The sequence below is a fragment of the Chryseobacterium phocaeense genome, from assembly GCF_900169075.1.
Lineage (GTDB): Bacteria > Bacteroidota > Bacteroidia > Flavobacteriales > Weeksellaceae > Chryseobacterium > Chryseobacterium phocaeense.
In genome coordinates this window covers 2,651,784-2,709,454 of record NZ_LT827015.1, presented here as the reverse complement: position 1 = coordinate 2,709,454, position 57,671 = coordinate 2,651,784, and the positions used below count along the sequence as shown (strand labels likewise).

Annotated in this window: 47 protein-coding genes, 2 tRNA genes and 1 pseudogene (2 of these 50 cut by a window edge); 32 read left to right on the top strand and 18 right to left on the bottom strand. The window is 38.7% G+C overall.

All coding sequences use genetic code 11. From position 1 onward, the window contains the following. From B7E04_RS19030 to B7E04_RS18980, 11 genes are all read left to right on the top strand, one after another. A protein-coding gene (locus B7E04_RS19030) for a response regulator transcription factor (RefSeq protein WP_080780124.1) crosses the window boundary here: on the top strand, positions 1–451 show its 3' portion. Its footprint begins 227 nt before the window's first position; 451 of the gene's 678 nt are visible here — the last part of the coding sequence; the start codon falls outside the window, past its left edge; it ends in the stop codon at positions 449–451. 46 nt (positions 452–497) lie between these two features. Further along, positions 498–1,529: a sensor histidine kinase gene (locus tag B7E04_RS19025; RefSeq protein WP_080780123.1), complete on the top strand. Its 1,032-nt coding sequence runs from the start codon at positions 498–500 to the stop codon at positions 1,527–1,529. A 135-nt stretch (positions 1,530–1,664) separates the two neighbouring features. Continuing rightward, positions 1,665–2,261: an IS1096 element passenger TnpR family protein gene (locus B7E04_RS19020; protein WP_080780122.1), complete on the top strand. Its 597-nt coding sequence runs from the start codon at positions 1,665–1,667 to the stop codon at positions 2,259–2,261. Between the two features lie 446 nt (positions 2,262–2,707). Next, positions 2,708–4,054 carry an alpha-amylase family glycosyl hydrolase gene (locus B7E04_RS19015; RefSeq protein WP_080780121.1) on the top strand — a complete coding sequence of 449 codons (1,347 nt, stop codon included), beginning with the start codon at positions 2,708–2,710 and terminating at the stop codon, positions 4,052–4,054. 136 nt (positions 4,055–4,190) lie between these two features. Beyond that, positions 4,191–4,631: a hypothetical protein gene (locus tag B7E04_RS19010; RefSeq protein WP_080780120.1), complete on the top strand. Its 441-nt coding sequence runs from the start codon at positions 4,191–4,193 to the stop codon at positions 4,629–4,631. Positions 4,632–5,041: 410 nt separating this feature from the next. Further along, positions 5,042–7,801, top strand: coding sequence for a M4 family metallopeptidase (locus B7E04_RS19005; protein WP_080780119.1), 2,760 nt, complete (start codon positions 5,042–5,044; stop codon positions 7,799–7,801). A gap of 157 nt (positions 7,802–7,958) precedes the next feature. After that, complete coding sequence (locus tag B7E04_RS19000) at positions 7,959–8,753, top strand: thymidylate synthase (RefSeq protein WP_080780118.1); 795 nt, start codon at positions 7,959–7,961, stop codon at positions 8,751–8,753. Beyond that, a complete protein-coding gene (locus B7E04_RS18995; RefSeq protein WP_080780117.1) occupies positions 8,753–9,670 on the top strand; it encodes a hypothetical protein in 918 nt (305 codons plus the stop codon). The genes B7E04_RS19000 and B7E04_RS18995 overlap by 1 nt, the downstream gene beginning before the upstream one ends. A 63-nt stretch (positions 9,671–9,733) precedes the next feature. Then, on the top strand, positions 9,734–11,056 hold the full coding sequence (locus B7E04_RS18990) for a serine hydrolase domain-containing protein (protein WP_080780116.1): 1,323 nt from the start codon (positions 9,734–9,736) through the stop codon (positions 11,054–11,056). Between the two features lies 1 nt (position 11,057). After that, complete coding sequence (locus B7E04_RS18985) at positions 11,058–11,288, top strand: hypothetical protein (RefSeq protein ID WP_080780115.1); 231 nt, start codon at positions 11,058–11,060, stop codon at positions 11,286–11,288. Positions 11,289–11,299: 11 nt separating this feature from the next. Next, the gene (locus B7E04_RS18980) at positions 11,300–13,810 is read left to right on the top strand and encodes a M1 family metallopeptidase (protein WP_080780114.1); all 2,511 of its coding nucleotides are present in this window, start codon (positions 11,300–11,302) and stop codon (positions 13,808–13,810) included. Between the two features lie 52 nt (positions 13,811–13,862). On the opposite strand, the gene B7E04_RS18975 is transcribed toward B7E04_RS18980, so the two are convergent. After that, positions 13,863–14,594, bottom strand: a complete 732-nt coding sequence (locus B7E04_RS18975; RefSeq protein ID WP_080780113.1) for a class I SAM-dependent methyltransferase — start codon at positions 14,592–14,594, stop codon at positions 13,863–13,865. Between the two features lie 397 nt (positions 14,595–14,991). Between B7E04_RS18975 and B7E04_RS18970 the strand changes: the two genes are divergently transcribed. The 3 genes from B7E04_RS18970 to B7E04_RS18960 all read left to right on the top strand — a co-directional run bounded on the left by B7E04_RS18970 (position 14,992) and on the right by B7E04_RS18960 (position 21,111). Next, a complete protein-coding gene (locus B7E04_RS18970) occupies positions 14,992–16,320 on the top strand; it encodes a hydroxymethylglutaryl-CoA synthase family protein (protein ID WP_080780112.1) in 1,329 nt (442 codons plus the stop codon). A gap of 385 nt (positions 16,321–16,705) precedes the next feature. Further along, on the top strand, positions 16,706–19,543 hold the full coding sequence (locus B7E04_RS18965) for a SusC/RagA family TonB-linked outer membrane protein (protein WP_080780111.1): 2,838 nt from the start codon (positions 16,706–16,708) through the stop codon (positions 19,541–19,543). A 23-nt stretch (positions 19,544–19,566) separates the two neighbouring features. After that, positions 19,567–21,111, top strand: coding sequence for a RagB/SusD family nutrient uptake outer membrane protein (locus B7E04_RS18960; RefSeq protein ID WP_080780110.1), 1,545 nt, complete (start codon positions 19,567–19,569; stop codon positions 21,109–21,111). Between the two features lie 62 nt (positions 21,112–21,173). Here the strand turns inward: B7E04_RS18960 and B7E04_RS18955 are convergent, their stop codons facing one another. Further along, positions 21,174–22,100, bottom strand: coding sequence for an AraC family transcriptional regulator (locus B7E04_RS18955; RefSeq protein WP_080780109.1), 927 nt, complete (start codon positions 22,098–22,100; stop codon positions 21,174–21,176). A gap of 180 nt (positions 22,101–22,280) precedes the next feature. On the opposite strand from B7E04_RS18955, the gene B7E04_RS18950 reads away from it, so the two are divergent. Further along, entirely contained in the window at positions 22,281–23,810 is a 1,530-nt protein-coding gene (locus B7E04_RS18950) for an aldehyde dehydrogenase family protein (protein WP_080780108.1), read from the top strand. A 466-nt stretch (positions 23,811–24,276) separates the two neighbouring features. Further along, positions 24,277–24,660: a DUF779 domain-containing protein gene (locus B7E04_RS18945; protein WP_080780107.1), complete on the top strand. Its 384-nt coding sequence runs from the start codon at positions 24,277–24,279 to the stop codon at positions 24,658–24,660. Between the two features lie 422 nt (positions 24,661–25,082). Here B7E04_RS18945 and B7E04_RS18940 read toward each other — a convergent pair whose 3' ends face one another. Continuing rightward, positions 25,083–26,282, bottom strand: coding sequence for a dicarboxylate/amino acid:cation symporter (locus B7E04_RS18940; protein WP_080780106.1), 1,200 nt, complete (start codon positions 26,280–26,282; stop codon positions 25,083–25,085). Between the two features lie 93 nt (positions 26,283–26,375). Here B7E04_RS18940 and B7E04_RS18935 point away from each other — a divergent pair, with 93 nt between their 5' ends. The 3 genes from B7E04_RS18935 to B7E04_RS18925 are packed head-to-tail and all read left to right on the top strand — an operon-like array spanning position 26,376 to position 28,167. Further along, positions 26,376–27,290 (top strand): DnaJ C-terminal domain-containing protein, encoded by a 915-nt coding sequence (locus tag B7E04_RS18935; protein ID WP_080780105.1) that lies wholly within the window; start codon positions 26,376–26,378, stop codon positions 27,288–27,290. 3 nt (positions 27,291–27,293) lie between these two features. After that, entirely contained in the window at positions 27,294–27,596 is a 303-nt protein-coding gene (locus tag B7E04_RS18930) for a chaperone modulator CbpM (RefSeq protein WP_080780104.1), read from the top strand. A 43-nt stretch (positions 27,597–27,639) separates the two neighbouring features. Then, the gene (locus B7E04_RS18925; RefSeq protein ID WP_080780103.1) at positions 27,640–28,167 is read left to right on the top strand and encodes a hypothetical protein; all 528 of its coding nucleotides are present in this window, start codon (positions 27,640–27,642) and stop codon (positions 28,165–28,167) included. A 268-nt stretch (positions 28,168–28,435) separates the two neighbouring features. Here B7E04_RS18925 and B7E04_RS18920 read toward each other — a convergent pair whose 3' ends face one another. Together B7E04_RS18920 and B7E04_RS18915 are read right to left on the bottom strand one after the other, a co-directional pair. Continuing rightward, entirely contained in the window at positions 28,436–29,419 is a 984-nt protein-coding gene (locus B7E04_RS18920; RefSeq protein ID WP_062703210.1) for a PLP-dependent cysteine synthase family protein, read from the bottom strand. 156 nt (positions 29,420–29,575) lie between these two features. Beyond that, positions 29,576–30,805 (bottom strand): ABC transporter permease, encoded by a 1,230-nt coding sequence (locus B7E04_RS18915; protein WP_080780102.1) that lies wholly within the window; start codon positions 30,803–30,805, stop codon positions 29,576–29,578. Positions 30,806–30,809: 4 nt separating this feature from the next. On the opposite strand from B7E04_RS18915, the gene B7E04_RS18910 reads away from it, so the two are divergent. After that, positions 30,810–32,006, top strand: coding sequence for an exo-beta-N-acetylmuramidase NamZ family protein (locus B7E04_RS18910; protein WP_080780749.1), 1,197 nt, complete (start codon positions 30,810–30,812; stop codon positions 32,004–32,006). A gap of 107 nt (positions 32,007–32,113) precedes the next feature. On the opposite strand, the gene B7E04_RS18905 is transcribed toward B7E04_RS18910, so the two are convergent. From B7E04_RS18905 to B7E04_RS18895, 3 genes are read right to left on the bottom strand one after another with little or no spacing between them, the layout of a single operon-like run. Then, positions 32,114–32,320 carry a hypothetical protein gene (locus B7E04_RS18905; protein WP_040998643.1) on the bottom strand — a complete coding sequence of 69 codons (207 nt, stop codon included), beginning with the start codon at positions 32,318–32,320 and terminating at the stop codon, positions 32,114–32,116. A 4-nt stretch (positions 32,321–32,324) separates the two neighbouring features. Beyond that, the gene (locus B7E04_RS18900; RefSeq protein ID WP_080780101.1) at positions 32,325–32,948 is read right to left on the bottom strand and encodes a DUF3575 domain-containing protein; all 624 of its coding nucleotides are present in this window, start codon (positions 32,946–32,948) and stop codon (positions 32,325–32,327) included. Beyond that, the gene (locus B7E04_RS18895) at positions 32,948–34,126 is read right to left on the bottom strand and encodes a thioredoxin family protein (RefSeq protein WP_080780100.1); all 1,179 of its coding nucleotides are present in this window, start codon (positions 34,124–34,126) and stop codon (positions 32,948–32,950) included. Before B7E04_RS18895 ends, B7E04_RS18900 begins: the two co-directional genes overlap by 1 nt. Before the next feature lie 256 nt (positions 34,127–34,382). Between B7E04_RS18895 and B7E04_RS18890 the strand changes: the two genes are divergently transcribed. The 5 genes from B7E04_RS18890 to B7E04_RS18870 all read left to right on the top strand — a co-directional run bounded on the left by B7E04_RS18890 (position 34,383) and on the right by B7E04_RS18870 (position 39,167). Further along, on the top strand, positions 34,383–35,591 hold the full coding sequence (locus tag B7E04_RS18890) for a helix-turn-helix domain-containing protein (RefSeq protein ID WP_165439474.1): 1,209 nt from the start codon (positions 34,383–34,385) through the stop codon (positions 35,589–35,591). Between the two features lie 153 nt (positions 35,592–35,744). Further along, positions 35,745–36,764 carry an alpha/beta hydrolase gene (locus B7E04_RS18885; RefSeq protein WP_080780098.1) on the top strand — a complete coding sequence of 340 codons (1,020 nt, stop codon included), beginning with the start codon at positions 35,745–35,747 and terminating at the stop codon, positions 36,762–36,764. 9 nt (positions 36,765–36,773) lie between these two features. Continuing rightward, positions 36,774–37,445, top strand: coding sequence for a hypothetical protein (locus B7E04_RS18880; RefSeq protein ID WP_080780097.1), 672 nt, complete (start codon positions 36,774–36,776; stop codon positions 37,443–37,445). Between the two features lie 436 nt (positions 37,446–37,881). Then, entirely contained in the window at positions 37,882–38,742 is an 861-nt protein-coding gene (gene hchA, locus B7E04_RS18875; RefSeq protein ID WP_080780748.1) for a glyoxalase III HchA, read from the top strand. Between the two features lie 20 nt (positions 38,743–38,762). Continuing rightward, positions 38,763–39,167 carry a DUF4345 domain-containing protein gene (locus B7E04_RS18870; protein WP_080780096.1) on the top strand — a complete coding sequence of 135 codons (405 nt, stop codon included), beginning with the start codon at positions 38,763–38,765 and terminating at the stop codon, positions 39,165–39,167. 117 nt (positions 39,168–39,284) lie between these two features. Here B7E04_RS18870 and B7E04_RS18865 read toward each other — a convergent pair. Together B7E04_RS18865 and B7E04_RS18860 are read right to left on the bottom strand one after the other, a co-directional pair. Then, positions 39,285–39,357 (bottom strand) — tRNA-Phe (locus B7E04_RS18865). Between the two features lie 141 nt (positions 39,358–39,498). Next, positions 39,499–39,861 carry a winged helix-turn-helix transcriptional regulator gene (locus tag B7E04_RS18860; RefSeq protein ID WP_080780095.1) on the bottom strand — a complete coding sequence of 121 codons (363 nt, stop codon included), beginning with the start codon at positions 39,859–39,861 and terminating at the stop codon, positions 39,499–39,501. Positions 39,862–40,004: 143 nt separating this feature from the next. Here B7E04_RS18860 and B7E04_RS18855 point away from each other — a divergent pair, with 143 nt between their 5' ends. After that, positions 40,005–40,946, top strand: coding sequence for an alpha/beta hydrolase (locus B7E04_RS18855; RefSeq protein WP_080780094.1), 942 nt, complete (start codon positions 40,005–40,007; stop codon positions 40,944–40,946). A 19-nt stretch (positions 40,947–40,965) separates the two neighbouring features. After that, a complete protein-coding gene (locus B7E04_RS18850; protein ID WP_080780093.1) occupies positions 40,966–41,541 on the top strand; it encodes a cysteine hydrolase family protein in 576 nt (191 codons plus the stop codon). Between the two features lie 329 nt (positions 41,542–41,870). Here B7E04_RS18850 and B7E04_RS18845 read toward each other — a convergent pair. From B7E04_RS18845 to B7E04_RS18835, 3 genes are all read right to left on the bottom strand, one after another. After that, positions 41,871–41,943, bottom strand: a tRNA-Phe gene (locus tag B7E04_RS18845). A gap of 108 nt (positions 41,944–42,051) precedes the next feature. After that, entirely contained in the window at positions 42,052–43,893 is a 1,842-nt protein-coding gene (locus tag B7E04_RS18840; protein WP_080780092.1) for a lysophospholipid acyltransferase family protein, read from the bottom strand. Between the two features lie 22 nt (positions 43,894–43,915). Then, the gene (locus tag B7E04_RS18835; protein ID WP_080780091.1) at positions 43,916–45,154 is read right to left on the bottom strand and encodes an aspartate kinase; all 1,239 of its coding nucleotides are present in this window, start codon (positions 45,152–45,154) and stop codon (positions 43,916–43,918) included. A 325-nt stretch (positions 45,155–45,479) separates the two neighbouring features. On the opposite strand from B7E04_RS18835, the gene fbp reads away from it, so the two are divergent. After that, entirely contained in the window at positions 45,480–46,496 is a 1,017-nt protein-coding gene (gene fbp / locus B7E04_RS18830; RefSeq protein ID WP_080780090.1) for a class 1 fructose-bisphosphatase, read from the top strand. After that, a complete protein-coding gene (locus B7E04_RS18825) occupies positions 46,496–47,503 on the top strand; it encodes an o-succinylbenzoate synthase (protein WP_080780089.1) in 1,008 nt (335 codons plus the stop codon). The genes fbp and B7E04_RS18825 overlap by 1 nt, the downstream gene beginning before the upstream one ends. An 8-nt stretch (positions 47,504–47,511) precedes the next feature. Here B7E04_RS18825 and B7E04_RS22250 read toward each other — a convergent pair whose 3' ends face one another. Both B7E04_RS22250 and B7E04_RS18820 read right to left on the bottom strand, forming a co-directional pair. Then, on the bottom strand, positions 47,512–47,664 hold the full coding sequence (locus B7E04_RS22250; RefSeq protein ID WP_165439418.1) for a hypothetical protein: 153 nt from the start codon (positions 47,662–47,664) through the stop codon (positions 47,512–47,514). 448 nt (positions 47,665–48,112) lie between these two features. After that, entirely contained in the window at positions 48,113–49,243 is a 1,131-nt protein-coding gene (locus tag B7E04_RS18820) for an alpha/beta hydrolase (protein WP_080780088.1), read from the bottom strand. Between the two features lie 147 nt (positions 49,244–49,390). On the opposite strand from B7E04_RS18820, the gene B7E04_RS18815 reads away from it, so the two are divergent. Both B7E04_RS18815 and B7E04_RS22700 read left to right on the top strand, forming a co-directional pair. Next, entirely contained in the window at positions 49,391–51,064 is a 1,674-nt protein-coding gene (locus B7E04_RS18815; protein ID WP_080780087.1) for a glutamine--tRNA ligase/YqeY domain fusion protein, read from the top strand. Positions 51,065–51,338: 274 nt separating this feature from the next. Beyond that, a pseudogene (locus B7E04_RS22700) lies at positions 51,339–52,495 on the top strand (MFS transporter). 217 nt (positions 52,496–52,712) lie between these two features. On the opposite strand, the gene B7E04_RS18805 reads toward B7E04_RS22700, so the two are convergent. Further along, on the bottom strand, positions 52,713–53,678 hold the full coding sequence (locus B7E04_RS18805) for a YpdA family putative bacillithiol disulfide reductase (protein WP_080780086.1): 966 nt from the start codon (positions 53,676–53,678) through the stop codon (positions 52,713–52,715). Positions 53,679–53,796: 118 nt separating this feature from the next. Between B7E04_RS18805 and B7E04_RS18800 the strand changes: the two genes are divergently transcribed. Beyond that, complete coding sequence (locus B7E04_RS18800; RefSeq protein WP_080780085.1) at positions 53,797–54,441, top strand: hypothetical protein; 645 nt, start codon at positions 53,797–53,799, stop codon at positions 54,439–54,441. Positions 54,442–55,695: 1,254 nt separating this feature from the next. Here B7E04_RS18800 and B7E04_RS18795 read toward each other — a convergent pair. Both B7E04_RS18795 and B7E04_RS18790 read right to left on the bottom strand, forming a co-directional pair. Then, a complete protein-coding gene (locus B7E04_RS18795; protein WP_080780084.1) occupies positions 55,696–57,027 on the bottom strand; it encodes a glycosyltransferase family protein in 1,332 nt (443 codons plus the stop codon). Positions 57,028–57,065: 38 nt separating this feature from the next. Next, on the bottom strand, positions 57,066–57,671 hold the 3' portion of the coding sequence (locus B7E04_RS18790; RefSeq protein WP_080780083.1) for a YfhO family protein. 1,923 nt of this gene lie beyond the right edge of the window; the window shows 606 of its 2,529 coding nt (coding positions 1,924–2,529); the start codon falls outside the window, past its right edge; its stop codon occupies positions 57,066–57,068.

Below are 57,671 nucleotides of genomic sequence, written 5' to 3'. Positions count from 1 at the left end.
GAAAACACTGATTGTTTTTCTTTCCGCAAGAAGCGAGGAATTTTCTCAGCTGGCAGGATTCCAGGCCGGAGCTAATGATTACATCGTAAAGCTCATCAAACCGAAGATTCTGATCTCTAAAGTAAATGCTTTACTTCAGCTGACGTCTCAGGTTTCAGATAATGCCAAGCTGATTGAAATTGGTGATCTGGTTATCGACAAAGACAATTTCAGGGTTTCAAAAAGCGGGCAGCAGTTCCTTCTTCCTAAAAAAGAATTCGATTTGCTTTATCTTCTTGCTTCCAATACCGAAAAAGTATTCAAGAGAGAAGAGATTCTTGAAAAAGTATGGGGCAATGACGTCATTGTAGGAGAAAGAACCATCGACGTTCACATCAGAAGATTAAGAGAGAAACTGGGAATCAATACCATCCAGACATTAAAAGGAATCGGTTATAAGCTTATTGTTTAAGACTATAAATTCCTACCTTTACCATAACCAATAAAAACTTGTAAAATTGAAATTTTACAGACTTACACTCGTCGCCTCGTGTCTCCTGACACTGGTGATGTTTCTTTTAGTGATCATCTTCGATTCACTGAAGGATATCTATTACCAGACCCCTTTCTTTAAAATAGGCCTTTTTATCTGCCTGATCCTTATTTTTATCATCAATTATGTGGTTCTGGAACTCCTTTTCAACTACTATGGAAAAAAGCAGGTACGCGGGCTCTCCCAGATGCTTCCCCAGGAAATTGTTCACAACAATAATGAAAACATTACCATCCGTGAGTTGGGGGAAAGATTCTCGGATCTCAACCAGCAGCAGGTAACCGAGATCGATATGATGAAGGAAATGGAAAGCTACCGTAAAGAGTATATCGGAAACGTTTCCCATGAACTTAAAACACCGTTATTTTCTATCCAGGGTTATGTGGAAACCCTTAGGGACGGCGGTGTGGATAACCTTACCATTCGCGACAAATACCTGGAAAGAATTGATAAATCAGTAGAAAGGCTCATTGCCATTGTTACGGATCTCGATATGATCAACAGGCTTGAGGCAGGAGAGATCAGCATCAGTGTTTCAAAATTTGATGTCAATCTTTTAATCAAAGAAATTTTTGAACTTCTTGAATTTGAAGCGGAAAAACACAATACCACACTTCAGATTCAGACCCTGCATCCGCAGATTTTTGTAGATGCAGATAAACAGAAGATTTCCCAGGTTTTTATTAATTTAATTTCCAATGCCATCCATTACGCCAACAGGCAGGAAGCAAAAGTTGTGGTAAAAACCAGTGTCCTTAAAAATAAAGTATTGATAGAGGTCATTGATAACGGAATGGGAATAAAAGCTGAGATTCTTCCGAGGATTTTTGAAAGGTTCTACCGAGTGGAAACCAGCAGAAGCAGAAGGGAAGGAGGTTCAGGGCTTGGACTGGCCATTGTGAAGCACATTCTTGAAGCTCACCACGAAAATATCACCGTAGAAAGTGTCTATCTTGAAGGCACTAAATTCAGTTTTATGCTTGAAAAAAGCAAATAATTCCGGCAAAATGTAAGAAAAAAAAATATTTTAAAAAATCGCGAAATATTTTTTTGTCACATGTCATTTATTATATATTTGCAACAGAGATTTATCATAATAATTAAGGCAAAAAAAGTAATTTAAGAAACTGATATGGTTTACAAGATCCGCGTAATATTAGATGCGAAAGAGGATATTTTCCGTGATATTGAAGTAAAGGGAAAACAATCACTATGGAACTTACATTTAGGAATTAAAAGTGCGTTCAGTCTTCAGGGAGACGAGCTTTCTACTTTTAATATGTTGGAAGATGACGGAACAATAGTTAAAAGCGTTCCACTGGAAGATATGAGTGACGATGGTGACGGCGAAATTATGTCTGATGTGTACATTGATGAGGCTTTTGAAAAAGCAGGCGATAAAGCACAGTTTCAATACGGGCTTCTTGACCTTTGGGAATTTTTCTGTGAGCTTGTAGAGGTGATTGATGAAACAAAAGGCGTTATTTATCCTATTACAGTATACAGATTCGGAAATGTTCCGTTAAAAGCACCTAGCAAAAACGGAAATGCAGGAGGTAAAAAGAAATCCGCAATGCCTTTGATGGATGATGATTTCAGCTTTGATGATGATTTCGGAGGAAATACCAGTTTCGAAGATGAGGACGATGACAATTTTGATGACGAGGAAGAAGAAAACTACGATGATGATGTTTTTGAAGATGATGAGGACAATGATGATGAAAGATAACATCTGAATACAATATAAGGCCCTGGATTTTTCCGGGGCTTTTTTGTGGCGGAAAGGCTAAAGGGTGAATTTGTGAAAAGGCAAAGAAAGCTGAGAAAGCTAATATGGCAAATAGGCTGATTTGCAATTTGTATTATAATACTACATTAAGAAATTCATTTTCGAAGCAAAATTGTCTATTCACGTATTCACAAAAAGGCAAAGAAAGCTGAGAAAGCTGATATGGCAAATAGGCTGATTTGCAAATTTGCTTTATAAATAATACTAAATTAAGAAATTCACTTGCGAAGCAAAATTCACCATTCACTTATTCACAAGCATACCGGTCAATCCTTTTACCTTGATAGCTTTCTTTGCCATCTTTGCCTTTTTGCAAATTCGCTCTTTCACCCTCTCGTCTCCTCCCTTTCCCAAAAACATTCCTTACTTTTGTTAAAAATAGATGAATGAAGAAACTGATTCTGCTAGCAATAATTGGTCTGGGAATTGTTTCCTGTACCACTCGAAATACTACAAACACTATGGATTTGCCCAAAAATTGGAAACACACAACCAATATTTATGAAGTCAATATAAGACAATATACACCGGAAGGAACCTTTAAAGCATTTGAAAAAGAAATGCCCCGGCTCAAGAAAATGGGTGTTAAAACACTATGGTTTATGCCGGTAACGCCTATCGCCCAGCAAAATAAAAAAGGAAGTCTTGGAAGTCCTTACGCATCCGCGGATTTTACATCAATAAATCCTGAATTCGGAACCATGAATGATTTCAAGCATATGGTGAATGAAGCCCACAGGCTTGGGTTTAAAGTGATCATAGACTGGGTGGCCAACCACACCGGATGGGACCATATCTGGACCAAAACACATCCGGAATTCTATTTAAAAGATCCCGACGGAAAGTTTCATATTGCTTCAGGAATGGATGATATCATTGAACTGGATTATAAAAACCAGGAGATGAGACTGGCCATGATTGATGCGATGAAATTCTGGGTGAAAGAAACCGGAATTGACGGTTTCAGATGTGACCTGGCCTCCTGGGTAGAAGTTGATTTCTGGGAACAGGCCCGTCCGGAAGTAGAAAAAATAAAGCCACTATTCTGGCTGGGAGAATTTGATGAACTTGAAAGCCCGGAATACGGAAAAGTATTCGATGCCAGCTATTCATGGAAATGGATGCATAAATCTGCTGACTATTACAAGAAAAATGAGCCTCTTCAGGAACTTAAAGACCTGCTGGTACAATATTCTAACATTGGTGATGGCTCCATGAGAGCATGGTTTACCACCAATCATGATGAAAATTCCTGGAACGGGACGGAATACGAAAAATACGGTACCACTACAAAACCAATGGCTGTATTCTCAGCCACGTGGAATGGGGTACCGCTTCTGTATTCAGGGCAGGAGCTTCCCAATATGAAAAGACTGGAATTCTTTGAAAAAGACCCGATCAAATGGACCAATACCTATCAGATGGCCGAGTTTTATAAAACCCTTTTGGAGTTAAAAGCTTCCAACCCGGCACTAAGAGGAGGGGATGCCAACGTATCAACCCGCCTTCTTAATACAACTGCCAATGATAAAATCCTGGCCTATCTGAGGAAGAACGGAAAAGATGAGGTTCTTGTCGTTCTCAATATGTCAAAAGGCCCGGTAGACTTTACCATTGAAGACCAGAACCTGTCCGGAACTTTCAGGAATGTCTTTGACAAAACAAAAAGAGATTTTGACAGTGGAAAATATTTTACATTCAAAGTTTCAGACTACGCAGTTTTTGAAAAATAAAGAAGGCTAAAGACCATAACATCAATAGGAGCGGGCTTTAGCCCGCTTTATTTATGTATATTGAGATCAGGCTTTAGCCGAAATTTATATTGTACATAATTCATCCGCTATAAAATTCTCAAAAAAACTTCATTACATGGATAAGCAGGAGCTCTTAAACACCATAAAAACAAAAATCTCAGATAAAATCCGGTCCTTCGAAAGCCTGATAGATGAAACCCGCGCCTCTAATAATGATACCAAAAGCTCCATGGGAGACAAGTACGAAACCGGGCGCGAAATGCTGCAGCAGGAAATCAATAACCTTCAGAGGCAGCTTAATGAATCTCTGAACCAGCTTTCCGTGATCCGGAAAATCTCCGCCGAGCCTTCCGATAAAGTCCAGGCAGGGGCTTTGGTCAAAACAGATAAAGGTCTATTTTATGTTACGGTATCTGCCGGTGAGATTATTTCAGGTAGCCAGAAAATCATGACCGTGTCTGCAGAATCTCCTCTGGTAAAGGCGATGCTAGGTAAAAAATCTGGAGATGGATTTTTTATAAACAATATTCACCAGAAGATTACAGATGTCTGGTGAATTACAGGTGTAAAAATTATTAATTGAAGTAAAAAATTATAATCGGGATGTTGGATTTTCTATTTTTAACTCTTTCGTAATCAATTATTGTTAAAAAAATAAGGAAATTTTTCACCTAAATGGATCACTTAAGCCGGTTAAAGTGAAAAAAATAATAAAAATTTGATGGAATACGTGATAAATTTTATTTGTTAAAAATATTAATCAATGTCAGGTTTTTGATGTATTATTTTTTTTTCGATTGAAATATTTTAACTAAATTTTTTATATCTATCTTTTATTTTAATTAATTATTTTTCAACAATATTTAATTAAAAATGAATAATTCGTAAAAATATTTTGATATTTTTGTTTATTGTATTGGTTCAATTATTATATTTGGAATGATAACACACCAAATATTATTTTCTATGAAAAACAAATTGACCCTAATGGTTTTTGTTCCGCTTCTGGTAAGTGGCATTACATTACAAGCTCAAAGATATGTTGAGCAAAGAATTGATGATGGCGCCTCGTCATTCATTACATTTAAACCCGGAACCAATGCCAGGGAACTGGCATTGTCCGATAGTGGAAAATTCTTTTCCGAGGTTCTCAGCCTTCCCGCAGGATCTAAAATGGTTAAAGTGAATTCCGCGAAACTCTTTAGTGATTTCTCTGATGAAAAGTATCAGCTTTATCATGAGGGAATTAAGGTGGAGTTTGCCACCTACATGCTGCATTATGTAAAAGGCAGCCTGGTAAGTATGAACGGAGAAACATATGATACCAGTGATCTGAATACCCAGGCGGACGTTGCAGAATCTGTAGCCCTTCAGAATGCCATGAAGCATATCGGTGCCAAAGTTCTGATGACCAATACGGAGTACGGAAAAGAAATCAATTATCAGCCCAAAGGAGAGCTTGTATTCGTGCCGGTTGAGGCTTCAAATGGAAAATACAGACTATTGCTTTCTTACAAGTTTGATATCTTTTCAGCAGAGCCGTTTTTAAGGTCTCACGTGTATGTGGATGCCAAATCAGGAGCTGTACTGCTTAATGATCAGGTGATGAAGCATGTGGGAGAACATGCCCACGGAAAAGGACAGACTCAGATTTCTCTTGCCGGACCGGAAAATAATTCAAAGCAGGATTTCGCCTCAATTTTTGTTGCAGGAACCGCTCAGACAAAATATAGCGGAACAAAATCAATTGAAACCACTCTTGTTAGCGGAAAATATGCATTAAAAGACAATACAAGAGGAGGAGGAGTTAATACCTACAATAACAACAACGCCAACTACACCAGCCTTACCAAAAACAACATCACTGATACGGATAATAACTGGACAACAGCTGAACATTCCTCAACTGGAAATGACGTAGCACTGGATGTTCATTGGGGAGTAGAAAAAACCTACGACTATTTCAAAGACACATTCAATAGAAACAGTTACGACAACCAGGGAGCAGTACTTGACAGCTATATCCACGTAAGAAACTCCTGGGAAAATGCAGCCTGGACCGGAAATGCAATGGTATACGGTGATGGTGCCACCAATTTTAAACCCCTTGGAGCATTTGATGTAACGGCCCACGAATTAGGGCATGCGGTATGTCAGGAAACAGCCAACTTAGTATATCAGAGAGAATCTGGTGCATTGAATGAAGGGCTTTCCGATATCTGGGGAACTGTGGTTGAGTATACTTACGCCCCTGAAAAACAGAACTTCCTGATCGGTGAGGATATCACCAAAGTATCACCTAATTATTTAAGATCCATGAGCAATCCGAATTCAGGTTTATCCAAACAGCCGGATACTTATAAAGGAACTTACTGGAAGGACGCAAGTAATTCATGTATTCCAAACCCGAATACTAACGATAGCTGTGGGGTTCATTACAACAGCGGTGTCCTGAACTATTGGTTCTATCTTCTGGTAATGGGAGGTACTGGGACCAATGATATTGGAAACAGCTTCAATGTAACAGGAATCGGATTTGAAAAAGCAGCCAAAATTGTTTACAGGCTGGAGACTTCCTACCTGACTTCCAATTCTAATTATAACAATGCCCTGACTTATGGAATTCAATCTGCAAAAGATCTTTTCGGTACTGATTCAGCAGAACATCAGGCTACTCAGAATGCATTCTACGCAGTAGGTTTAGGAACAGCATACTCCGGCGGAACGACTACTGATACTCAGGCTCCTACCGCGCCGCAGCTGTCAGCTTCTTCTACCACTCAGAACTCAACCACATTATCATGGAGCGGATCTACAGATAATGTAGGAGTCACAGGATACGATGTGTATAGAGGAACAAGTCTTGTAGGCTCTACAACTACTGCTACAACGTATGCCGTAACAGGACTTTCTCCGGCGACTTCATACAGTTTTACAGTTAAAGCAAAAGATGCGGCAGGAAATATTTCAGCAGCAAGCAATACCGTAAATGTAACCACTCAATCCGGCGGAACTACCACTACCTATTGTACTGCTTCCGGCAATTCTACAGCAGACGAACGCATCAGTAATATGAAATTTGCAGATATCAATCAGGCTTCCACAGGTACAGCAGGATATGAGAATTTCACATCTGTTGTTGGAAATGTGACCAAAGGAAATTCTTATACCATCACCATTACTCCTTCCTGGACATCATTGAAGTATAGCGAAGGATATGCAGTGTATATCGATTATAACGGTGACGGTGACTTTACAGATGTTGGAGAATTGGCATGGTCCAGGACCGCAACCACACTTTCTCCGGTGTCCGGAAACATCACCATTCCATCTACAGCACTGACAGGAAATACCAGAATGAGAGTCATTATGAAATATAACGGAACACCTACCTCTTCATGTGGAACATTCAGCTACGGGCAGGTGGAAGACTATACATTGAAAATAGCTGCAGCAGGTACCATGACTTCGCTGATTGCTGAAGCTTCTTCTTCCGGTAGTGCTGCCATCAGTGTATATCCAAATCCGGTAAAAGATGCGATTAAGATTAAATCCCAGTCAGGATCCGAGTTCAGATACCAGCTTGTTGATGCCCGAGGAAGTGTGGTACAGTCCGGAGAAACAAAATCCCACTCCATCAATGTGGAATCATTGCTTCAGGGCGTGTACATCCTTTCATTGGATAACGGCAAAGAGAAAGTGACTCAGAAGATTATTAAAAATTAATCATAGGTTTTTAAAGAATCCTGCGGGATCCAAACAATAAGTAGTTAACAGTAAACAGTTGTGAAAATAATTTTTCACAGCTGTTTTTTTATGATCTGTGATAACTTAAAATCGGTTAGTTTTTTCTAAATTTGAACCATCAAAACCCGCTTTTAAAATGCAGAACTACCTAGACCTTTTACAGCATATCCTGGATAATGGAACAGATAAAACCGACAGAACAGGCACCGGAACAAGAAGTGTTTTCGGGTACCAGCTGAGGTATGACCTGTCTAAAGGCTTTCCGTTGGTAACCACCAAAAAAGTTCATCTGAAATCCATTATTTATGAATTGCTTTGGTTTTTAAAAGGAGATACCAATGTGAAATATCTCAATGATAATGGGGTAAGCATCTGGGACGAATGGGCTAACGAAGATGGTGACCTGGGACCCGTTTATGGTGCCCAATGGAGAAGCTGGCAGGGAGCTGAAGGAAAAGTAGTGGATCAGATCTCTGAAGTGATTCAGCAGATTAAAAAAAATCCGGATTCCAGAAGGCTGATTGTTTCTGCATGGAACACTGCTGAAATTCCCAATATGGCATTGGCGCCATGCCATGCCTTATTCCAGTTTTATGTAGCGGATGGAAAACTGTCATTACAGCTGTACCAGAGAAGCGCCGATGTCTTTCTGGGCGTGCCGTTCAATATTGCAAGCTACGCGTTGTTGCTCATGATGGTGGCGCAGGTATGTGATCTTGAAGTTGGAGATTATGTCCACAGCTTTGGGGATGTTCATATTTACAACAATCATTTTGAACAGGTAAACAAACAGCTTTCCAGAGAACCGAGACCGCTTCCTATGATGAAACTGAACCCTGAGGTTAAAGATATTTTCGATTTTAATTTTGAAGATTTTACCCTTGAAAATTATGATCCGCATCCGGGAATCAAGGCACCTGTAGCGGTGTAATGAATGTACCAAGGTTTTTTGCTGTAGTCTGTATCGTTTTTCTTTTTAGCTGTCAAAAGAAAGAAGAGAAAAGGCTTGTAATATCAGAACAGCTGATTGATCGTTTTGATTTTACAAAAGATGCCGTTTTCGATACTTTAGGTGTTCCGCCGCATTTAAGAAAAATTGTTAAGGATATTTCCGCACTAAATATCTACGAAACAGAAGAGGGGGGCAAAGGAGCAACAGAAACTCCTGCCAATTTCAAAAATTTCACAAAACTTATTGATACGGCCTCAGAAAGTGAGCTACTGGCCCTTACGGACAATAAAAATAATGTGGTGGCGGTATATGCGGCCATTGGGCTTCAGGAAAAAAACAACCTTTACATGGTTTCGGTTTTTGAGAAAATCATTAACAGAAAGGGAAAGATTCATATCCAGGATGGCTGCATCATCAGTGAAGATCATCCTGCAGAACCGGTTTACTGGAACCATTATTACAAATTAGAATCCAAAGAACTGAAATCTGATTCCGGTTTAAAACAGCTGGACAGTATGCTTCTTTTCATGCCGGATTCCTCAGAACTTATCCTGACGATGGCTTTAAGAAACAGGACCTATTCTGAAGGACTGAAAAAGCAGATTGCAAAACAGGCTTTTGAACATCACAGGCTGCCGGCATTGCTGTATATCAATTCATGGCACAAAAAAGAATATGCGGCTCCTCTGCAAAAGGAATTTCTTGAGTTGATCAAAAATGATTCCCTTGACACGGATCATAAAAGATATTATTTATCAGAACTTCTTTCCTTTAACAACGTTGGAAATAAGAAAGCCATCCTGAACTATCTCAAACAAGACAGCTCCTGGAAAGAAGACGATAAAATACTGTCTCAGATGGAAAATAACGGAATCTCTGCCAACGATTACCGTTAGCATTTTAACAGTTCAAATTGTAACAAACAGCCCTGTTTTACTACTGATTGTAAAAGTATACTTATGACCCTGAAACGTATTTTTTTAGTTGCGGCAACAAGTGCTTCCTGCATCATGTCCGCCCAAAATTCAAACAGACAAAAACTGGCAGATTATCTGGATTCCCTTTCGGCTCACCATAAAGTAATGGGAAGCTTTGCGTTTGCAGAGAATGATCAGCCTACATTTTTGAAAGTAACCGGATTTTCTGATGCCGTAAAACAGCAGAAAGCCAATATGAATACCCAATACCGTATCGGTTCTATTTCCAAAACATTTACTGCGGTTTTGGTGATGAAAGCCGTTGAAGATAAAAAGCTTAGCATTGATACGAAATTATCACAATTTTTTCCGGAGATTGAAAATGCGGATAAGATATCCATCGCCAATCTTTTGCAGCACAGGACCGGAATTCATAACCTGACCGACGAAGCAGAATACTGGAATTATAATACGGCTCCACAGACACAAGAATCATTGGTTTCGATCATCAAAAAATATAAAAGTGATTTCCAGCCGGGGACAAAATACGAATACAGTAATTCAAATTATATCCTGCTGAGTTTTATTTTGGAAAAAGTGTATAAAAAGAGCTACGCACAGTTGATACAGGATAAAATTGCGGCCCCTTTAAAATTGACCCTGACCAAAGTCGGAGGAAAAATTGATCCTTCCAAAAACCAGGCGTTTTCCTACGTATATGCCAATGGATCGTATGAACCGTGGCAGGAAACGGATATGAGTGTTCCCGGAGGAGCAGGAAATATCATTTCTACATCCACAGAACTCCTGAAGTTCATCATTGCGCTGGAAAACGGCAAGCTGATCACGAAGAACAGTCTTGGTCAGATGAAAGGCTTTACCGATAACTACGGCTATGGAATTACAAAAGTTCCTTTTGAAAAATATTGGGGATATGGGCATAACGGAGGAATTGATCAGTTCCGTTCCGTGCTGTACTACTTCCCGGAACTGAAAATAGGAGTGAGCGCTATTACGAATCAATCTGATTATGACAATAACGATATTTCCATTAAAATGCTCCAGACGGCTACCGGAAAAGATTTTAAAATGCCTGATTTTAAAGAAATTTCAGTACCGGAAGATCTTCTGAAAAAATATGAAGGCCTGTATAAAGCTGATGGTTTTCCACTCGATATAAAAATATTCTCAGAGGGAGGAAAGCTGAAGGGGCAGGCTACCGGCCAAGGTGCATTTCCACTGGATGCCGTTTCTGAAACTGAATTTAAGTTTGACATGGCAGGCATCAAAATGAAGTTTAATGCTGAAAAAGGAACGATGGATTTCTCGCAGGGTACCAATCAATTTACCTTTAAAAAACAATAAAATGAAATATCTGAAAATCAATACCGAAGAAAATGCAGATCTGGAAGCCATCAGAAATGCAATTCTTCAGTTAAAAGGAGTGGCTTCGGCCGAAATCATCGATGATGAAAACCCTGAAAGCGAACTGAAAAAAGCGTTTGCAAAAACCAAGGAACAGCTAAAAACAGGAGATTATGAAACCTTAGTGAATGATATTTTTGATATCATAACAAAAAATAATTCTAAAAAATAATAAAGTAACAGATGAAAAAGGCGATTTTATCAATTGCTATACTCGGAATTTTCTTTTCCACCCATGTATCAGCACAAACCGAAACTTCAGGACGGGAAAAAGTATACAGAGCCACCACAGCCAAAGTAACGGAGCTTAAGCATACCAAACTTAAAGTAAATTTTGATTATCAGAAAGAGCAGATGGCGGGAGAAGAATGGCTGACGGCCTCTCCGTACTTTTATGCGACTAACGAGCTTACGCTGGATGCAAAAAGCATGTTGATCCATGAGGTAGCCCTTGAGAGCAACGGAAAAAAGTCTCCTTTAAAATATGAATATAAAAATGATATCCTGAAAATCAGCCTGGATAAAACCTATCAGAAAAATCAGGAATATACAGTCTATATCAAATATACCGCACGTCCTAATGAAGTGAAGCAGCAGGGAAGCATGGCTATTAATGATGCTAAAGGTCTGTACTTCGTCAATGCACAGGGACAGGACCCGGATATGCCTACACAGATCTGGACGCAGGGTGAAACTGAATCTTCTTCCGCATGGTTTCCAACCATTGATAAACCGAACCAAAAGACTACCCAGGAGATCTATATGACCGTTCCTGACAAATATGTCACGCTTTCCAACGGTATTTTAAAAGATTCCCAGAAAGAGGCCAACGGGCTGAGAACAGATCATTGGGTAATGGATAAAAGACATGCCACTTACCTGTTCTTTATGGGCGTAGGCGAATATGCCATTGTGAAAGACAAATGGAAAAATGTTCCGGTAGAATATTATATTGAAAAGGAGTACGAACCATATGCGAAGCAGATCTACGGGAATACCCCGGAAATGATGGAGTTTTTCTCGAAAAAACTGGGCTATGATTATCCGTGGGCAAAATATGCACAGATCTCAGGAAGGGATTATGTAAGCGGTGCTATGGAAAATACAACGGCTACCCTTCATGGAAGCGATGTTCTTCAGAAACCCGGACAGCTGATTGATGAAAACAAATGGGAAGATACCATTGCCCACGAATTGTTCCATCACTGGTTTGGGGATCTTGTTACTGCAGAAAGCTGGAGCAACCTTACCGTGAATGAATCTTTTGCCAACTATTCCGAATACCTCTGGAATGATTACAAATACGGAAAAGACCATGCAGATTACCACCAGATGATGGATGTCAATATGTATATCCACAATCCTGCAGATTTTAAGAAAAACCTGGTGAGATTCAATTATGATTCCCGTGAGGACGTTTTTGACCTGGTGACGTATCAGAAAGGAGGCGGAATCCTTCACATGCTGAGAAACTATTTGGGTGATGATGCATTCTTTGCAGGAATGCAGGACTATCTGAAAACATATGAATACCAGAATGCAGAAGCTCATCAGCTCAGACTTTCTTTCGAAAAAGTTTCCGGGAAAGACCTGAACTGGTTCTTCAATCAGTGGTATTTCGGAAGCGGGAACCCGAAGATCAATTATTCATTCACGTTTGAACCCGTGAAGAAGCAGGTGGCGGTAACCATTAATCAGACCCAGGAGCAGCCGTTTGAATTTCCGCTGGCCATTGATGTCTATGACAACGGTAAACCGAAAAGATACAATGTCTGGGTAAATGGAGAAGCGAAGAATACCTTTAATTTTGATGTTTCTAAAAATCCGGATCTTGTCAATATCAATGCAGACGGAATTTTAGTGGCGGATATTACCGAAACAAAAACTCCTGAGCAGAACCTGATGCAGTTTACCAACTCAAAGGAGCTTAAAAACAGATACAAAGCACTGACCGCTATTAAAGATCAGGTAGGAAAAAATCCTGCCGCTACAAAACTGCTGGCTGCTGCTATAAAAGATCCGTATTTTAAAGTAAGAATCAAAGCGCTTCAGTTCATGGATCTTTCCAATCCTGAGCAAATGAAAGCTTTTGGAGCTGATGTTGAAAAGCTGGCTTCCGGTGATCCAAGAACAATGGTTCAGGCTGCAGCAATTGGTGCATTAGCGAAAACTAAAGATAAGAAATACCTTCCGCTTTTTGAAAAAGGAGTGAATGCAGTTTCCAACTCCGTAAAAGCCCAGTCTGTAAGTGCTGTTTTGGCTGTAGATCCGTCAAAAGCAAGTACGCTGGCTGATAAAATTGACCTGGAAGGCGCCTCCGATGATTTGCTTGGCAATCTTCTTCCGGTTATTGTGAAAAATAAGGTGATCTCTCAAATGTCCAACATCACTCCGCTTGTGGCGTTTTATCCCTTCATTAAGTTCCAGAACCCGGAGCTCGGGAAATCGGCGGAAGAAGGTTACAACTGGATTATGAGCTCAGATAATCTGAAGGCTACTGAGAATATTACGAAGATCATCAGCCACGCGAAAGGTGAGATGGGAGATAACCCTCAGGTGAAAATGATGATTTCCCAGATGCTGAAAGACGGTTTAAGTAAAAAGATGGAACTGTTGAGACAGAATCCTCAGAATGCAGCCAGTATCAATAAGCAGATTGATGCAATCAATAAAGCGATTGAAGATTTTAAGTAATCAAATAAATCTATACCCATAACAAAAAACGCACTTTGAAAAGTGCGTTTTTTTATTTTTTACAAACGATAACCGTTTCCTGATCTGAAAAGCCTCGGTAATGGTCCTGTTCAAAAACTTTGGTTTCTGTCTGAAATCCGGCATTTTGAAGCCGCTGAACCAGACTGTGTACAGAATAAATTCTCACATGATCTTCCTGTCCAAAATGCTTTAAACGTTCTTCGGGAGTTTTAATCTGAAAGTCTTCGTAAATATCACCGGTTTTAAAAGGAGTTTGAATCAATGCTGTTCCTCCTTTCTTAAGAACCCGGTGTAGCTCACTCATGGCAGATGTATCATCCTCAATATGTTCAAGAACATGATAACACATAATCAGATCAAACTGATCAGATGCCGAATCTATTTTTGTGATGTCAAAATGATAATCTGCTAGAAATTCATCTTCGTAATCCGTAGGAAAATAGCGGATGTCTTTTCTGCTCCTTAATGCCCGGAAAATAGCCCTCGAAGGAGAAAAATCCAGAATGGAAAGACCAGGCTTCAGATAATCTTCACTGACGATTTTGAAAAGCCTTCTCGATCTTGGTAAGCTCCCACAGATGGGACAAAGCAGGTTACCATTCTCTAATTTGATGAAGTGTTTAAGTTTAGCATGGCAGATATTACATTCGCAATCGCTGCCTTTGTAAAAAGGATACAGGCTTTTCCTGAAAAACATTTCGTTTTCAAAAAGAAACTTTTGCGGAATAATTTTTCGGATAATGTTTTTTACAGCAGCATACATGATGGGCTGCAATTTAATAATACTAATCGGAATATTCTGTGTTGGAGCTGATAATTTTTTTAATTCTATTTTAGTTTGAATCCGGGATAAGAAGTTAAGCAAGGACAGGGAGAGGGAAGATGGAGGCTGGAAGTAACTATTAGACTATGATATTAAACATTTACCTTTAAATTTGTTGAACCGGATTTAAAAAATGAATAAAGGCCACGTATATTTCTACCTGTGGATTTCAATAACTTCCCTCTTCCAGCTTCAAACTTCCTGACCAATCATAAAAACAAAAATGCCTTCCCGAACTCAGTTTTATGATTTTTAACCTTAAAAAGGAAATTATGGACCTTCTTTCATAGCTTATTCAAACATCATTTTATAAATTCGTATAAAAATTTACAATAAAATGACTTTTGGAATTGAGGCTGCGGGCTATTATGTACCGTCTTTGTATTTGGAGATCAGAGATTTGGCGGAAAAAAGAGGAATTGAACCTGCAAAACTGGAAAAAGGATTAGGACTGCATAAAATGGGTTTTCCCGATGTTCATGAAGATACGGCAACATTTGCGGCAGAGGCCTTACTGAAGCTGATTAAAGATTACAATCTCAATCCAAAAGATATAGCCCGGATTTATCTGGGAACGGAAAGTGCACTGGATGCGGCAAAGCCAACGGCTTCTTATGCTTTGCAGATGGTGGAGCAGGTGCTGGAAAAAGAATTCGGTGACAGATGTTTCAGGAACTGTGATGTTGTGGATATGACGTTTGCCTGCATTGGTGCGGTGGATGCGCTTCATAACTCCCTGGATTTTGTCAGGGTAAATCCGGATAAAAAAGCTGTGGTTATCGCGAGTGATTATGCCAAATATGAACTGAGTTCTTCCGGAGAATATACACAAGGTGGCGGTGCAGTCGCGTTACTGATTTCATCAAAACCTGATCTGCTGGAAATAGAAAATAACTGGGGCGTGGCTACAGAAAGCGTTTTTGACTTTTTTAAACCGAGAAGAGCCTATCAGAAAGAAAACTTAAATGACGCACCGGATACGTTCCCGGACAAAATAGAAATTTTTACCGATGAACCTGTTTTTGACGGGCAGTATTCAAACCAGTGCTACCAGGACAGGATCCGGGAGGCCTATCAGCATTATAAAGAAATTACAGGAAAAAATAAACCGTACGAGGCCTGGAAATATCTTATTTTCCACCTTCCTTATGCATTTCACGGGAAAAGGGTATTCACGGAAATTTACAGCCTTGAAAATAATCTTTCCTACGGTACTCCTGATGAGCAGAAAGCGGTTGCAAAATCGGAGGAATATCTGAAATTTATCAACGAGAAAATTGAAAGATCGCAACGGGCTTCCTCAGAAATAGGAAATATGTATACAGCTTCCATCTTTATGGCTTTGTTGTCCGCACTGCAGGTTTCGTTCAATGAAAATGAAGAGCTGGCAGGTTCTGAGATCGGCTTCTTAGGATATGGAAGCGGATCAAAATCTAAAGTTTTTGCCGGTAAGGTTTCTCAGAACTGGAAAAATGTGGTTTCAAAGTGGAATTTATTTGAATGTTTGCAAAACCGGACTGCCATTGATTTTGAAACCTACGAAAAACTCCATAGAAAGCAGCTTGAAACGTCTGTTAATGGGAATCCCAAAGGTTTCGGTTTGGTTTCTGTAGAGGCAGAAAATCCTGTTTTAAAAGGAGCCCGATATTACGGCTATAAAGACTGATGAATTGATCATTTAACTATAAAAAGCATTCCTTTATTACAGGGATGCTTTTCTTTTTGGCTTTGTTTTATCCAATTTTTTAAAATTCATCGCAGAGTAAATCTTTAATTATTTATCCATATTGAAAATCCTGTTTAATTTTATTTATCATTTTATTGATTTTGTTTAAGTGTAAATGATTTTTTTTGCGTGGCTAAAATTTATTTATACTTCTGTTTCGTAGAAATTTTTGTTGGGTTTAACTGAGTTTTACTTTCTTATCCAAGTGACTTTTTCATTTAAGTTAAATTTTTAATTTATAACATGTTGTTTTACAGGTGTTTAAATTTTGATATTGTTAAGCTTTATTAACATATTTGCCTTCTTAATATTAAAATTTGTTAATATGAATGTGAAATTACGTGTGCTAAGTGCCGGAGCTTTGTTCTTTATGGGACAGGCGGTATGGGCACAGAAAGTGAAGAATGATACGATCCGTGGAGAAATCGATGAGGTGGTGGTTCTGGGTTATAGAAGTACAACTAAAAAAAATGCTGCTACTTCAGTGGCTACAGTTGATAGTAAAACAATTGAAAACAGGCCTAATGCCAATGTGATGAATATTATTCAGGGCCAGCTGGCGGGAGTAAATGTTTCTGCAAGTACAGGCCAGCCGGGAGCGAAACCTTCAGTGGTCATCAGGGGAGTAGGAACCTATAATGGTAATTCTGATCCATTGTATGTAATAGACGGCTTTCCTTCCAATAGTGACAATTTCAGATCAATTAACCCAAATGATATTGATACTTTTTCTGTGCTGAAAGATGCTGCAGCAATTGCTGAATTTGGTTCACGCGGATCTAACGGAGTTATCATCATTACTACTAAAAATGGGAAATACAACGAAAAAATGCGTGTTCGCTATAGCAGCCAGTTTGGAGTTTCTGCTTTACAGGATCCAAAATATAATTTTGCCAGTGCTAAAGAATTATTAACCCTGCAAAAACGTTTTGGTGTGGGAAGAGGAGCTAAAATGACTGATGAGGAAATTGCTGGTTACAGTATCAATACAGACTGGAGAAAAATCTTTTTCAGGCCTGCGGTTACTCAAAGCCACAATTTATCACTGGAATCTGGCGGCCAGAATATCAACTCGTATACATCTGTGGGTTATCTTGATAATGAAGGAATTCTGAGGACAACCGGATTGAAAAGATTTACAGTAAGAAATAATATCAATGGCAAGAGTGAGAATGAACGACTCAAATACGCATTGGTTACTGGTTTAGGATTTTCTAAAAACAATGAGGCTATTCTGGATGGCGGGGCGGTAAACAGAAATTATGTTCTGGGAGCTTACCAGTCCGCTCCCTATCTGTCACCAGACTTGTATCAGAGTGGTCAGCAGTTGTTTGATTTATATTCTAAGGACGGAACATTATTGTACACTCCTTTAATGCTAATGGATAAATTAGTTAACTATTATAATCTTACGGAAGAAATAAGGTTGGATATGGCAGCTAATGTATCATATAAGATTGTAGATGGTTTAACTGCGAAAATGAGAACTTCAGGACAATACCTCAATAACAGATTTACTCAGGCTGAATATCCCCTTTCATTTAATGCATTTTTATTTAAAGGGGCACAGGAGTTTTCGGGTTTTGAAGACACGAATTTGAGAAGAGAATTTTTATTTAATAACCTCTGGCAATTAGAATATTTAAAAACATTCGGAAATCATACGTTTTCTCTTCAAGGAAATGCTGAATATAACTACTCGCAGCTGAATATTAACAATACAAGACAAAGAGGGCTGGATCCTAAAACATTTGTGCCGGGAGCTGGAACGGGATATGTTACAGATACTTCAAGCAATGACTTTTATGTTCCCACAACATTTGCTTTGAAACTAAAGTGGGCGATGATCTCGTATTTTGCATCATTAGATTACGATTTCAATAAAAAATATGGAGTTACTGCCGTCCTTAGAAGAGATGGTACCAACAGGTTTTTCGGCGATAAAAGATGGGGAACTTTCTGGTCGGTAGGAGGTAGATGGAATGTAGATGAAGAAATGTTTATGGAAAATGTAAAATTTGTAGATGCGTTCAAAATCAGAGGTTCTTACGGTACTCAGGGTAACCAGAGGATTGTAGATGGAAATTTTGGTATTTATGCGGGTTTGAATCCTCCGGGCTTTACCAATATTTATACGGTATCTAATAATACCTATAACGGAGGCCAGGGTTATGCCATTAATTTTGGTGACAGAAACTTGAGGTGGGAAACTACCAAACAATACAACATAGGATCTGATTTCGAGTTCTTCAAAAGAAAATTGAGAGGATCATTTGATTATTATGATAAAAGGACCCAAGATTTATATATGCCGGATCCCACAGCTCCGGTATTAGGTACATTAAATGTCATCCGCAATACCGATGTTATACTTCAAAATAAAGGGATTGAAGTGAGTGCAGCTTATGATGTGGTGAGAAACAGCAAAAATGATATTTCATTAACATTTAGGGTAAACGGATCAATCAATAATCAAAAGATTAGTGGAATTCAGTCCGGAGGAGGTAGAATAGCTGATGGGTTAGTGGTTACTGCTAATGATGGAATGCTTAGAGAATATTTTCTATACAAATACCTGGGGATAAATTCTACGAATGGAAATTTATTATTCGAAGATGCCAATGGTAATGCAACAGAAAGTCCAAAAGATTCTGACAGAAGATTGATGGGCATAAACAGGCTGCCAAAGTATCAGGGAGGTTTTGGCTTCGATTTTAATTATAAAAGCTTCTTTGTTTCATCTACTTTCACATTTATAGCAAAAGTGAAACGCTTTGATTATGACTTATCAGGATTATATAACCCGAATAATTTAGCTGCATTCAATGTGGATCGTGATCTTCTAAATGCATGGACGGTTAATAATACAAATACTGATGTTCCTTCTCTTAAAGCTGCAAACTTGGGATTGCAGAGTAATTCAGACAGATTTCTGAGGGATGCTTCATATATAAGGCTCAGAAACGTTCAGATAGGATATCGTGTTCCTAAGAGACTTTTAACCGGAACATTTGTGAATAATTTATCTATCACATTGCAAGGAGAAAATCTGCTCACATTTACAAAATGGAGAGGCTATGATGTTGAGAATCCAAATGTATCAGACCAACAGAGATATCCAACACCTAGAACTGTAACGTTAGGATTTGATATTATGTTCTAGTTTAATAAATAAGATAAGTAACAATGAAAAAAATATTTAAATATATAGTATTAGCATCGGTATTATGTACCTCTTGCGATGATGAACTGATAACACCCTACACCCCTGGATCTTTAACGGAGGAAACTGCAGTTACGCAATCTGCAGATCTTCAAAAGCTTATAAATTCAACCTATAATTTATTTTCAGGCAGATCAGAAGCTGTTTTTAGTTCTATTTTTACGGATGAGGTAGGAATAGGGTATGCTAATGGAGGACAAGGACTTTCTACAGAATATATATTCTTACTGATTCCCTCTTCAGAATTGGCGAGCAGTATTTGGGTGAATACTTATATTGCTTTGGCAAGAGCCAATAGAGTTATTAAATATGCAGACGGTGTTGTACCTGCTAATGCAAATGATGCTCTATTAATTTCGAGGCTGAAAGCTGAAGCATTAACGATGAGAGCTTACGGACACTTGAGAATATTGGCCTATTACTCACCCAATCTGAAGGATGACAATGCACTGGCAGGAATATTAGCCAACAAAATATTTGAGGCAGATGAAAAAGAAAATCCCAGAGCAAAGAATGGTGAATTTTATGCACAGATCCATAAAGATTTAGATCAGGCACTGGCCATTTATAATAGCATTACTGGATATACCGCAAATACTACTTTTGCGAATAGAAATTTCACGAAAGGATTAAAGGCCCGTGCTTATGCATATAAAGGAGATTACATCAATGCAGAAAAATGGGCAGATGATGTAATTAATACTTCAGGGGTATCATTGGCAGATCCTGCAGATTACAGGAAGGTATTTTTTACAGACAATGAACCTGCCAATAAAGAAGTTATTTTCAGATTAAAAAGAACAGTTCAGCAAAATACCCAGGCTACTAATTTACATAACGGATGGTGTTCTGTAGCACCTAATTTAAATGGTTCTCCGCTCTACGAAGTAGGAAGAGCATTATTTAATATACTGGAGCAAAGACCAGGTGACGTAAGACGAAATGTTATTGTGGCACCATCTTCCACTATTGATCCTGCTTATTCAACCTCTGTGGATTACAGAAACACAGATAAATTAATAATTCAAAAACATGGAGGAACTGAGACTGGAAGCACTACAGCTGCAGTAACTGCCACTAACGGGTTTAATAATGATTTTAAAATAATGAGAATTTCTGAAATGTATCTCATTAAAGCTGAGGCTAGAGCAGAAGCTGGAGATTTAGTCGGAGTAGGGTTAGCATTAAAAACTCTTTTAGATGCGAGAATTGGGGCTGTACAGATTGCTCCTGTATTTGCAAATGCAACGGTTGCCTGGGCGGGTATTTTGAAAGAAAGGAGATTAGAGTTGGCATATGAAGGACATCGGTTTATAGATATCAAAAGATTGGGAACAAAAGCTAATGTTACCATTGACAGAGACCCTGCGGATTATTCTTCAAGTTCTTCCAACTATCCTGCAGCAAATCCTGCCAACCTGCCTAACACCAGTTATAAATTTGCTTTGCCAATTCCTCAGGATGAACTCAATGCAAATCCGGGTATTGTTCAGAATGCTGGATATTAACTGTAATTACTAAATTCTTACCAGAGAGACTATCGTTAAAGATGGTCTCTTTTGCTTGTCAGCTATTTTGAAACGAAACTTCTTATCTGATAACTCTTCGGCGTCACCCCCACAAGCTGCTTAAAAACCCGCGTAAAATAATTGGTGTCTGAAAACCCGGTTTGGTAAGCCGTTTCCTTGATGCTGTTTTGTCCGGCTAGCAGTTCTTTGGCGCGGCTGATTCTTTCCTGAAGGATAAAATCATTCGGGGAAGTACCCAATTCGTCCCTGAACATTTTAAAGAAATTGGATTTGCTTACATAGGCCAACTTAGCCATACTTTCGATGGACAGTTTCTGATGGAGATTTTTCCGGATGTAATCTACTGCAAAACCAATCCTTGATTTGTTTTTGGCAATATTTTTTTCCACCATGCTTCTGGCCTGTGTCTGCATCAGTCTGATGAGTAGTTCCTTCAGCGCGAAATCAGCCATGATATCCTTTTGGGAATTATCATCCATCGCGATCCGCATAATATTGTTCGTGGCGGATGCCAGGGATTTATTGTTAAAAAGGAAAAATTCATCGAGCTGGATATTCCACTGCGAAGTTTCATCCGCTTTTGGAAGATTGTAATTTAAATAATTCAGGGAATCTTCAATAAATTCAGGATTAAGACTCAAAGAAATACATTGGGTAGGGGCTTCGTCTGCTTCAGGAAAGTCGATGACCATTGTTTCGCCTGGAGCGACTAATATACTTTCACCTGGAAAATAATCAAAATAATTGGTCTTATTATCCAGCTTCATATGTTTTCTGCCCCTCAGCATCGCGGTGAATGCAATATTGTCAAAATGAAGTTTTACCCCGTAGGCTGCCTTGTGTGTTTCATATATATTGAACTCACAGTTGTTCAGGCTGAATTTGGTCTGGTTTTCAACAAGGTTCAATAACTGACTCTCCTTCTTTAATTCAGGAGTGTTTAATAAAAATTTATTATTGTTACTCATTTCTAAACATTTTATAAACCCAATACATCAAATATATTAAATTTTAGCCCTGTTGGGTTGTTAACAAAATAATAAAATTGAACATCTGCACTATTTTGATATTTTTTTATACGATTGTGCTATGCATTTTTCCGGTGTAAATGTAATTTGGCATCACTGAAAAATTAAAAACAGATTAATATGAGCACAATAACAGAACCGAAATCAGAAACTGCTTTCCAGTGGCCTGAATTCAAAAGCAAATATGATAATTATATTGACGGGAAATTCACACCTCCGGTAAACGGGCAGTATTTTGATGTAGTTTCACCCGTTAATGGTAAAAATTTCACTCAGGTAGCCCATTCTTCCAAAGAAGATCTGGAACTTGCTGTGAATGCTGCTGACAAAGCATTCCAGACCTGGAAAAATACTTCATCTACAGAAAGAAGCATTATATTAAATAAAATAGCTGACAGGATTGAACAGAACCTTGAGCACCTCGCTATTGTTGAAACCATCGATAATGGAAAGGCGGTGAGAGAAACCCTGGCGGCTGATCTTCCTCTTGCCATAGATCATTTCAGATATTTTGCATCAGTGATACGCGCAGAAGAAGGCTCCCATAATGAACTGGATAAAGATACCGTATCCCTCATCGTTCATGAACCGCTTGGAGTGATTGCACAGATCATTCCATGGAACTTCCCGATCTTGATGGCGGTATGGAAGCTGGCTCCAGCTCTGGCTGCAGGAAACTGTGTGGTATTAAAGCCGGCAGAAAGTACTCCGGTTTCTATTATGGTTTTAATGGAAATTATAGGTGATTTATTACCTGCCGGAGTGGTTAATATTGTCAATGGCTTTGGTGCGGAGCTTGGAAGAGCCCTGGTAACCAATCCAAAGGTTTCAAAAGCAGCATTCACGGGTTCTACCGCTACGGGACGCCTTGTAATGCAATATGCTACGGAGAACATTATTCCGGTAACCCTTGAATTAGGCGGAAAATCTCCCAATGTCTTTTTCAGCTCGGTAATGGATGCGGATGACGAGTTTCTGGATAAAGCCATTGAAGGAGCTGTTCTTTTTGCCCTTAATCAGGGAGAGATCTGTACATGTCCGTCCAGACTGCTGGTTCAGGAAGATATAGCGGATGCATTCATTGAAAAAGTAATTGAAAGGGTAAAAGCCATCAAAGTAGGAAACCCGCTTGATAAAACAGTGATGATGGGGGCTCAGGCGTCCCAGATTCAGAAAGATAAAATCCTTTCCTACATTCAGCTGGGAAAAGAGGAAGGTGCAGAAGTATTGGTCGGCGGTGATGTTAATAATGTAGGCGAAAATTTAGAGGATGGGTTCTACATCCAGCCGACTATTTTTAAGGGTAACAATAGAATGAGGATCTTCCAGGAGGAAATCTTCGGCCCGGTACTGGCCTTTACCACATTCAAAGATGAAGAGGAGGGCATAAAAATCGCCAACGATACTATTTACGGACTTGGCGCCGGAGTCTGGACCAGGGATGCCCATCAGTTGTACAATGTGCCGCGCCAGATCCAGGCAGGAAGAGTTTGGGTGAACCAGTACCATTCCTATCCGGCAGGAGCACCTTTCGGAGGATACAAGCAGTCGGGGATTGGCAGGGAAAATCATAAAATGATGCTCGATCACTACCGTCAGACAAAAAATATGCTGATCTCGTACAACAAAAACAAATTAGGTTTCTTTTAATTTTAAATATTAGGGCGTGCCCGTTTGCCCCGGCGGAGCCGGGGCAAAACGGTCGGGCTGTTCAGGGCTTCACTTCGTTTCGGTGCTCCATTTCATTCCGCGCCGGCTCGTTCCTCGCCGCCCTTCCCATCCCTCACGCGGGGAATCGAGAAAAGGAAAAAAGCGAAATAGCAAAGAGGCGAAATGGTAAAAGGGCGAAATAGCATAGGAAGTATAAAAAGCTTGAAAACTAATTGGATGTGGACTTCATACTTCCATTCTTGTCTATAATGAAAGGTATCTAAGCATTATTAAAATTTTATCGGAGATAAAATCATTGCGCCTTAAAAACATCCACAAAATAGAATAACTTGAGTCTTTGCATTTTAAACAGGCATATATCAAGGCTTTTCTCAAAGATTTCGAAATTTATCACTTGATTATCCAGTCAAAAAATCAGAACTTTATTTGACCTAAAAACAAAGCAATGGAAACAAAAATATCAAGACTATCCACTACAGAAAAAGCACTGGAAGTGATCTTCGAGCTGGAAAATAAATATGGAGCTCTGATGTTTTACCAGGCAGGTGGATGCTGCGAAGGGACCCAGCCCCAATGCTTTGAAAAGGGCGGCTTCTTTCCCAGAATGAATGATGCCATGATAGGAACCATAAACGGTCATGAATTCTGGATAGATCGTGATCTCTTTGAATACTGGAAATACTCTCACTTTACGTTGGATGTTACCGATGGCTTCGGCCCGGGAGGTTTTTCACTGGAAACTCCATTAGGAAAAACATTCAAAGTACAGTACAGACTTTTTACACCGGAAGAATATGAAAATCTTCCACCCGTAAAACGCAGTGAATAAAAACATAAGGTAAAATCTGCGAAATCCGTGTGATCTGCGGGAATAAAAATTAAACCATTAAGATCAATTTAAGCTTTTAAGAATATTAAGTTTAGCTTCGCTTTATAAAAATTATCACGTGTATTCTTAAGTTTCTCATCACTTTATTTATTTAATCTTAATTTAAAAAATCTGCGTAATCCGCGTGATCTGCGGGAGATAAAAAATAAACCATTAAGATCAATTTAAGCTTTTAAGAATATTAAGTTTTGAGCTTCGTTTTAAAAAGAGTCATTGCATGTATTCTTAGCGTTCCTAATCATCATTATCAGATATGTTATTAAGCTTTTCACCGGTTGCTTAATCAATTTATGATCACATAAATAACCGGCCGAATAGCAACTTCCATCCTCCTTCTTCAAGCTTCCATTCTGTTAATCATATCAAACCTTCACAAACCGGCTCACAAACATTGCTGCCACAATATCCCCTACAGCATTCAGAACTGTTGCCAGAGGATCTACCAGGGTTCCGATGATAATCACGGCCGGAATAGCCTCCTGTGGTAACTGATACACTGAAATCATCAGCATTTCACCAATATATCCTCCATTCGGAATACCTCCGGCTACAATACTTACGAAAACCGTGATTCCTAAAGCAAGGAGCAAATTCGCCGGATCAAAGAAATCTCTTCCTATAATCAGGAATGCAACATATATTTTAATGATTGAAGACATGGATGACCCGTTCTTATGCAGGGTGGTCCCGATCGGAATCACCAGATTCGCAATAGAATTCGGAATACCGATTTTTGTGGCAGCCTGAAGGTTAGCAGGCATCGTGGCAAAGCTGCTGCAGGTGCTTAGAGCGGTTAAAGTAGGATATACGGCATTCGTCCAGAAACTTCTGATCCCTTTTTGACCGGCTGCCATAAAAGCATACAGCGAAAAAAAGACAAAGAAATAAACGATTCCTGCAATATAATAAAGGCCCAGCGGCTTGGCATAAAACCCGAAAAGCTGAGGTCCCAAAGTCGCAACCTGATAGGCAAAATAAGCTCCCAGCCCAATGGGTGCAATCTTCATAATCAGTAAAAGCAACTCTTTCATCACTTCATACCCTGAAGCAATAAAAAGCCTGAACGGCTGTCCTTTTTCACCTGACTTTCTGGCAGCAAAGCCCGTCATAAAAGCGAAAATAAGAAGAGCCAGCATATTCTGCCTTGAAAAAAGCTGGGTAAATTCTCCCACTGTAAAGAAACTCACTATCCTGTTGCCCCAGCTGTCTTCAGAAACAGTTTCAGCAACGGCTTCCGAACTGCCGGAAACTCCTGAAACCGGAAAAAGATAAACGGCACAGATGGTGAAAACAGCAGCAGTCAGAATAAAAAACAGGAAAGTAAAAGACATCACCAGAATGATTTTTCCAAATTTAGACTGTTGCTCCAAAGAAGCAATGGAATTGGAAACGGCAAAAAATACCAGAGGCACCACACTTACAAACAGAAGATTCAGGAAGATGTCTCCCAGAGGCTTAATGTATTCCACAATACCCGGTGCAGCAATGCCGATAATGCTTCCTATTACAATTCCTGCCAGTAAAAATATAATGCCTGAGTAGTTTTTCAGAACTTCTTTCATTCAACGCTTTTTATCAAAGATAGGCTTATTTTTAACACTCTCTTATATATTTTTAAGGGACAAAATTCATAAATTTGAGTAAATATCCTTTCTATGGCTTATATAGATTACTATAAAATTTTAGGCGTAGATAAAAGCGCAACCCAGGATGACATCAAAAAAGCATACCGGAAGCTGGCAAGAAAACTTCATCCCGACCTTAATCCTGATGATAAAGAAGCAGAGAAAAAATTCAAGGAACTGAATGAAGCCAATGAAGTGCTGAGTAATCCGGAAAATCGTGCTAAGTACGATAAATATGGAGAAAACTGGAAACATGGTGAAGAATATGAAAAGGCCCAGCAACAGCAAAGACAGTATCAACAGCAGAACTATGGCGGTGGCGGATTTTCCGGTGCTGATTTTGGCGATGGAGAAGATTTTTCAGATTTTTTCCAGAGCATGTTTGGCGGATCGGGCGGAGGTTTCGGACGAAACTCCAGGGGAAGTTCCTCAGGGAAGTTCAAAGGACAGGATGTTCATGCAGAACTGAATTTGAACTTAAAGGATGCGGCAGAAACCCATCCGCAGACTTTTGAAATCAATGGTAAAAAAGTAAGAATTACAATTCCTGCCGGTGTGTATGATGGCCAGCAGATCAAACTGAATGGTCATGGGAACCCGGGATTTAATGGCGGCCCCAACGGTGACCTGTACATCACATTCAATATTCCGGCAGATCCTGCTTTTGAAAGGATCGGGGATGATCTGAAAACAAAAGTATCCATTGATCTTTATACCGCTGTTCTGGGTGGCGATGTGAAAGTGAATACCCTGAACGGAAGTGTCAGCCTGAAAGTAAAACCTGAAACACAGAACGGAACCACAGTAAGGCTGAAAGGAAAAGGTTTCCCTGTGTATAAAAAAGAAGGCCAGTCCGGTGATCTTTTTGTGACCTATGAGGTGAAACTGCCGACCCATCTTACGGACAAGCAGAAAGAACTTTTTGAACAACTTAAAAATTCCTGAGCCATGAGTGAAAGAATATCGAGGGAAGAACTCGTAAAAATATACAATATAGAAATCACTTTTTTTGATGAATTGGTGGAAGTTGGGCTGCTGAATGTGGAAACGGATAACGACATCCGCTATCTGCTGTACGAAGATCTTCCGGTTTTTGAAAAATTTACCAATTGGCATTACGATCTGGAAATCAATCTGCCAGGTTTGGAGGTTATCAATGATATGCTTCGCAAAATGGAAGATTTGAAACAGAAAAACCGTGATTTGATGAATAAACTTTCTGCCATAACCAACCAATATGAAGATATTTGATTTAGTTTTGTAATCTTTAAAACGAATTAAATATTTCTGAGAAATGAGTAACGAGAAAATCATCAAATTAAATGTAAACAGAAAAGATTTCGAAGAAATTTATTTCAGTGGTAATCAGGGAAGCTTGTTTTTTTCCCAGACAACCAGAGGGAAGACCGTGACTACTGCTGTGGTGGGACTTATTTTACTGATCCTGTTCTGTTTTAAAAACGATTTAAGTAAAGAAAAGTTTGGGATTTTATATTTCGTAAGTTTTTTATTCCTGCTTTGTACTGTATACCTTTCTTTAAGCATCAACAAGGTTTCCCGTTGGAAAAAGGAAGTAAACAAATATCTGAAATCCCTGGAAGATGCAGAGATTTATGAGATCAGGTTTAATGATGATATTTTCAATGTGAATCTCAATCATCAGGAAGAACTGAGTAAATGGGAAGATTTCAGGACCTTTGATGTCAGTGAAGAATTCATTTCACTGGAAGGAAAATTTAATTATATGTTCCCGAAAAAATCAATGGGTAAAGGGGATTATGAAGCGCTGAGACAGGCGTGTAAGAGGAATATTAGGGAGTAATGATTGGCGAAAAGGCTAAAAGGCGAAATGGTAAAAAGGCTTAAAGGCAAAGGAAGCTGAGAAAGCAAAGAGGAGAAAAAGCGAAATAGCAAAAGGCTAAAGGGCAAAACTGCCAAAGGCAAATAATAAATAAAAAAATCAGAGCAGTTTTGCTCTGATTTCTTTATTGTGTAAAAGCCAATTAGCTTATTGTATTTTGCTATTTTAACTTCCTAGGCTTTCTCAGCTTTCTTTGCCTATTTGCAAATTCGCCGTTTCGCCTGAAAATTTATTCCAGCCAGCCCATTTCCTTCATCCACTCGTCATTGTAGATTTTCCCTACATATCTTGAGCCATGGTCATGAAGAAGCACGACAATCACATCGTCTTTTGTGAACTGGTCTTTCATCTGGATCAGGGATGCGATGGCGCTTCCTGCAGAATATCCGCAGAAAATTCCCTCTTCCTTAGCCAGTTTTCTTGCGTAGATTGCACCGTCTTTATCCGTTACTTTTTCAAAGTGATCTATGACAGACATATCATAATTCTCAGGAATAATATCTTCCCCGATTCCTTCTGTAATGTATGTGTACGCATGATCGTAGTGAAGTTCACCCGTTTCGTGGAATTCTTTCAGGATAGAACCATAAGTATCCACCCCAATCACTTTAATATCCGGATTTTTTTCTTTGAAAAATGTTCCGCAGCCGGTAATAGTACCTCCTGTTCCGGCACCTACCACAAAGTGTGTCAGCTTACCTTCCGTCTGTTCCCAGATCTCAGGAGCTGTAGACTCATAGTGAGCGGCTCTGTTGGATAGGTTGTCATACTGGTTCACATACCATCCGTTTTCGGTTTCTTTAGCCAGTCTTTTAGACACTGAATAATAAGAACGAGGATCCGTAGGCTTCACATCCGTAGGGCAAACGATAACTTCCGCTCCTACTGCACGAAGGATGTCACATTTTTCTTTTGATTGCTTGGAATTGGTTACAAAAATACATTTGTAGCCTTTGATGATCGCTGCCAGAGCCAATCCCATTCCTGTATTTCCTGAAGTTCCCTCAATAATGGTCCCTCCGGGCTTTAATCTGCCGTCTTTTTCGGCATCTTCTATCATTTTCAGAGCCATTCTGTCCTTTACGGAATTTCCGGGATTGAAGGTCTCTACTTTTGCTAAAACCAATGCAGGAAAGTCTTCACCTAATACTTTATTTAGTTTTACAAGAGGCGTATTTCCTATCGTTTCAAGAATATTTTTTGCGTATTTCATAAATGTTTTATAAGCGCTGCAAAGATAAGGCTTTAAAAATTAAATTTTACGTGAATTGTGAATGAGTCAATGGTGAATTTTTAACCTTATTGAACAATGTATATCATAAATTGACCATTGACTCATTCACAATTGACTATTCAATCCATTCACTTTTTAATTATACTTGATCGCCTTCACCGGAGAAATCTTACTGATCAGATAGCTTGGAAGGATCAGTGCCAGCCCTGATATAATCAGGATTCCTACAGAAATGGAAACAATGGCAACCGGATTAAGGTCAACGGGAACCGTACTCACATAATAATTTTCAGGATTAAGCTTGATGACCCCGAAAAATTTCTGAAGCAGAATAAGGCCGAGACCAATAGCGTTTCCGTACAGAAGCCCCGGGATCATAATGATCAGTGTGTAATTGATAAAAGTAGCCCTTATCTGTGAATTGCTTGCTCCCAGTGTTTTTAGCAGCCCTATGGAGTTGGTTCTTTCAATAATCAGGATCAGCAGCACCATAATGATATTGATCACCACTACAATCAGCATAATAATGATGATCAGGGCAATATTCGTGTCGAAAATACTGATCCAGTCATTAATTTGCGGGAACTTTTCCGTGGCTTTTTCAGCATAATTCTTATAGCCGATCAGCTTTTCTATTTCCGGAAAATCTTTATCAATGTCATTAACGTTTTTGAAGAAGATGTCCAGGCCGCCTATTTCATCGGGTTTCATTTCCTGGATTTTTCTTACATGATTGATACCTCCGATAACGAACTGTTCATCAATCATTTTAATGTCCGTTTTATAAATTCCTATCACTCTGAATTTCCGGTAGATAGGTTTCTGGTCAGCTTTTGAAAATACAGTAACAATACTGTCATTCACTTTCAGATGAAGATCATTGGCAATCTTCTGAGAAACAGTAACTTCATTGTTATACCCAAATTCTGTTACTTTTGGTGTGGTTCCGGCAACCAGAAATTTCTTAAACCTCAGGCTGTCGAAATCTTTTCCGATCCCTTTGAATATAATGCCGGAAAAATTATGCTCATTCCGCATAATTCCTGTTACCGTAGCATATTTCTGAACACTTTCCACATCCGGAAGCTCTTTGATCTTTTGGATATTCAGGCCCTGATTGTCCAGAATAGAAGTATTGTAGGATGAGTTTGACCTTGTAGAACGTACCGTAATGTGTCCGCTGAAATCTGCAAGTCTCTCCTTAATGGCTTTCTTGGAACCAAAGCCTGTAGCCACGGTAATCAAAGAAACAATGATCCCCAAAGCTACAGAAAGTCTGCCGATGAAGATGATCACCCTTGAAAGGTTATTTTTGTTATCTTTGGAGAACGCTATTTTTCTGGAGAAATATAAAGGAAATTTCAAGCTTATGAATTTAGATTTCAAAATTAAAAATTTACTTCTTATTTGCCTAATTTTTTTAGGAGTATTCAACCAATATTATTCTCAGGTTCAAGATCAACCGGATTTCAGAACCGGCGCAGATCAGCCTGAAATTTATCTGCCTCTGTTGAAGAACAAAACGGTGGGAGTGGTGACCAATCAAACCGGGCTGATGAGTGATAAAAGCCATGTGGTAGATTTTCTGGTTAAAAACAATATCAAAATCAAAACAATTTTCGCGCCTGAGCATGGCTTCAGAGGTGATGCCGATGCCGGAGAAAAAGTGAAAAACGGAGTAGATACCAAAACAGGAATTCCTATTATTTCATTATACGGAAACAATAAAAAACCAAAACCTGAACAGCTGAAAGGTCTTGATGTAGTCCTTTTTGATATTCAGGATGTAGGCGTAAGGTTCTACACATATATTTCCACTTTGACTTATTTAATGGAAGCCGGAGCAGAAAATAAGGTAGAGATCATGGTGCTGGACCGCCCAAATCCGCATGACGGCTATACGGACGGACCTGTCCTGAAAAAGAAATGGTCAAGTTTTGTAGGCATGCATGAAGTTCCTGTGGTATATGGGCTAACGATAGGAGAATATGGAAAAATGGTCAATGGTGAAAAGTGGCTGAAAAATGGAGTTCAGGCAAAGTATACCCTGATCCCGATGAAAAATTACCACAAGAAAAAGCGTTATGCTATTTTAGACAAACCATCCCCGAATCTCCCGAATGATAAAGCAATCAATTTATATCCAAGCCTGTGCTTTTTTGAAGGCACCCAGGTTTCCGTAGGACGTGGTACCAATCTGCCGTTTCAGATTTACGGATCTCCGTGGACGCAGGGGCTTCCGTATCAGTTTACACCGAAACCGAATTTCGGGGCTAAAGATCCTTTCCTGAACGGAAAACTGTGCTATGGTGAAGATCTTTCCGCTTATTCGGATGATCTTAGGACATTGAACCTGGAATGGCTGATGAAATCGTATAAGGCTTATAAGAACCCTCAGCAGGGCTTTTTCCTGGACAATTTGTTTTTTGATAAGCTGGCCGGAACAGACGAGTTCAGAAAGCAGATGATAGCGGGTAAATCTATTCAGGAAATCAAAGCTTCCTGGAAAAATGATCTTGAAAGATTTGAAAAAATCCGGACAAAATATGTTATTTACGAAAACTGATTTTTAAATGTGAATGGTCAATTTAGCTTCGCAAGTCAATGGTGAATATTTGTGTATGTAAAATTCACAGGCGAAGCCAAATTCACAATTGACAATTCATTTTTTTATCAGTCAAAATTCTGTGGCGGTTTATTGTCATTTTTACCTTTATTAAGAATGAATAGTCCCAGAGATAAGCCTATAACCCCGGCAAAGGCTGTCATAAGTGCCCGTTCCAGTTTGTCGGGAAGGTCATTTCCGATGTAGTTCATTAAAAAAAGAATCACAAAAGTGATCACAGAAATGATAATATGGTTTTTTCCGAACAGTTTCATGCTGTTATTTTAATTTATAAGAAATCATGACTCCTCCTCTGTATGGAAGGAATTCTCCGCTTTTGTTGAATTTTTGAGCAGATTCATAGCGCTTCCCGCTGACACGGTCGTATCCTTTGTAAAAATCCTGAGATGTGCCTACCGTTGCATATACATCAATATTCCAGCGGTCAGATACCTTGAATTGATAACCACCTGTGACACCAACTATAAAAGAAACTCCTTTCTGGTACAAATTTGAGGTGATAAATGTTTCATTGTTACTATTGATATAGGGATTGTCACTCCAATAGCTCCACTTCTGAAGAACAAATGCTGAGGCAGCGAGATTCGCTCCGATATACCAGCGGCTAAAAGCTTCATTGAAATAATATCTTCCCTCAAGAGAAACAGAATAGTATTGAAACTCATGTCCTGCAAAAGATTTCCAGGGAGAAATAAAAACATCACCTTGCAATGTATATTTTTGGCTTATCTGCTTTTCCAGACCAATATTTAGAACACCTATTGCTGCAAAAAGTGCATTTCCTTTAAGATATAAGCTTTTTTCCTGTTCTTGTTCCTGCGCTGAGAATATTCCTGCGGACAGGAGCGCAATAGATGTTGTAATGAATTTGTGCTTTAGCATTATTGTATTTGTTTCAGTAATTCTTCTGCGAGTTTGGAGTCTTTGCCAGTCTGAACTGCCATATTTCTGGACATTTCAGCATAGTTTTTGGCCATTTCTTTGTTTCCGGTAAGAAAATAAAGCTTGGCTAGAATATAAGTATTTTCCGGTGTTTCACCACGCATTACGGATTTTTCAGCCCACTCTGCAGCTTTTTTCAGAGATGCAGGATTTTTGACGTGATCACCGAATACCCATGCGGCTCTAAGCAGTTCATTGGGCTCGAATGCATCGGAGTTTTGATAATATTCTAATGCCGCTTTTTCAAATTCAGGGAAATTGGCATTTTGCTCGTAGTAACTGAGTTTTGTCTGGTTAAGTTTAGATTGTGCAAGTTGCTTTCCTACCAGCGGTTCGGCTGTTTTCATGAAATACTCCTCATTGATCCTTTTATTTTTATCATCAATGGACTGTTCCACGATTTTTGAAAGCTTCAGCTGGCTGTCGAATTCATTATAGGTAGCCTCAGGCAGGTATTTGACGATGTCAGCTTTTCTTGTCGTGAAAGTGTTGTAGTTGCTGTCTTCCGTAGATTTTACAAAGTACAGGAGCAGGCCTACTTCTTCCTTGGAAAGTTCATCGGTCTTCTTTTTGTTCTCAAAATATCTTTCGGAAGCTTTTTTAGCAAAATCATAATCTGAGGAAGAGTTCAGTTTCATAATATTGATCAGGAATTCCGGATCTTTTTCCCCTTTGGCAAAGCGCTCTTTTAAAGAACCTTTTTTGTTCCCCGGTGCGTTAATATTCTGCGCCATTGCTACAAAAAGGCCTTCCTCCATATACCCGGTATTTTGTGATACAAGCTCGCCTTCACCATTCAGGAAAAGATAGGTAGGATAGGAACGTACGCCAAATTTAGCTGCAATTTCCCGTCCTTCGCCTTTTTCCATATCGAATCTGGCGTTTACAAAATTGGTATTGAAATAATCTCCGACAGATTTTTTGGTAAATACATTCCTTTCCATCATTTTGCAGGGACCGCACCAGGTGGTATAGGCATCAAGGAAAACAAGCTTTTTCTCTTTTTTTGCTTTGGCAATAATGTCTTTGAACGGCAGTTCCTGAAACTGAATAGCAGCTTCCTGGGCCATAATAATGACAGAACAGAAAACAAATATCCCGGAGACAATCTTCTTCATTTTCAAATTTAATTTGAAAGCGAATATAGGTATTTTCAGAATGATAGGCTAAGAATTTGGTCATGATGGTCTTATATTAACGAACTTTAAGACTGTAGAATGGTTTAAATAGAGTAAACAGACCGGTTTTTTAGGAATAGGAGAGATGTTATGACCAGAGGTAGAGTAGGTCAGATAATTATTGTGATTTGAGGTTTAGAACGAATATTAAATGTGAAGTTGTTTAAAAAGGGAGGATATAAGAAATTGAAATCTTTTGAATTTGCTTAAAAATTATATTTATTTTTGCGGTGATCCTAATGACTGGATTGCATTTAACAAAATATCAAAGCTTACCATGCTCTATCTGTCCGGAGTTTTTTTAGCCTTTTTCCTTGCTTTTCTTTTGATCACAAAAAGAAATAAGAACATTGCTGATTTCATTCTGGCCAGCTGGCTTGCGGCGATAGGTCTTAATCTTGCGGGACATTATATGCTTCTTACGAATCAATATATACGGTATCCATCACTCATATTTTTTGGATTTTCACTTCCTCTGGTGTATGGTCCGTTTTTATATCTCTATATTAAAAGGCAGACTTCTCCGGACTCTTTTTCATGGAAATACCTGCTTCATTTTATTCCTGTTGTTGTCTGTAATCTCTTATTTCTTTCATTTTATACCGCACCATTTGAGCAACGGGTAGAAATTTTCAGGCATCAGGGTAAAGAGTTTGAAACCGAAATGCTGCTGAAGCTCTATTCTATCTATATTTCCGGGATAGTATATGTAGTTCTTTCATTCTGGACCTTATACCGTTTCAGAAAAAACATGGTTCAGCAGTTTTCCAATACGGAGAAAATCAATTTTGACTGGCTGCTTTATCTCATCATCTGGATTACAGTGATCTGGGGATTGGTTCTCTTTACGGATCAGGTGAATATTATTTATGGTGCCGTTACGGTATTTATTGTATGGCTTGGATATTTTGGAATTAAGCAGGTTCAGGTTTTTAACCAGCCCATGTCAGTTTTTGGGAGTAACACTGAAAAAATGAATGTTGTCTTCGAAAATAAAGATGAGGAAGAACCGGTTGATCTCGCTGAAAAAAAGTATCAGAAATCTACTTTAACGGAAGAAAGTATAGACGATATTCATTCAAGGCTGCTGCTGCTTCTGAATGATGAGAAGCCTTTTGTCAATCCGAATATTACATTGAATGAGCTTGCAGCAATGCTTGACGTTCATCCTAATTATCTGTCACAGGTGATCAATTCGAAGGAGGAAAAGAACTTCTATGAACTCATCAACGAAAAAAGGATAGAAGAATTCCTGAATAGAATTTCACTTCCGGAGAGCAGGCAGTATACCTTACTTTCCATCGCTTTTGAATGTGGGTTTAATTCCAAGACATCCTTCAATAGAAATTTTAAAAAATACACAGGAGTTACACCAAGTGAATACCAGAAAATCCCGGAATCTTAAGTTTCAACACTCAGGGAATAGGTTTCAATTCTCATAACCTATTGTAATACAGTGTTATATATTTTTGTTTTTCTATGTCTCAACCTTCCCGTTGGGGCGTATCGCTTTTGGGAATGATGAATCTTTGCATCATAAATTTTTAAACCCAAAAGTATGACAGCTTTTAAAAAAAGAAACGCAGCGTTCACTGCTTTCACCATTCTCACTTTATTATTTTCCTGTACCGATGGAAAAACCATTGATGAACCCGGGAATCTTGTTCCCAAAACGGTAGATCAGGATTCTTCCCTGCCTTCTATATCTGTTAATGGAGCACAGCTTCATTCCGAAGCTTTCGGTCCTGAAAACGGAACCATTGTAATAGCACTTCACGGAGGGCCAGGAGGAGACTACCGTTATCTTCTCAAAGCAAAAGATCTTACAGAAAAAGGGTACCGGGTGGTATTTTATGATCAGAGGGGTTCGGGACTTTCACAGCGTTTTGCAAAAAAATCCTATACTTCTCTCGGAGCCGGAGCCCTGGATCTGATGTATGATGAGCTGCATGCCGTTATTTCGCATTACCGGAAAAGCCCAAGCCAGAAAGTGATTATTCTGGGGCATTCATGGGGTGCTATGCTGGCAACAGGCTATACAGGGAAATACCCGAATTCCATACAGGGGCTCATCCTTTGTGAACCGGGCGGTCTGAAATGGAATGACGTAGAAGATTATGTAAAAGAATCCAGATCTTTTAAGCTATGGAGCGAAACTCTCAATGACGCCACCTATATGGAGCAGTTTATTTCCGGAAAAGAGGACCAGCATGAAATTTTAGATTACAAAATGTCTATGATGGTATCTAAAAATGACATTACAGGCGAAGGGGATTTTGATCCCAGTATGAACTGGAGAAGCGGTGCAGTTATTATGGATGCTCTCTTTGATATTGGGGATGATTATAATGTTGATTTCTCAAAAGGAATTGAAAACTACAATGGGCCTGTCCTATTTTTTTACAGTGGCAGAAATAAAGCCTACCCGGATTCCTGGGCTCAGAAAATTACATCCGTTTACCACAATCCTTCTATTGTAAAAGTTTCAGGAGTAGGACATGATGGGATTGTTACCAACTCCGATGCCTGGAATAACCAGACCAAACCAAAGATATTAACGTTTATAGATGCCCTTTAATACCATACCATGAAGAATACGATATATAAAGCAGCATTCGTTCTGATGCTGATGATCAATACAGTAGTACAAGCGCAAACCATAAACTGGGCTGCAGCCGGTAAAGAAAAACATATCCTTAATGCCAATATAGGCGCAGAATATGGAGTTGTTTTCGGTTTGGGATATCATTACAAACTGAAGAGCAAGCTTTTTCCCATGACTGTCGGTGCTGAATTCTCAACACCATCCGGAAATGACCTTTTGGATGATTTTAAAACAAAGGCTGGAGCCAATGTAAGATGGGTAAAGCTAAAAGATTTCCAGTTGTCTACAAGAGTACAGGGCGTCTACAGACGATTTGAAAATGAAAACGTGGCTATAGCCAATTTCGGGCTGGATATGGCCGGGGTTGTGGGGTTTTACCGTCCAAAATGGTTTGCCGGTGCGGAAGTGGGTTTTGACAAAGCTATTGTCAGTCACTTTAAGCATACCAATTATTACAGGGAAACGTATCCGGATGTGAAGAACGGATGGTATGAGCCCTCCACGGGAGGAAACTTCTATTACGGAGTCCAGGGAGGCTATACATTCAGAAACCATGAGATTTACTTAAAAGGCGGAAATGTTATTTCTCAGGATTTTAAAACGAAGCTGATGCTGCCTTTTTATGTGCAGATCGGGTATAATTTTAAACTGTAAAACTTTTGACCATACCGCATAAAAACCGCCGTTGAAAGGGCGGTTTTTGGTTTCTCCGGAATATGTTAATCCTACTTTCCTGCCTATTATTAAGGCTTTTAAAACAATAATTTTGTCTAATTAAAAAACACAAAAACAAAATACGAAAAAAAACATCTGAAAAAGTATTCTTTTAAGCCTGACGGATATAGGCTCCCGATAATGCTGTTGTTATTAAAGCGAATAGTATAGCAGTTATTAATCATTTTGATGCTAAGGCTTTGTTACAAATTAATAAAAAACCTACTTCCCCAATACTTTTTAATGGTTGTGTTCTTATCTGAATTTTCGATTGCAACATTTCATAACAAAATATTTTGTAGATTGTTGTAACGAAGGCTAAGCCGAAAACGCTGGCAGTAATTATATATCAAACTCAAAAAACTAAATGATAAAAATGATTAACAAACTATTTGGTATCGCACCTACACCTGCAGAGGATAATGCTTTTAGTCCTTCATTACTTTCATTAAAATTGGCTACCTCACAAGTTACAGATTATGATGAAACTGTTTATAATAAACCATACAAAGGCAAATTGAAAATCCTGATGGTTTGTACTGAAGAACGAAATATGACAATGTCAAATGGAAAGAAATTTTCAACCGGAAACCATCCTGTTGAAATGTTATTACCAATGCTTCACTTGAAAAATGCAGGTTTTGAAATAGACATTTTTACGCCAACAGGAAAATCTGTAAAGATAGAAATGTGGGCATTTCCCAACAAAGATAATAACGTGAAAGCTATCTATTCACAATATTTAAAGGATTTTGAAAAGCCCAAAAGCCTTAACAATTTTGTTGAAAATATTATGAACCAAAATAGTGATTATACCGCAATTTTTATTCCTGGAGGACATGGGGCAATGCTGGGACTGCCAGAAAATACAGATTTATGTAAACTGATTTATTGGTCGGTAGAAAAACACTTATACATGCTTACTATCTGTCATGGTCCGGCAGCGTTGTTATCGGCCGGTTTGGATAAAACCAAACCTTTTCCTTATAGGGGTTATGAGATTGCGGCATTTCCAGATAGCGTAGATAAACAAACACCTTTTATTGGGTATATGCCCGGAAATATTCCATGGAAATATGGGGAAAAACTAAATAATTTAGGAGTAAAGATTATTAATAAAAAGGCAGACAAAACCTGTCATAAAGATAGAAAACTAATTTCTGGAGCCAGTCCAAAAGCTGCAAATAATTTTGGAAAGTTATGTGCAACCGAATTGCTAAATGAATTAAGCAAGTGAAAATATAAAACTATGAACAAATGAGTAAACTAAATCCAAACGAAAGAAATCAAAATCTGATTTTATTGATTTCTGCAATCGGATTAATACCTATTGCGTTATCTTACGGACTTTTCCCAAACAAGACATTAACAACAATGTATGGCTTTTCGGTAGACAATATAAACCTCACCCATATTATGAGGGCGGTAATGGGATTATACTTTGGTCAAATTATTTTTTGGTTAATAGGTATAAAAAACACAAGTCTAAAATTGCCGGCAATGTATAGTTTGGTTGTATTTATGGGTGGATTAGTCATAGGAAGGTTATTATCCATCGTCTTAGACGGAATTCCGCACTGGATGTTACTTGTATATTTATTTTTGGAACTTTCAATAACAATAATCGGGACATTCCTTATTCTTAAAAAAACACATAATTAAAATAATATTTTTTAGCTTAATTAACCTCTATTTTCAAATTTGATATATTGCTCAAAATAAAAAATCCCTCAAATTATAGAATTTGAGGGTTTTTGTCAGAAATTATTTCATTTCCAGTGGTTTCTCCAGGAATCGAACCAGGGACACATGGATTTTCAATCCATTGCTCTACCAACTGAGCTAAGAAACCAATTGTTCCGTTGTTTAACGTGGGTGCAAAAGTAGAACTTTTTCCAATACGGTGCAAGTTTTTTATCATTTAATTTAAAAACAACAATCCGCTATGGTTTTTTGTGAAGTCTACTGCCTTTAGAATCAGTGAAGTCCTTTGTTATAATCCCTTCTTTATTTTTTTATGATCTTCGCCCCATGTTTCAAGCTGATCCAGAACAGGGATCAGGTTTTTCCCGATTTCGGTTAATTCATATTCTGTTCTTGGCGGAACTTCGGCATAAACTTTCTTTAAAATCAGTTTTTCTTCTTCCATTTTCTTAAGCTGCATCGTAAGCATTCTTTCGCTGATATTGGGGATCTTGTTTTTTAGTTCAGAAAATCTAAGTTTCCCTGTTTTAAGGAAGTAGCAGATGGAGAGGATCCACCGGCCGCTGATGAGGTTCACCGCATAGATTTCAGAGCAGCTGAGTTCCAGCCCTTTTTTATTTTCATGATTGGTTGATGATTCTTTGATACTCATACTAACATTTTTGTTCGTTCCACACAATTGATTGAGAATTTGGGCACACCCTATTCATCATTTAAATTTACAAAATAAAATCAGATCTGCTGTTTCAAGACAGAAACTCAACGAATCATAAAAAACATTATACCCATACCGCTATGGATTTCAACAGAATTGACAAAGACCTTAGATTAAGTATTGACCGGTATCCGTTTTCACTGGAAATAGATCAGGATCTATTTTTAAACCGGCCGGAAATTGTTCAGAAAGAAAGAGAAGAATTTACAAGGAATAACCCTTTCAAAGGCCCGGATCATATCAAAGTAAAAGATATTTTTATAAAAAGCTCTGACAATAATCATCAGATAAGGCTTCACATCTACCAGCCGGAAAAATTTGACAATAGTAAAACAATCCTTTATTTCCACGGTGGAGGGTATATTTTCGGCCTGCCGGAACAGGTAGATTTCCAGATGTTTGAAATGGCGGACCGTCTTAATGCAACAATCATATCGGCTGATTACAGGCTTTCTCCGCAATACAGGTTTCCGGTTCCCATACTGGACGGTTTTGATGCGCTTAAGTGGATCATTAAGAACGGAAGAGAGGAATTGGGATTAAATCCAGATGCTGTCTCAGTGTTTGGAGCAAGTGTGGGAGGACACCTGGCTGCTGCGGTTACGCAGATGGCCAACGATCACGGAATTAAAAATATAATCCATCAGTTTTTGTTGTATCCCGTAGTTCATAATAAACTTAATACGCCTTCTATGAACGAATTTACTGACATTCCACTCTGGAATAAGCAGTATGCTGAAACCGCATGGCTGCATTTTCTTGGAAGCGAGGATAAGGATAAAAGCATTGTGTATTCAGATCTTACGAATTATAACAATTTTCAGGGACTTCCGGGAACTACCATTGTAGCCTGTGAATTGGATCCTTTAAGAGATGAAGCCATAGAATTGTCGCAGCTTTTATACCAGGCCGGCGTGAAAACTGAACTTTGGGTGATACCGGGAGCACTGCATGTGTTCGACCTGTTTGATTCCCCTTTAACTGAGGACTATAAAAAATTCCTTTACAGCAGAATGTTTTAATGATATAAACGTACAAGCAATGCATAAGAAGAATTTAAGAGACAGCCAACCGGCCCTTATTTTAATTGATATTCAGAATGGTTTTCTGGATGAAAACTACTGGGGCGGAAACAGGAATAATAAGGATGCAGAAAAAATCAGCGGAATGCTGTTGGAGAAATGGAGAACGCTTGATCTGCCCGTTTTTCATATCAGGCACAGTTCCGTTAATACTGAATCTAAATTACATGAATCTGATCCTGGGTTTCAGTTTAATGATTACGTACTGCCGGAAGACGAAGAATGTGTGATCACCAAACATGTAAACAGTGCATTTATCGGGACTGATTTAAAGGAACGGCTGGATCAACAGAATATAAATACTTTAGTGATTGTAGGAATAACTACTAATCATTGTGTTTCAACTACTGCGAGGATGGCAGGAAATTTCGGGTACAAAACCTATGTTATCTCAGATGCAACGGCAGCATTCGACAGGGTGGGAATCAATGGTGAAAAATATGATGCTGAGCTGATCCACCATACTGCTCTGGCCAATTTAAATGAAGAATTTGCTACTGTCTGGGATTCTGAAAAATTATTACGGGAATTATAAACAGAATTCTTTTTTAAAGTTTTTTCACGCAAAGCTTTATTCTTGCATTGCATAGTTTTAAGTTAGCTAAGAATGAATCAATCTCCGATTGATTTGATTAAGCGTGTGTTTTAACAGCATGCTTAATCAGCGGCGAAGCCGCTATCTTTGCTTTCCTTAAAGTAATCAGAAGCCTTCATGAAAACTTTGCGTGAAAAAATATAAGTATCCTTACACATCGTAAAAACAACAAAATGAATTTAGTGTAAGCCAAATTGTGTTATTTGTGTTTAAAACACACCACATATAAAAAACAAAAAAACCTCTAAAATAAATTAGAGGTTTTCAAGTGGTTTCTCCAGGAATCGAACCAGGGACACATGGATTTTCAATCCATTGCTCTACCAACTGAGCTAAGAAACCATTATATTTTTTGTTGACTTACTTCGTTGTTTTAAAGTGATGCAAAAGTAGTAAGTTTTCTTATATGAAGCAAGTATTAACGGTACTTTTTTTCAATAAAAATAAAACTTACTGATTTTCAGCCGGATTATTTTCCTGTTCTTTTCTGATCTGGTCGCTCATCTCTTCAAGTACAGGTTTTATCGTACTTTCCGGAAGATCACTGATCCGGATATACATCAATCCGTCAATGGCGTCATTGAAATTCGGGTCCACGTTGAAAGCAATTACTTTAGCGTTTTGTTTGATGTATTTTTTGATCAGGACGGGCAGTCTCAGTTCAGGTTCCAGGTCATCAATAATTTTGTCCAGCTTATTCAGGTCAGATTCCATTTCCTCGAAAAAGATATTCTTATCCCGGTCGCGCAGTTTTACCTTATATTCATTCCTCGGCGTGATGTATTGGGCGACTGCAGAATCAAAATAATTGGAACGCATGAACTCAATCATCAGGGATTTGGAAAATTCAGAAAATTTATTGGAAATGCTTACACCGCCCATCAGGAACTTATGGTCGGAATTTCTTAAACATACATGCACAATTCCTCTCCATAAAAGGAAAAGCGGAAGTGGCTTCTGCTGATATTCCTCACATATATACGCACGGCCCATTTCAATCACTTTCTTGAAGAAAGGGTGGATATCCTGCTCAAATTCAAATAGAGAGCTGGTGTAGAATCCTTTGATGCCATATTTCTTCATTACATCCTTACCCAGGGCCATTCTGTAGGCTCCGGCAAGTTTCTCGGCGCTGCTGTCCCAAAGGAAAAGATGGTGATAATGCTTGTCGTATTCATCCAGGTCAAACGGAAGGTTACTTCCTTCACCCACCGCACGGAACGTAAGCTCTCTCTGGCGGCCGATTTCCCTCATTACAGAAGGAATTTCTTCGTAAGTTGTGAAATAAATCTCGTAATTTCCGTTACTGAAAAGCATTTTATCAGTGCCTTTCAGCCTGCTGATGTCCTTAAGAATATCTTCTTTCGGAGTTTCATCAATGATATTCTGAACGATATTTTCCTCCTTTAAAAGCGGAAATTTTACCGTTAAGTTTTTTAGATTGATAGTCTGGGCCAATGATTTTCTCTTTTCATAGTAAGATTTCATCATATAGACCTTACGTTTCAGGAATTCACCCAATTCCTCAATGGTTTCCATCTCGTCCATCGCTTTTACCGTGATCGGTTTTCCGATCCTGATTCTGATAGGTCGTTCCCTGTCATTCATCATTTCGGCAGGAAGCATCAGCGTTTGCAAACTTGGATGCAGCTTGGCTACCTGGTAAAAAAGACGGCTGTTTTTGGCATGGAAATATAACGGAACTACCGGTACCTTGGCCATTCTGATCAGCTTAAGGGCGGGCTTTTCCCAATCCCTGTCCAGGATTTCCCCATAAGGATTGTTTTTGTTGGATACTTCCCCGGCAGGGAAAATTCCTACACAGCCTCCATCCTGAAGGTGTTTCAGGGTTTCACGCATCCCGGAAGTGCTGCTATAGGCTTCTTTTCTGTTTTCAAAAGGATTCACGGAAATCACATACGGTGCCATAGGTTTGATTTTTTCCAGAAGGAAATTTCCCATTACCTTAAAATCCGGACGTACTTCCGAAAGGATTTTGCACATTAAAATGCCGTCAATAGCACCCAGCGGATGGTTCGAAACCAGAATAAACGGTCCTGTTTTGGGAACTTTAGCCAGATCCTCTTCAAAAGCGATATAGCTTAAGTTTCTTTCCCTTACAAATGAGTCGAAAAAGTCTTTGCCTTCCTTGTCCTTTAATTTATCATATAACCTGTTAACTTCATTTATTTTGGCAATGCTCATCACGGCAGAAGCAACCGGATTCTTAAGGAACCCGATTCTGCTTAAGCCGGAAGCTTTTATAAGATCGTTTTTCGAAATTAAACTCATATGTGTTTAGTCGCAGTTAATATTATTGTGTTACCATTTGAACCGTATTTTTGGAAATCTGCTCCAATAATACATTTTTTTCCTGGTAAAATTGGTCAATATGATCCATTTTCGCATTTCTTACTGTGAATAAAGATACATTTTTAACTGCTTTGGTTTTAAATATTTTTTGAAGCTCCTCATTAAGCTCATCAATCTGCCCGAATTTATCTTCAAGGCATAAAGCCAGTGATATGGCAGAATTCTGCATAAGAGAAACTTTGATTTTATATTTGGACAGGTATCCAAAAATAAGACTCATGTGATCTTCCGCAATAAATGAGAAATCACGGGTAGAGATTTTTAAAAGAACCTGGTTTTCCTTTAAGATATAAGATTCTTCATGCTGATTTTTGTCTGAAGCTCCCACTTTAGTTCCCTCTTTGGCAGGATCCACAAAAGATTTTACATAAAAAGGAATGTTTTTTTGCTGTAGAGGCTGCAAAGTTTTAGGGTGGATAACGCTGGCTCCGTAATATGCCATTTCAATGGCCTCCTCATAAGAGATATTGGAAAGAAGCGTTACATCGCTGAACTTTCTTGGGTCTCCCGTCATTACTCCCGGAACATCTTTCCAGATCGTCATGGCATCTGCATTCAGGCAGTAGGCGAAAATAGCGGCAGAGTAGTCTGAACCTTCTCTTCCTAACGTTACCGTAAAATTATTGTCATCCGAACCTATGAAACCCTGGGTTACATAGCAGATTTCCTTATTTAATGTAGAGATGAATTCCTCTGTTTTTGTCCAGTCTACAGTACCTTCTCTGTAAGAACTGTCCGTTTTAATATAATCTCTGGCATCCAGCCACTGATTGGGAAACTGAATTTCATTCAGGTATTCACTTAAAATTTTTGTAGAGATCATTTCTCCGCAGCTTACCACCTGGTCATAGACAAAACTGTAATTGGGAGACTTGTTTCTTCTCAGGAAAGAGTCGATATCGTCAAAAAATAAATTGATCTCAGCAAATACTGCGTGGTTTTCAGGAAACAGACCTTCCGCAATCTCAATGTGTTTTCGTTTTATCTTTTCAATCTCAGTTTGATAGTTATCCTTCTTGAAATAAAGTTCTACAACCTTTTCCAATTCATTAGTCGTTTTACCCATCGCTGAAATAACCAGCAGACATTTGGTAAAGCCCTGGCTTTCTAAAACCATGGACACATTTTTTACACTTTCGGCATCTTTTACTGATGCGCCACCAAACTTGAAAATTTTCATTAATTTGTTTAAAATAAAATGGTTAGATTAAAAATTACATGAGTTTTTTACGGAGGTCAAAATTATAAATTTACAACGAGATATGAAAGTTTCCGGCCGCTGGAAGGAATTAAGATTTTATTAAAATTGAGACTTGAAGAATATTATCAGAATTTCATTGATTTATTGTCATCAAATGGGGATTAATTATGCGAAGTGAATTTTGCCGGACTATAAGATTAGGTGGTGTATAGTATTGGAAAACAGTGGTTAAGCTCTTTTGTGATAAAAACTTTCTTTCTCCGATAAATTTTCCGAAATTTGGCGGAAACGTAAAAAGAAAAATATGTCAAATCAACCATTACAGACTTTAGGAGAATTTCTTATTGATAAGCAGGATGATTTTCAGTATTCTACGGGAGAATTTTCCCGTCTTCTGAGTGCAATAAGATTAGCTTCAAAAGTGGTAAACAGAGAAGTGAATAAAGCCGGAATTGTAGATATAACAGGAGCTGCGGGGAATCAGAATATCCAGGGAGAAGAACAGCAGAAACTGGATGTAATTGCCAATGAAATTTTTATTACGGCTTTGTCCCAGAGAGAGGTGGTTTGTGGGATTGCTTCTGAAGAAAATGATGACTTTATTGACATTAAATGTGGCGAAAACGGACACTTAAGCAAATATGTTGTACTGATCGATCCTTTGGACGGGTCTTCCAATATTGACGTTAATGTTTCCGTAGGAACTATTTTTTCTATTTACAGAAGGGTGACTGAGCCGGGAACTCCTGTTCAGCTGGAAGATTTCCTTCAAAAGGGGATTAATCAGATTGCGGCGGGTTATGTTATTTACGGTTCTTCCACGATGATTGTTTATACTACAGGAAACGGCGTGAACGGATTCACTCTGGATCCGTCTTTGGGAACCTATTATCTTTCCCATCCGAATATGACCTTTCCTACCAGTGGAAAAATTTACTCTATTAATGAGGGGAATTATATCAAGTTTCCGCAAGGAGTTAAAAACTATCTAAAGTACTGCCAGATGGAAGAAGGAGACCGTCCTTATACCTCAAGATACATTGGTTCTTTAGTGGCGGATTTCCATAGAAATATGCTGAAAGGAGGAATTTATATTTATCCTTCCTATTCCCAGGCTCCCAACGGAAAGCTGAGACTGTTATATGAATGTAATCCTATGGCATTCCTTGCAGAACAGGCTGGTGGAAAAGCTACAGACGGATTCAGAAGAATTCTTGAAGTAGAGCCTACCGAGCTTCATCAGAGAATCCCGTTTTTCTGCGGAAGCATCCAGATGGTAGAAAAAGCGGAGGAGTTTATGAGGATCGACAGTGTAAAATAATGAAAGCAAAATATTTCAGATATTTATTGGAATTCAAACGCCCGGGTGGAACATCTCGCGGCGTTTTGCGTGAAAAGGAGACCTTCATTCTTGAAGTTGAAGAAAATGGGAAAAAAGGAATCGGTGAATGTGCATTATTCAGAGGGCTAAGCTATGATGACCGCCCGGATTATGAAGAAAAGCTGCAATGGCTGTGTGACAATATAAACCTTGAACCTTCCCGTTTAAAAAAAGAACTGAATGAATTTCCATCTCTCTGGTTTGGGTATGAGCAGGCGATCCTGAATCTCAGACATGGAGAGAATCTTTATTTCCCAGGCGAGTTTACAGAAGGAAAATCTGCGATTATGATCAATGGGCTGATCTGGATGGGAGATGTGCAGTATATGGAAGAGCAGATCCATGAAAAGCTGGAACAGGGTTTTCATTGCATCAAACTTAAAATCGGTGTTGATTGGGAATCCGAGCACAAAATCCTTCAGGAATTAAGAGGGAAGTTTTCAGCAGAAACTTTGGAACTTAGAGTAGATGCCAATGGCGGATTCAGCAGGGAAGAAGCGGAGGTTGTATTGCAGCAGCTTGCAGATCTGCATATTCATTCCATTGAACAGCCTGTAAAAGCCGGAAACTGGAAAGATATGGCAGCTTTATGTGCTAAAACTCCTACGCCTGTCGCTCTGGATGAAGAACTGATCGGGATCACAGATCCGGATGAAAAGAAAAGACTTTTAGAAACAATAAAGCCTCAGTATATTATTTTGAAGCCCGCTCTGGTTGGTGGTTTTGCCGGTTCAGATGAGTGGATCTCATTGGCAGAAGACCTCAATATTGGTTGGTGGATCACTTCCGCTCTGGAAAGTAATATCGGGCTGAACGCCATTGCCCAATATACATTCACAAAAAAAAGTCCGATGCCACAAGGTTTGGGCACCGGATCTTTATTTGTCAATAATTTCGAATCCAGCTTACAGCTGGACAATGAATTGCTTTGGTTTAAAACCTGTTAGCAGATGAATTAAATTTCAGGGCACACAGGGTTGCTCATGTGCTCTGCATCCCATTCTCTGCAGCATCTCCTTCTGGGATCCCAGCTGTTGCAGCCGATAGGGATGAGTCCACCTTTAATTACTCTTAGCTCTGCTTTTTTAAGTTTTTTCATGTTTTTCATAATAAATTTTTAATTTGATTGGTACGTAAATATCAATCTCTTTTTTTTATTATGCAAGGTTTTAACTTAAATTAACTAAATTCACATTCGTGAGATTTAAGTTCGGTGTGATAAAATTCTTTTTCTTCGCTGAAGTGTGTGAAATAATCAAATAAAATCATCCTCCAAATTCAGATCTGGAAGATATCTCAGGTTCGAAGATAATTAGAGTAGTGTTATGGTCGGATAGTTTTTATTTTAATGGTTAATACTCTGAATTAAATCACATCTTTTACGAAAATTGCTTTCTTGATATAATTGATTATATAAGAAAACTTGCTTTTAATTCTTTTCATGATAAAAATATGTATTTCTCTGTTTAATGAAAATTGCAATACCTATGCCAACTTAAGCATTGGTTTGAAATTTAACACCTGATTCATATCATTTAATGTTTTTTAATATATAGTTAAGAAATAATAGTGAAAATATTTTCGTTTTGTTTAGATCTGCCGGTAATTAAATTCCTGTCAACGCCATATAAATTCTGAAAAATATCTTTCTGCACCATAGAGCTGGACAGGTATCCCCAATGGTTTCCTATATCATATTTAAAGCCGCCCAACACATCATCCTCTGCGAAAGTACAGTCGATAACAGAAACTACATCCCTGAATTTTTCAATATCTCCCGGCCCGTTCTTGCCTAGCCTTGGCGTAAGGATATTTTTAGTGAACTGAGAAATGCCCAGGATGGTATCTTTTCTGTTCAGATAAATAGATATACGGTTAGCCAGTAACGGAAGTTTATTAAATGAGTCCTCCGAATCCTCGAAGACTTTGTACGTGACATCAGCATTTAATAGAAGCACCTGGTCTATTACCCTAAGGATGTTCTCTCTTTTAAGGCTGTACAGCATACTCTGAAGAACCCTGTTTCCCATGGAGTGCGCCATCAGGTGAATTCTCTGATTGCAGGGAGCAAGGTCACGGTTCGAGAAAATATCTTTTAAAAACTGGGTATAAAAATAAAACAGCCGCATCAGTGACGATCCCGAATTGATACTGGATGCTTTATCATCAAAATAGGTAAGGGGAACAATACTGCTGGAGGCCGGCCAGCTTACAAACAGGATGTGCTCTACAGGCGAAGCCGGATTATCAATAAATAGCCTCTTAAGATCAATGATCGCCTTTAATTCATCATCAAAATCATACGCATAGCCGTGAATAAAAATCATAACATCACTCCTTTCTTTGGTAGAAGACATATTCTTGTACAGCTCATAGAACAACCGTTGGGTGCCTCCGAGATTATTGGCTGTGAGAGAAGATTTTTTGATCCCTTTTTCGTTCTGAAGAACTTCCAGAACTTCCGTATACCCCTGTTTTTCGGGCTCAGAGAATAATTTATAATTCAGGATATTACGGTTGTTATAATCTTTCTTTTTCTTAGCTGCTGCGGTAGGTTCCTTATAGCTATCAAAATCACATTTTGCGATCCTGAAGTTGGGAATAGAGTATTCATCATTCGAGAATGAATCTAGTTTCTCGCCCTTGTGACGGACGATCTTACGATTGCTCAGGATATAAACAGCCATAATTGTGAATTTTAGAGGTACGTAGTTTTCCCTAAATTAATGAAAAATATTGAATTAACATCAGTTGGGCTTTTAAATTACCATTTTCGTAAGCCCTAAATTTTCCGTAACTTTGTGTAACTTTTTTTATAAGTAAAAGCTAATTTAATGGAAGAAGAAAAAAAATCACTCAATTTTATTGAGCAAATTATTGAAGATGACATGGCAAATGGTCTGAAAAAAGATCAGATCCGTTTCCGTTTTCCCCCTGAACCTAATGGATACCTGCATATTGGCCACACAAAGGCTATCTGCATCAACTTTGGCCTGGGTGAAAAATACAATGCTCCCGTAAACCTTCGTTTCGACGACACGAATCCTGAAAAAGAAGAACAGGAATTCGTGGATTCTATCAAAAAAGACGTTGAATGGTTAGGTTTCAAATGGGATAAAGAGCTGTATGCATCCGACTACTTCCAGCAGCTTTACGAGTGGGCTGTACAGATGATCAAAGAAGGAAAAGCTTATGTAGATGAACAACCTTCAGAAGTGATCACCGAACAGAGAAAGAATCCTGCAGAGCCGGGAATAGAATCGCCGTACAGAAACCGTCCGGTGGAAGAATCTCTTGATCTTTTTGAAAGAATGAAGAACGGGGAGTTTGAAGAAGGCTCCATGTCTCTTCGTGCTCAGATCGATATGGTTTCCCCGAATATGAACTTACGTGATCCTGTGATGTACAGAATCCTGAAAAGACCTCACCACAGAACCGGTACCGCATGGAAAATTTATCCGATGTACGACTGGGCACATGGTGAATCCGATTATCTGGAGCAGGTTTCCCACTCATTATGTTCATTGGAATTTGAAAACCACAGACCTCTTTATAACTGGTACCTGGATCAGGTGTACGACGAATCTAAGATCGCTCCGAAACAGAGAGAATTTGCCAGAATGAATGTGTCTTATATGATCACTTCCAAAAGAAAGCTTCAGAGGCTGGTTGCTGAAAAAGCGGTGACTGGTTGGGATGATCCGAGAATGCCTACGATCTCAGGAATGAGAAGGAAAGGATTCACTCCGGCATCCATCAAGAACTTCATTGAAAAAGTGGGGGTGGCCAAAAGAGAAAACCTTATTGAGATCCAGTTATTGGATTTCTGCGTGCGCGAAGACCTGAATAAGGTTGCAAAACGTGTCATGGCCGTAGTAGATCCTGTAAAACTTGTCATCGAAAATTATCCTGAAGGGAAGGAAGAATGGCTTGAAACTGAAAATAATCCTGAACAGGAAAATGCAGGAACAAGAGAAATTCCTTTTTCAAGAGAATTATATATTGAAAGAGAAGATTTCAAAGAAGAAGCAAATAATAAATTCTTCAGACTTAAATTAGGCGGAGAAGTCCGTTTAAAATCAGCTTACATCATTAAGGCGGAAAGAGTAGAGAAGGACGAGAACGGTGAGATCACCACCATTTATGCTACCTACGATGAAAAGAGTAAATCCGGAAGCGGAACCGAAGAAAGCTTAAGAAAAGTGAAAGGAACCCTGCATTGGGTTTCTGCTACCCATGCGATCCCGGTAGATGTAAGGATCTATGAAAAACTTTTCACAGTGGAACAGCCTGACGCTGAGAAAGATGTAGATTTCCTGAACTTCATCAATCCGGAATCGGTAACTACCATCAAAGGATTTGCGGAACCGACTCTTAAAGACGTCGCAGTGGGAGAACCCCTTCAGTTCCAGAGAATCGGGTACTTTACAAAAGATCAGGATTCTACAGACTCCAATCTGGTATTTAACCGTACGGTAACTTTGAAAGATTCTTATAAACCGGAATAATCTTAGCTATTATTACTATATAAAAGCAGGACTTCCAGAAGTCCTGCTTTTTTTTTGAAAAAATCTGAAGAATCTATGGCTTATGTTAATTCATTCTTTAGTGTTATATCTTAATCCCTATGAGTATGATTGATAAAAAAAGTGCCTTTTGAAGGGAGTTGTAACCCGATTTATCTAATTTTGCACAGCACTCAATCTTCTCCAAAAAATAAATATTGTGAAACTCATTAGCGTATATACGGGTTCTTTTAAAGGACTCTCGGAAGAAAGCTGGATGTTGGCATTGGTGATGCTGATCAACCGGGCCGGTTCCATGGTACTTCCTTTTTTGGGTGTGTACATGACGGCACATCTTCATTTCAGTATTGAAAATTCAGGAATTGTGTTAAGCTTTTTTGGAATTGGCTCTGTATTAGGCTCATGGCTGGGAGGGTTAATTACCGATAAAATCGGAGAATACCGTGTTCAAAGCTTAAGCTTACTTTTGAGTGTGCCCTTATTCTGCATGATTCCGCTCTTTAAAACAGAAGTGGGACTGGCTTCCATTATTCTGATTCAGAGTATTGTAAGCGAGACATTCCGTCCTGCAAACTCTGTAGCGATCACTAAATATGCAAGACCGGAAAATATTACCAGGGCATTTTCCTTAAACCGGATGGCAGTGAATCTTGGATTTTCCATTGGCCCGGCGTTGGGCGGGATTTTATCTGCTATTTCTTATGAATTTTTATTTTTTACCAATGCTCTGGCCGCTTTGTTGGCGGGATAATGTATATCCGTTTCTTCGGAAAACGAAATAAGCTTGCCACATTAAAATCAAAGAAAGTAAAAGAAGCGGTTGTCATTAAAAAAGAAAATTCACCTTACCGCGACGGAAAATTTCTCCTGTACAGCTTCATTTGTATGCTGTTCTCCATCTGCTTTTTCCAGTTGTTCAGTACGCTGACTATTTTTTATAAAGATACGGTGCATTTAAGTCAGCAGAATATCGGTTATATTCTCGGTTACAGCGGTTTTCTGATCGTACTGCTCGAGATGGGTTTTGTACAGATTGCAGAAAAATATTTCAGCCTGGCACTAACCCTGTTTTTAGGAACCGTATTATGTGGAGTTTCCTATGCGATGCTGGCTTCTGATTATTCCATACTTACTCTTGTGGTTTCCATGACCCTGCTTTGTATCGGAGAGATCTGGACCCTTCCGTTTATATCAACCATAACAGCATTGCGTTCCGGTGAAAACAACAAAGGCGCTTATATGGGGCTGAACGGAATATCAGTAGCCCTGGCCTTTATCATTACTCCTTACGTAGGAACCCTGACAGCCGATAAACTAGGCTTCAATACCTTGTGGATAGGAACGGGAATATTGGGAATCTGTATTGCGGTGGCATTTTACTTTGTGATTCCCTGGATGCTTAAAAAGAAGTAGTTCCGGGTTTGAGTGTTTGGGAGTGGGAGCATTTTAGGTTTAAAGTGCTTTAGTGTTTGAGAGTTAGAAAGACTATAAATCTAAAATATAATTGGTTTGAATTTAAATCCGCCTGATCTGCTAAATCTGCGAGAGTTAAGATATTTTTTGCTCACGCTGATTTAGCAGATCAGGCAGATTTTTTTAGTCTGAAATCCTATGTCTTCGTATCTGATATCTATTTCCCCGAAACAATATGCCCCACAATCATTTCCGCATGAATCCGTGAGTTTTCTATAAACCAGAGGTGTGTGTCTTTTCCTCCGCAAACAACGCCGGCCAGGTATAAATTCGGAATATTGGTTTCCATGGTTTCAGGGTGGTACAGCGGATTCATACAGTCGCCCTGTAATTCTATCCCGGAGTTTTTTAAGAATTCAAAATCGGGAAGGTAGCCGGTCAGCGCAAGGACAAAATCATTTTCAATTTCTCTGGTCTGTCCGTTTTTATCTTTAAAAATAACAGAATTTTCTGTAATTTCTACAATCTCTGAATTGAAACTGGCTTTGATGCTCCCTTCTGCAATCCGGTTTTCAATATCCGGTTTTACCCAATATTTTACGCTTTTCGAGATTTCGGAATGACGGATGATCATCGTTACATCTGCTCCTTTTCTGTAGGTTTCAAGGGCGGCATCTACAGCGGAATTGCTGGAACCTACCACCACCACTTTCTGCTTTGCATAAGGATAGGGTTCTGTATAATAATGTTTCACTTTCGGAAGGTTTTCACCCGGAACATTCATGAGGTTGGGAATATCATAGAACCCGGTGGAAATCACGACGTTTTTGGCTTTATATGTGGATTTCGAGGTTTCAATATCAAAAATCTCCCCGGTTTTAGAAACTTTCAGCACTTTTTCATAGAGGTTGATATTAATTTCCCTTTGTCTCGCAATTCCCTGATAATACTCCAGTGCTTCCTGACGGCCGGGCTTTGGAGCTGTAGAAATAAAAGGAATACCGTCTATCTCCAGTTTTTCTGCCGTAGAGAAAAATCGCATATACAAAGGATAATGGTATAAAGAGTTGACAATGGTTCCCTTTTCTATGATCAGATACGTCAGATTATTTTTTTTGGCTTCGAGTGCACAGTTAAGACCGATAGGTCCGCCTCCGATAATAAGGATGTCTAAAATTTCCATACACAAATTTACTTAAAACCACTGTATTAAGCGTAAAACAGGTAACAGAACTTATCTATTGAAACGATGGCATTGGCACCGGTTTTGGTGTTTCTTTTGAATTAAAAAATTGAAAAAAATGAAAAAGCTCATTATTCCAATATTCATCCTGTCCCTGCTTACCACATGTAAAAAAAATCCCGAAAAACCGGTTCCCAATGTGATAGATTCCATGACGGTAGCGAAAGAAAAAAATAAGGAAGCGGAAGCTGAGAAAAAGAAAACGGATGTGGCGGCTATAAAAAAGACGAATGATGATATTCTGCTCGCGTTAAAAAATAAAGATTACAAGACTTTTGCGTCATTTATTCATCCGGAAAAAGGAATAAGTTTCTCTATGTACGGTTTTGTGGACCCAGGCGAAGCGACCCATTTTTCTAAAGCCGATTTTGAGAAAAACCTGCCGACAAAAACCTTATTTACCTGGGGAGCGATGGATGGTTCGGGAGATCCGTACAAAGTGACGATCAATGAATATTTAACAAAGTGGGTTTTCTCTAAAGATTTCACAGCATCACAATATTCATTAAATAAATTTCTTCGTGAAGGAAATTCCCTGAATAATTTACAGAAAACTTATCCCGGTAAAAACTTCACAGAAAACTATATAAAAGGAACGGATAAAAACGCGGATATGGATTGGAAAACTCTTCGTTTTGTATTTGAAGAATTTGAAGGAAAACAATATCTGATAGCGGTTGTTAATGATCAGTGGACGATTTAGAAAATTAATTATAACTAAATCAACGCCGGATTACAATAAAATGCTTCGGCTCCGCTCACAATGACAATGCATAAATTATATAGAAATGTTTTGGGACGGTCATGCTGAGCGGAGTCGAAGCATTTTTATTATATGAATCTTAAACCATTAAGATCTCATTAAGTTTTTAAGAATATTAAGCTGAGCTTTGCTTTAAGCATTAGTGTCTTAAAAATCTATCAGATTTTCTTAATGAATCTTAACTTCTTCATTAATCTTAATGGTTCAAATAAAATCTGCATAATCAGCTCAATCTGCGAGATTTTTTTACGCAAAGGTTTATGCTTCTCTATTCAGATTTAAGGTAGCTAAGGTGAAATCAATCTTTGATCGATTCTATTAAGTGTACGTTTCAATTACGTACTTAACCAGCGACGGAGTCGAAGCATTGTTTTATTATCTGAAAATTTTATTTTTTAACCATTAAGATCTCATAAGGTTTTTAGAATATTAAGCTGAGCTTTGCTTTAAACATTAGTGTCTTAAAAATCTATCAGATTTTCTTAATGAATCTTAACTTCTTCATTAATCTTAATGGTTCAAATATAAAATCTGCATAATCAGCTCAATCTGCGAGATTTTTTTACGCAAAGGTTTATGCTTCTCTATTCAGATTTAAGGTAGCTAAGGTGAAATCAATCTTTTATCGCTTCTATTAAGTGTACGTTTCAATTACGTACTTAACCAGCGACGGAGTCGAAGCATTGTTTTATTATCTGAAAATTTTATTTTTTAACCATTAAGATCTCATAAGGTTTTTAGAATATTAAGCTGAGCTTTGCTTTAAACATTAGTGTCTTAAAAATCTATCAGATTTTCTTAATGAATCTTAACTTCTTCATTAATCTTAATGGTTCAAATATAAAATCTGCATAATCAGCTCAATCTGCGAGATTTTTTTACGCAAAGGTTTATGCTTCTCTATTCAGATTTAAGGTAGCTAAGGTGAAATCAATCTTTGATCGATTCTATTAAGTGTACGTTTCAATTACGTACTTAACCAGCGACGGAGTCGAAGCATTGTTTTATTATCTGAAAATTTTATTTTTTAACCATTAAGATCTCATTAAGTTTTTAAGAATATTAAGCTGAGCTTTGCTTTAAACATTAGTGTCTTAAAAATCTATCAGATTTTCTTAATGCATCTTAACTTCTTCATTAATCTTAATGGTTCAAATATAAAATCTGCATAATCAGCCCAATCTGCGCGAATGATTATAAAATCTCAACCAGTTTTTTAGTCAGATTTTTTCTGGAAAACTGCTCAATATTCTGAGTGTTTTCAATAAGACTTCCATTTTTCCAAAGTTCAAATTTCTCCAGGATAAAATCTCTAACAACTTTAGAATCTTCATAGCCAAAATGTTTTCCGGCACTGGTTTCAGTAAGGATTTTTGAAACATCTGCTTCATCCGGACCAAAAGAAATAATCTGTTTTCCGGTTGCGAGATACTCAAAAATTTTACCGGGGATAATCCCTTTCGACGATTCATTGGGGAAATTGGTGATCAGCAGAAGATCTGAGCTGGCCATTTCTTCCACCGCTTTATCATGGGAAATATAGCCCAGGTTCAGGATGTGGTTTTTCAGACTTGAATTTTCAATAGTTTGAAGAATCTTATCATCCACTCTTCCTGCAAATTTCAGCGTAAAATTATCGGCAAAATCTTTATTTTTCTTAACCAACTCATCCAGTACCTTCCAGAGATTCTCAGGGTTCCGCAGCTGTTCAAGCACCCCAATATAGCTCAATGTAAAAGACCCGCTGATTGGCTGATTTGCCTTTTCGCCCTTTTGCACATTCGTCCTTTCGCCTGTCACGCTGAGCGGAGTAGAAGCATCGCTTTCATCAAATCCATTCGTAATACAAACTGCATTCGCACCTGCCTTCCTGAAATTCTCCGCATCGGTATAGCTGGTGGCCAGAGTGATGTCCGCATTTTTAAAAACAGCACTTTCCAGCTGACGGTGCTTTCTGTCGGAGCTTTTGGTAAGCTTTAGGTGTTTGTAGTAAGAAATTTCAGTCCATGGGTCACGGAAATCTGCAATCCATTTCAGATCCGGGAATTTCTTTTTAAGACCCAGGCCTATCATATGAAGAGAGTGGGGCGGACCGGAAGTCACCACCACTTCTATTTTATTTTCTTTTAAATACTGTTCTAAAAATTTAATGGAGGGTTTTACCCAGAATACCCGGGCATCCGGAATGAAAAAGTTTCCTCGTACCCAGATGGAAAGTCTGGATTTCCAGCTTTGGTTTTTCCCGACATCAAACTGTCCGGCTTTAAATTTTTTATTGCTTTTATTCAGCTTTTCAGCCAGCTGGTAAGGTTCCCATATTTTGGTTTTTACGATCTCTATGTTTTGCGGAACGTCTGTCAGAAGACTTTCATCGAGTAGAGGATAGCTTGGATTTTCGGGAGTATAGATCACAGGATTCCAGCCAAAATCAGGCAGGTATTTTGCAAACTTCAGCCATCTCTGAACACCAGGACCTCCCGCAGGAGGCCAGTAATAGGTGATGATCAGTATTTTTTTTTGTTCCATTAACCTTGAACAATAAACTTTAAACGTTAAACTACTTTCTAAGCAAGCTGTTCCTTTTTCTTATTTTTATTCATCCAGAAAATCCCGAATGCGCTCAGCGCAATGAATAATCCGAAACAGAAAAGGGAAACCCATTTTCCTTTTTCAATCACTTCAGGCTCAAAAACCATTCTGATGTTGTGATTTCCCGCAGGAACATGCACCGCACGAAGAAGGTAATCCGCCTTAATGTAAGGAACTTCTTTTTCATCTACGAAAATTTTCCAGCCGTGAGGATAATAGATTTCTGAAAATACGGCCAGCTGAGGTGTTTTAGACTGGGATTTAAATTCCAGCTCATTCGGCTGATACTTCGTTAAATTAATAAACGCTAAAGAATCTGCCTGAACAGGTTTTCCGTTGAAATAGGATTTATCAGAAGCTGCAATAACAGCTGTTTTCTTACTGTCGATTACCCCGATAGATTTAATTTCTTCGTTAGGAGTATTTACAAATTTCAGATCGCTGACAAACCATGCATTTCCGTTTGCTTTCGGGTTCGGCATAGCCTGAGGCTGTTCCGGTCCGCCTACAACCCAGTATTTTGCATTAAGTAGATTAAGGACATTCGGTACTTTTACAGAATCCATGACCTGGAAATATTC

What these genes read in the sequence shown, in the direction of transcription:
- B7E04_RS18945 (WP_080780107.1), top strand. Translation starts at nt 24,277, where the DNA reads ATGGAAACAAAAATATCAAGACTATCCACTACAGAAAAAGCACTGGAA.
- B7E04_RS18965 (WP_080780111.1), top strand. Translation starts at nt 16,706, where the DNA reads ATGAATGTGAAATTACGTGTGCTAAGTGCCGGAGCTTTGTTCTTTATG.
- B7E04_RS19010 (WP_080780120.1), top strand. Translation starts at nt 4,191, where the DNA reads ATGGATAAGCAGGAGCTCTTAAACACCATAAAAACAAAAATCTCAGAT.
- B7E04_RS18870 (WP_080780096.1), top strand. Translation starts at nt 38,763, where the DNA reads ATGAGTAAACTAAATCCAAACGAAAGAAATCAAAATCTGATTTTATTG.
- B7E04_RS18980 (WP_080780114.1), top strand. Translation starts at nt 11,300, where the DNA reads ATGAAAAAGGCGATTTTATCAATTGCTATACTCGGAATTTTCTTTTCC.
- B7E04_RS18900 (WP_080780101.1), bottom strand. Translation starts at nt 32,948, where the DNA reads ATGCTAAAGCACAAATTCATTACAACATCTATTGCGCTCCTGTCCGCA.
- B7E04_RS18960 (WP_080780110.1), top strand. Translation starts at nt 19,567, where the DNA reads ATGAAAAAAATATTTAAATATATAGTATTAGCATCGGTATTATGTACC.
- B7E04_RS22250 (WP_165439418.1), bottom strand. Translation starts at nt 47,664, where the DNA reads ATGAAAAACATGAAAAAACTTAAAAAAGCAGAGCTAAGAGTAATTAAA.
- B7E04_RS18895 (WP_080780100.1), bottom strand. Translation starts at nt 34,126, where the DNA reads ATGAAGAAGATTGTCTCCGGGATATTTGTTTTCTGTTCTGTCATTATT.
- B7E04_RS18930 (WP_080780104.1), top strand. Translation starts at nt 27,294, where the DNA reads ATGAGTGAAAGAATATCGAGGGAAGAACTCGTAAAAATATACAATATA.
- B7E04_RS18985 (WP_080780115.1), top strand. Translation starts at nt 11,058, where the DNA reads ATGAAATATCTGAAAATCAATACCGAAGAAAATGCAGATCTGGAAGCC.
- B7E04_RS18885 (WP_080780098.1), top strand. Translation starts at nt 35,745, where the DNA reads ATGACAGCTTTTAAAAAAAGAAACGCAGCGTTCACTGCTTTCACCATT.
- fbp (WP_080780090.1), top strand. Translation starts at nt 45,480, where the DNA reads ATGTCAAATCAACCATTACAGACTTTAGGAGAATTTCTTATTGATAAG.
- B7E04_RS18910 (WP_080780749.1), top strand. Translation starts at nt 30,810, where the DNA reads ATGAATTTAGATTTCAAAATTAAAAATTTACTTCTTATTTGCCTAATT.
- hchA (WP_080780748.1), top strand. Translation starts at nt 37,882, where the DNA reads ATGATTAACAAACTATTTGGTATCGCACCTACACCTGCAGAGGATAAT.
- B7E04_RS18940 (WP_080780106.1), bottom strand. Translation starts at nt 26,282, where the DNA reads ATGAAAGAAGTTCTGAAAAACTACTCAGGCATTATATTTTTACTGGCA.
- B7E04_RS19015 (WP_080780121.1), top strand. Translation starts at nt 2,708, where the DNA reads ATGAAGAAACTGATTCTGCTAGCAATAATTGGTCTGGGAATTGTTTCC.
- B7E04_RS18990 (WP_080780116.1), top strand. Translation starts at nt 9,734, where the DNA reads ATGACCCTGAAACGTATTTTTTTAGTTGCGGCAACAAGTGCTTCCTGC.
- B7E04_RS18835 (WP_080780091.1), bottom strand. Translation starts at nt 45,154, where the DNA reads ATGAAAATTTTCAAGTTTGGTGGCGCATCAGTAAAAGATGCCGAAAGT.
- B7E04_RS18995 (WP_080780117.1), top strand. Translation starts at nt 8,753, where the DNA reads ATGAATGTACCAAGGTTTTTTGCTGTAGTCTGTATCGTTTTTCTTTTT.
- B7E04_RS19005 (WP_080780119.1), top strand. Translation starts at nt 5,042, where the DNA reads ATGAAAAACAAATTGACCCTAATGGTTTTTGTTCCGCTTCTGGTAAGT.
- B7E04_RS19000 (WP_080780118.1), top strand. Translation starts at nt 7,959, where the DNA reads ATGCAGAACTACCTAGACCTTTTACAGCATATCCTGGATAATGGAACA.
- B7E04_RS18825 (WP_080780089.1), top strand. Translation starts at nt 46,496, where the DNA reads ATGAAAGCAAAATATTTCAGATATTTATTGGAATTCAAACGCCCGGGT.
- B7E04_RS18950 (WP_080780108.1), top strand. Translation starts at nt 22,281, where the DNA reads ATGAGCACAATAACAGAACCGAAATCAGAAACTGCTTTCCAGTGGCCT.
- B7E04_RS18820 (WP_080780088.1), bottom strand. Translation starts at nt 49,243, where the DNA reads ATGGCTGTTTATATCCTGAGCAATCGTAAGATCGTCCGTCACAAGGGC.
- B7E04_RS18860 (WP_080780095.1), bottom strand. Translation starts at nt 39,861, where the DNA reads ATGAGTATCAAAGAATCATCAACCAATCATGAAAATAAAAAAGGGCTG.
- B7E04_RS18840 (WP_080780092.1), bottom strand. Translation starts at nt 43,893, where the DNA reads ATGAGTTTAATTTCGAAAAACGATCTTATAAAAGCTTCCGGCTTAAGC.
- B7E04_RS18815 (WP_080780087.1), top strand. Translation starts at nt 49,391, where the DNA reads ATGGAAGAAGAAAAAAAATCACTCAATTTTATTGAGCAAATTATTGAA.
- B7E04_RS18935 (WP_080780105.1), top strand. Translation starts at nt 26,376, where the DNA reads ATGGCTTATATAGATTACTATAAAATTTTAGGCGTAGATAAAAGCGCA.
- B7E04_RS18975 (WP_080780113.1), bottom strand. Translation starts at nt 14,594, where the DNA reads ATGTATGCTGCTGTAAAAAACATTATCCGAAAAATTATTCCGCAAAAG.
- B7E04_RS18970 (WP_080780112.1), top strand. Translation starts at nt 14,992, where the DNA reads ATGACTTTTGGAATTGAGGCTGCGGGCTATTATGTACCGTCTTTGTAT.
- B7E04_RS18955 (WP_080780109.1), bottom strand. Translation starts at nt 22,100, where the DNA reads ATGAGTAACAATAATAAATTTTTATTAAACACTCCTGAATTAAAGAAG.
- B7E04_RS18850 (WP_080780093.1), top strand. Translation starts at nt 40,966, where the DNA reads ATGCATAAGAAGAATTTAAGAGACAGCCAACCGGCCCTTATTTTAATT.
- B7E04_RS18925 (WP_080780103.1), top strand. Translation starts at nt 27,640, where the DNA reads ATGAGTAACGAGAAAATCATCAAATTAAATGTAAACAGAAAAGATTTC.
- B7E04_RS18805 (WP_080780086.1), bottom strand. Translation starts at nt 53,678, where the DNA reads ATGGAAATTTTAGACATCCTTATTATCGGAGGCGGACCTATCGGTCTT.
- B7E04_RS18800 (WP_080780085.1), top strand. Translation starts at nt 53,797, where the DNA reads ATGAAAAAGCTCATTATTCCAATATTCATCCTGTCCCTGCTTACCACA.
- B7E04_RS18880 (WP_080780097.1), top strand. Translation starts at nt 36,774, where the DNA reads ATGAAGAATACGATATATAAAGCAGCATTCGTTCTGATGCTGATGATC.
- B7E04_RS18855 (WP_080780094.1), top strand. Translation starts at nt 40,005, where the DNA reads ATGGATTTCAACAGAATTGACAAAGACCTTAGATTAAGTATTGACCGG.
- B7E04_RS19020 (WP_080780122.1), top strand. Translation starts at nt 1,665, where the DNA reads ATGGTTTACAAGATCCGCGTAATATTAGATGCGAAAGAGGATATTTTC.
- B7E04_RS18920 (WP_062703210.1), bottom strand. Translation starts at nt 29,419, where the DNA reads ATGAAATACGCAAAAAATATTCTTGAAACGATAGGAAATACGCCTCTT.
- B7E04_RS18795 (WP_080780084.1), bottom strand. Translation starts at nt 57,027, where the DNA reads ATGGAACAAAAAAAAATACTGATCATCACCTATTACTGGCCTCCTGCG.
- B7E04_RS18905 (WP_040998643.1), bottom strand. Translation starts at nt 32,320, where the DNA reads ATGAAACTGTTCGGAAAAAACCATATTATCATTTCTGTGATCACTTTT.